The organism is Saccharibacillus deserti, from assembly GCF_013618475.1.
Classification (GTDB): domain Bacteria; phylum Bacillota; class Bacilli; order Paenibacillales; family Paenibacillaceae; genus Saccharibacillus; species Saccharibacillus deserti.
This window is the reverse complement of record NZ_JABJVN010000004.1, coordinates 288,357-331,185: the sequence shown is the minus strand read 5'-3', so window position 1 is coordinate 331,185 and position 42,829 is coordinate 288,357. Positions and strand designations below refer to the sequence as shown.

Annotated in this window: 37 protein-coding genes and 1 pseudogene (1 of these 38 running past the window's edge); 25 read left to right on the top strand and 13 right to left on the bottom strand. The window is 55.1% G+C overall.

The window, feature by feature from the left end; translation table 11 throughout:
* Positions 1–839: 839 nt before the first annotated feature.
* From HOP44_RS13355 to HOP44_RS13345, 3 genes are all read left to right on the top strand, one after another.
* Positions 840–1,454 (top strand): DUF47 domain-containing protein, encoded by a 615-nt coding sequence (locus tag HOP44_RS13355; RefSeq protein WP_172197233.1) that lies wholly within the window; start codon positions 840–842, stop codon positions 1,452–1,454.
* Between the two features lie 174 nt (positions 1,455–1,628).
* On the top strand, positions 1,629–2,618 hold the full coding sequence (locus HOP44_RS13350; protein ID WP_172254103.1) for an inorganic phosphate transporter: 990 nt from the start codon (positions 1,629–1,631) through the stop codon (positions 2,616–2,618).
* A 138-nt stretch (positions 2,619–2,756) separates the two neighbouring features.
* The gene (locus HOP44_RS13345; RefSeq protein WP_172254102.1) at positions 2,757–3,689 is read left to right on the top strand and encodes a hypothetical protein; all 933 of its coding nucleotides are present in this window, start codon (positions 2,757–2,759) and stop codon (positions 3,687–3,689) included.
* Between the two features lie 255 nt (positions 3,690–3,944).
* Here the strand turns inward: HOP44_RS13345 and HOP44_RS13340 are convergent, their stop codons facing one another.
* The 6 genes from HOP44_RS13340 to HOP44_RS13315 all read right to left on the bottom strand — a co-directional run bounded on the left by HOP44_RS13340 (position 3,945) and on the right by HOP44_RS13315 (position 10,377).
* On the bottom strand, positions 3,945–4,904 hold the full coding sequence (locus HOP44_RS13340; protein WP_172254101.1) for an alpha/beta fold hydrolase: 960 nt from the start codon (positions 4,902–4,904) through the stop codon (positions 3,945–3,947).
* A 13-nt stretch (positions 4,905–4,917) separates the two neighbouring features.
* Positions 4,918–5,940: a glycoside hydrolase family 130 protein gene (locus HOP44_RS13335; protein WP_172254099.1), complete on the bottom strand. Its 1,023-nt coding sequence runs from the start codon at positions 5,938–5,940 to the stop codon at positions 4,918–4,920.
* 49 nt (positions 5,941–5,989) lie between these two features.
* Positions 5,990–6,865 (bottom strand): carbohydrate ABC transporter permease, encoded by an 876-nt coding sequence (locus tag HOP44_RS13330; RefSeq protein WP_172254097.1) that lies wholly within the window; start codon positions 6,863–6,865, stop codon positions 5,990–5,992.
* Position 6,866: 1 nt separating this feature from the next.
* Complete coding sequence (locus HOP44_RS13325) at positions 6,867–7,739, bottom strand: ABC transporter permease subunit (protein WP_172197220.1); 873 nt, start codon at positions 7,737–7,739, stop codon at positions 6,867–6,869.
* A gap of 266 nt (positions 7,740–8,005) precedes the next feature.
* Positions 8,006–9,325 (bottom strand): ABC transporter substrate-binding protein, encoded by a 1,320-nt coding sequence (locus HOP44_RS13320; protein ID WP_172254095.1) that lies wholly within the window; start codon positions 9,323–9,325, stop codon positions 8,006–8,008.
* Between the two features lie 272 nt (positions 9,326–9,597).
* A complete protein-coding gene (locus HOP44_RS13315; RefSeq protein ID WP_172254093.1) occupies positions 9,598–10,377 on the bottom strand; it encodes a response regulator in 780 nt (259 codons plus the stop codon).
* Between the two features lie 180 nt (positions 10,378–10,557).
* On the opposite strand from HOP44_RS13315, the gene HOP44_RS13310 reads away from it, so the two are divergent.
* From HOP44_RS13310 to HOP44_RS13300, 3 genes and pseudogenes are all read left to right on the top strand, one after another.
* Positions 10,558–11,511: a glycoside hydrolase family 113 gene (locus tag HOP44_RS13310; protein WP_172254091.1), complete on the top strand. Its 954-nt coding sequence runs from the start codon at positions 10,558–10,560 to the stop codon at positions 11,509–11,511.
* Positions 11,511–12,701 (top strand): annotated as a pseudogene (locus tag HOP44_RS13305) (AGE family epimerase/isomerase); the annotation flags it as partial. The gene HOP44_RS13310 and the pseudogene HOP44_RS13305, both read left to right, overlap by 1 nt.
* Before the next feature lie 33 nt (positions 12,702–12,734).
* Complete coding sequence (locus HOP44_RS13300; RefSeq protein WP_181286074.1) at positions 12,735–13,967, top strand: glycoside hydrolase family 130 protein; 1,233 nt, start codon at positions 12,735–12,737, stop codon at positions 13,965–13,967.
* Between the two features lie 173 nt (positions 13,968–14,140).
* On the opposite strand, the gene HOP44_RS13295 is transcribed toward HOP44_RS13300, so the two are convergent.
* From HOP44_RS13295 to HOP44_RS13285, 3 genes are read right to left on the bottom strand one after another with little or no spacing between them, the layout of a single operon-like run.
* The gene (locus HOP44_RS13295; RefSeq protein WP_172254089.1) at positions 14,141–15,238 is read right to left on the bottom strand and encodes a LacI family DNA-binding transcriptional regulator; all 1,098 of its coding nucleotides are present in this window, start codon (positions 15,236–15,238) and stop codon (positions 14,141–14,143) included.
* Between the two features lie 47 nt (positions 15,239–15,285).
* Entirely contained in the window at positions 15,286–16,584 is a 1,299-nt protein-coding gene (locus tag HOP44_RS13290; protein WP_172254087.1) for an ABC transporter substrate-binding protein, read from the bottom strand.
* The gene (locus HOP44_RS13285; protein ID WP_172254085.1) at positions 16,574–18,496 is read right to left on the bottom strand and encodes a cache domain-containing sensor histidine kinase; all 1,923 of its coding nucleotides are present in this window, start codon (positions 18,494–18,496) and stop codon (positions 16,574–16,576) included. The genes HOP44_RS13290 and HOP44_RS13285 overlap by 11 nt, the downstream gene beginning before the upstream one ends.
* Positions 18,497–18,729: 233 nt before the next feature.
* Between HOP44_RS13285 and corA the strand changes: the two genes are divergently transcribed.
* From corA to rlmD, 5 genes are all read left to right on the top strand, one after another.
* Positions 18,730–19,686 (top strand): magnesium/cobalt transporter CorA, encoded by a 957-nt coding sequence (gene corA / locus HOP44_RS13280; protein ID WP_172254083.1) that lies wholly within the window; start codon positions 18,730–18,732, stop codon positions 19,684–19,686.
* 452 nt (positions 19,687–20,138) lie between these two features.
* On the top strand, positions 20,139–20,429 hold the full coding sequence (locus HOP44_RS13275; RefSeq protein ID WP_141448471.1) for a YerC/YecD family TrpR-related protein: 291 nt from the start codon (positions 20,139–20,141) through the stop codon (positions 20,427–20,429).
* 1 nt (position 20,430) lies between these two features.
* A complete protein-coding gene (locus HOP44_RS13270) occupies positions 20,431–21,213 on the top strand; it encodes a sirohydrochlorin chelatase (RefSeq protein ID WP_172254081.1) in 783 nt (260 codons plus the stop codon).
* A gap of 226 nt (positions 21,214–21,439) precedes the next feature.
* A complete protein-coding gene (locus HOP44_RS13265; RefSeq protein ID WP_172254079.1) occupies positions 21,440–22,321 on the top strand; it encodes a diacylglycerol kinase in 882 nt (293 codons plus the stop codon).
* 357 nt (positions 22,322–22,678) lie between these two features.
* Positions 22,679–24,457 carry a 23S rRNA (uracil(1939)-C(5))-methyltransferase RlmD gene (gene rlmD, locus HOP44_RS13260; protein WP_343059878.1) on the top strand — a complete coding sequence of 593 codons (1,779 nt, stop codon included), beginning with the start codon at positions 22,679–22,681 and terminating at the stop codon, positions 24,455–24,457.
* Positions 24,458–25,004: 547 nt separating this feature from the next.
* Here the strand turns inward: rlmD and HOP44_RS13255 are convergent.
* The gene (locus HOP44_RS13255; protein ID WP_172254077.1) at positions 25,005–25,922 is read right to left on the bottom strand and encodes a LysR family transcriptional regulator; all 918 of its coding nucleotides are present in this window, start codon (positions 25,920–25,922) and stop codon (positions 25,005–25,007) included.
* A 128-nt stretch (positions 25,923–26,050) separates the two neighbouring features.
* Between HOP44_RS13255 and HOP44_RS13250 the strand changes: the two genes are divergently transcribed.
* The 11 genes from HOP44_RS13250 to HOP44_RS13200 all read left to right on the top strand — a co-directional run bounded on the left by HOP44_RS13250 (position 26,051) and on the right by HOP44_RS13200 (position 39,823).
* On the top strand, positions 26,051–26,491 hold the full coding sequence (locus tag HOP44_RS13250; protein ID WP_172254075.1) for a DMT family transporter: 441 nt from the start codon (positions 26,051–26,053) through the stop codon (positions 26,489–26,491).
* Positions 26,492–26,525: 34 nt separating this feature from the next.
* Entirely contained in the window at positions 26,526–27,953 is a 1,428-nt protein-coding gene (locus tag HOP44_RS13245) for a glycoside hydrolase family 1 protein (protein ID WP_172254073.1), read from the top strand.
* A gap of 95 nt (positions 27,954–28,048) precedes the next feature.
* Positions 28,049–29,890, top strand: coding sequence for a beta-glucoside-specific PTS transporter subunit IIABC (locus HOP44_RS13240; RefSeq protein ID WP_172254071.1), 1,842 nt, complete (start codon positions 28,049–28,051; stop codon positions 29,888–29,890).
* A 518-nt stretch (positions 29,891–30,408) separates the two neighbouring features.
* Entirely contained in the window at positions 30,409–31,389 is a 981-nt protein-coding gene (locus tag HOP44_RS13235; RefSeq protein WP_172254069.1) for a LacI family DNA-binding transcriptional regulator, read from the top strand.
* A 262-nt stretch (positions 31,390–31,651) separates the two neighbouring features.
* On the top strand, positions 31,652–33,298 hold the full coding sequence (locus HOP44_RS13230) for a glycoside hydrolase family 13 protein (RefSeq protein ID WP_172254067.1): 1,647 nt from the start codon (positions 31,652–31,654) through the stop codon (positions 33,296–33,298).
* 25 nt (positions 33,299–33,323) lie between these two features.
* On the top strand, positions 33,324–34,832 hold the full coding sequence (locus tag HOP44_RS13225) for an ABC transporter substrate-binding protein (RefSeq protein WP_172254065.1): 1,509 nt from the start codon (positions 33,324–33,326) through the stop codon (positions 34,830–34,832).
* 15 nt (positions 34,833–34,847) lie between these two features.
* Entirely contained in the window at positions 34,848–35,735 is an 888-nt protein-coding gene (locus HOP44_RS13220) for a carbohydrate ABC transporter permease (RefSeq protein WP_172254063.1), read from the top strand.
* Positions 35,732–36,601, top strand: coding sequence for a carbohydrate ABC transporter permease (locus HOP44_RS13215; protein ID WP_172254061.1), 870 nt, complete (start codon positions 35,732–35,734; stop codon positions 36,599–36,601). The genes HOP44_RS13220 and HOP44_RS13215 overlap by 4 nt, the downstream gene beginning before the upstream one ends.
* Positions 36,602–36,626: 25 nt before the next feature.
* Positions 36,627–37,580, top strand: coding sequence for a carbohydrate kinase family protein (locus HOP44_RS13210; RefSeq protein ID WP_172254059.1), 954 nt, complete (start codon positions 36,627–36,629; stop codon positions 37,578–37,580).
* Between the two features lie 38 nt (positions 37,581–37,618).
* Positions 37,619–39,088 (top strand): sucrose phosphorylase, encoded by a 1,470-nt coding sequence (gene gtfA, locus HOP44_RS13205; RefSeq protein WP_172254057.1) that lies wholly within the window; start codon positions 37,619–37,621, stop codon positions 39,086–39,088.
* 165 nt (positions 39,089–39,253) lie between these two features.
* On the top strand, positions 39,254–39,823 hold the full coding sequence (locus HOP44_RS13200; protein ID WP_172254055.1) for an SF0329 family protein: 570 nt from the start codon (positions 39,254–39,256) through the stop codon (positions 39,821–39,823).
* Between the two features lie 171 nt (positions 39,824–39,994).
* On the opposite strand, the gene HOP44_RS13195 is transcribed toward HOP44_RS13200, so the two are convergent.
* The 3 genes from HOP44_RS13195 to HOP44_RS23280 all read right to left on the bottom strand — a co-directional run bounded on the left by HOP44_RS13195 (position 39,995) and on the right by HOP44_RS23280 (position 40,514).
* A complete protein-coding gene (locus HOP44_RS13195; RefSeq protein ID WP_172254053.1) occupies positions 39,995–40,201 on the bottom strand; it encodes a DUF2536 family protein in 207 nt (68 codons plus the stop codon).
* A gap of 83 nt (positions 40,202–40,284) precedes the next feature.
* Positions 40,285–40,434 carry a winged helix-turn-helix transcriptional regulator gene (locus HOP44_RS13190; RefSeq protein WP_425501872.1) on the bottom strand — a complete coding sequence of 50 codons (150 nt, stop codon included), beginning with the start codon at positions 40,432–40,434 and terminating at the stop codon, positions 40,285–40,287.
* On the bottom strand, positions 40,386–40,514 hold the full coding sequence (locus HOP44_RS23280; protein ID WP_425501873.1) for a hypothetical protein: 129 nt from the start codon (positions 40,512–40,514) through the stop codon (positions 40,386–40,388). The genes HOP44_RS13190 and HOP44_RS23280 overlap by 49 nt, the downstream gene beginning before the upstream one ends.
* A 131-nt stretch (positions 40,515–40,645) precedes the next feature.
* Here HOP44_RS23280 and HOP44_RS13185 point away from each other — a divergent pair, with 131 nt between their 5' ends.
* From HOP44_RS13185 to HOP44_RS13175, 3 genes are all read left to right on the top strand, one after another.
* Entirely contained in the window at positions 40,646–40,999 is a 354-nt protein-coding gene (locus HOP44_RS13185; RefSeq protein ID WP_172254051.1) for a Rossmann-fold NAD(P)-binding domain-containing protein, read from the top strand.
* Positions 41,000–41,031: 32 nt separating this feature from the next.
* Complete coding sequence (locus HOP44_RS13180) at positions 41,032–41,175, top strand: hypothetical protein (RefSeq protein ID WP_172254049.1); 144 nt, start codon at positions 41,032–41,034, stop codon at positions 41,173–41,175.
* A 561-nt stretch (positions 41,176–41,736) separates the two neighbouring features.
* Positions 41,737–42,829 carry the 5' portion of a Bcr/CflA family efflux MFS transporter gene (locus HOP44_RS13175; RefSeq protein WP_172195885.1) on the top strand. It continues 113 nt past the right edge of the window, so 1,093 of the gene's 1,206 nt are visible here — the first part of the coding sequence; its start codon is at positions 41,737–41,739; its stop codon lies beyond the right edge, outside the window.

Here is a 42,829-nt window from a genome sequence, read left to right as displayed (position 1 = left end):
TATCTAATGCTGTCCAACATTGCGCAGTGTACTGGCAACATTGGACAATCTAATGCTGTCCAACATTGCGCAGTGTACTGGCAACATTGGACAATCTAATGCTGTCCAACATTGCGCAGTGTACGGGCAGCACTGCATGATTTGGGCGCTTGCAGCGGCGAGCGGCTCGGCCGTTTCGAATCGGAGGCCGCCTGTTCAAATCGGCCCCATCTCGCGGAGCCTTCCGAAATAGATGCGGCAGAGCAGCTATTTGGTAAGACAAGGCGAATTTCAGGTGCGTACAGCCTGAATAAGTGTTCTCAAGCCATTATTTCGCCCCATACAATTAAAAAACGAGAAATAAGCGTTCCCACGCACTTATTTTTCGTTTTTTTTGCTGCCGCCGCACAGATCTATCCGCTTCGGCTTCTTGCGCCAGCGCCCCGTCCGCAGCTGTCTCGCATCACTGCCCGTGCTTTCTCCAGCCCCGAGTTAACCGCCAATCGCCCGACCGGCCTTATCCCGGATCTTCTCCGATTTCCCCCTCCCAATCCCCGACAAATCTCTCCTTGTAACCTGTTGTTTCCGGCTTTTTGACTTTCCGTTTAAGATTCGTTTAATGAAGGGTGTGTAAAGTGAAGACAGATCGCAAAGGGTTCCGGAACCCAGAAAAGGAACAGTTCGGCAGCGGATACGTCCTTTTTATTAAATAAAGTCGGCTTTTATGTAAAAACAGTGTGAAAATCCAAAGAAGTTTTCTTTAATCCCTTACATCGTTGTGATAAAATGATGGAGGTCGCAAAAGCGGCTTCAAAGCCTTGCCCATTTTTGGTTTTGAACATTTGAAAAGGGGTTTTAAAATGCGTGTAAAAAAGAAGGACATTTTCTTTCAAACACTCGAAGACATGGCCGATACGATTGTACAGGCAGCGGACTATTTCTCCAAGCACGTCGCCGACCTGAAGGACGTAAACACCTTCGTCAAAGACATGAAAGATTACGAAACCAAATGTGACGGATTTACGCATACCATCATTACGGAGCTGAACAAGACTTTTATCACTCCGCTTGAACGAGACGACATCCTGAAGCTGGCCACTACGCTTGACGACGTGTTGGACGGACTTGAAGCGACCGCTTCGCGTTTTTACATGTACAACTTGGGCCAGCCTGACGAATATATGATTCAGTTCGGGGAAATCCTGCGCGAATCGGCATACGTGATCCAGAAAGCGATTCACCTGCTGTCCCAGAAAAAACTGCTCGCGATCCGCGAATACACGATCCGTCTGAACGATCTGGAGAACCAGGGCGACCAACTGCTGCGGATCTGCATCACGGAATTGTTTGCGAACGTAAGCGATCCGATCGAACTCATCAAACGCAAAGAAATTTACGAACGTCTTGAGACGACGACCGACAACTGCGAAGACGTTGCCGATATTCTGGAAACCATCATTATGAGCAACTCCTAAACGGAGCCTGCCATTTTAGGGTTAGAGGAGGTCAGGACCGCTTTTTGCGGGATTCGGCATGCGAGCGTGGGCATCGTCCATCGATCGGCGGCTGTTTCGTAAAAAGACAGCGGCACGGCATTTGCAGGTCTGCGAATGCGGCGGAGCCGTCTTTCTTCATGCGGTCAACACACTATGGAAACATCATTATTTGTCCTTGCGATTGTCGTCTTCTTGGCGCTCGCTTTCGATTTTATCAACGGATTCCACGATACGGCCAACGCGATTGCCATGTCCGTATCGACACGGGCGCTGAAGCCGCGCACCGCCATTTTGCTTGCGGCGGGCATGAACTTCCTCGGAGCCATCACGTTTACCGGCGTAGCCAAGACGATCGGGGGCAGTATCGCCGATCCGACCAAGCTCGATAACGGGATCGAGATCGTCATCGCGACGCTCATTGCGGCCATCATCTGGAACCTGGCTACCTGGTGGTTCGGGATTCCGTCTTCCTCGTCGCACGCGATGATCGGTGCGCTTGCGGGTGCCGTGTTCGTGGGTGCCGGTTCGGACAGCGTCAATTGGAAAGGGTTCCTCGAAATTGTTGAAGCCCTCATATTCTCGCCATTAATCGCGTTCGCCGTCGGTTATATCATTATGATGATTCTCAAATATACCGTGGGCCGGCGCAGCCCGCACACGGTCAACAAAGGCTTCCGCTCGATGCAGGTGCTGACCGCAGCGCTGCAGTCGTTCGCGCACGGTACGAACGATGCGCAAAAAGCGATGGGCATCATGACGTTCGCGCTGATCTCGGCGGGACGTTGGGATTCGCTCGAGCCTCCGCTGTGGGTTAAACTGTCCGCCGCTACGGCGATCGCGATCGGTACATCGGTCGGCGGCTGGAAGATCATCAAGACGCTCGGTACGAAAATTTTCAAAATCGAGCCGATCAACGGTTTCGCGGCCGACGTGTCGTCCGCTTCCGTTATCTTTACGGCGACGCTGCTGCATCTGCCGATCAGCACGACGCACGCCGCCACTTCTTCGATTCTCGGCGTAGGAGCGGCCAAGCGCTTCCGCGAGGTCAAATGGGGAATGGCGGGCCGGATCATCGTGGCCTGGTTTATCACGATTCCCGTCGTAGCCATCATGGCCGGTCTGATCTTCAAACTGCTGTTCTAGCCGAAGCTTTACACGTATCGCAGCCAAGCCCGCCGGAGTTCCCGGCGGGCTTTTTTGTAGGGGCTGTCTCTGCGCCTTCCTTATAAAAGTGTAACTTATTCGGATCGGACTCCGTCTAATAGGGTGGAGGTGTTGAATATGAAAAAAAACGCCAGAATGATAAGCCTGGCTTCCGCGCTGCTGTTGACGTTTGCTCTGACAGCCTGCGGCGAAGCGAAAGCCCCGGCGCCCGAGCCGGAAGAAATCCCAACGAATACGACACAGGAACCGCCGGACACTTCGGCGCCGGAAGAAGGCGATCCGCAGGAGCATGAAGCGGTCTCGGCGACCGGCGAGTACGGCGGGCAGGCCGATCCGCACACGATCGAGGTCAACGTGGACGGTAAGCCAACTTCGTTCCAGATTTCCGAGAGCGCCGCGGCGCAGCTCGAAGGTCTGAACGAAGGCGACACGATTTCGTTCGAATACATGGAGCATCCGGTGGAAGGCAGCGAAGTGCCGCAGCTCGAGATTCAATCGCTCAAAAAGGATGAAGAGAAAGCGGACGATTCGGCGGCACAGGGTTCGGAAGGCACAACCGGCGGCGAGAAAGCGGCGTCGGAGCGGCCGGCCACCGAGACCTTCACGGTCGGAGACGGCAATGCGGAGACCGCAGTCGGCACACTGCAGCAGGGAGACGGCTATTCGCTGTACGCGCTGGACGGCTACAAGCTCGAAGCTTCGAGCGGCCGTTTGATGATGACCGCGAACCCGGACTATTACGCGGAGATCGAGGAGCTGCCGCCCGGCTTCGATCTGGACAAACTGCGCAGCGAGGGAACGGCCGAACTCGAGAAAAGCGGCGCCAAGGTCGAAGAATTTTTCAGCGACACCTTGGTCGAGAGTCCGATGGCGAACGCCGCTTTGTTCCTTCAGGGAAGCGGAGAGAAAGAGCTGCGGGATTATATCGTCTGGAAAGCCCGGGACGAAAGTGCCTACCTCTTCCGTCTGGTGATGCCGGAGAGCGAAGAAGGCTCGCCGTTCTATATGGAAGCGACAACGTCGCTGTCCACGATTATGGGCGAGAAATGAGCCGGCAGTCTCTCGATTCGGCCCTGCCCGAATAGGAGCCTTCCGAAGTTCCGGACGCATCTGTTCATCCGCGCCGCATTCTACCCGGATTGCATGCCGCTTCGGACAAACTTAAAACCCCCGATTTCTTCTCCGGAAGGAATCGGGGGTTTCTTGATTGCACGTATTCAATTTACACGTATTCCATTTGCAAGGGTTCGATTGGAACTGTTCGGTTAGATCGATTCGGCCGTTTGATCGGAAACGGATTGTCCGCTAGAGCGAAGTGATCTCGCTCAAGGCCCGGTCGCCTACGCCCGGCAGCCATTCATGGCCGTGTTCATAGAGCAGCAGCATTTCCTTGTCCGCGGCGATCTTGTTGTAGGCGGCGAACTGGGTCGAAGGCGGGCAGACCGTATCGGTCAGTCCCGTGACCCAGATTACGCGCGCCCGGATCCGCGAAGCCAGATGCTGAATATCGATATAGCCGAGCCGCCGGAACGTTTCTTCGGCCCGTTTGTGCTGCGGATCGAACCAGCGGAAATAATACGACAGTTCTTCGTAGGCGGAAGAAACGACTTCCATCTCCCAGGCTCGCCGGTAATCCGACAGGAACGGATACACGGGGATTGCCAGGGCGATCCGGGGTTCGAGCGCCGCGCAGGCGACGGTCAGCGCGCCGCCCTGCGAATAGCCGAGCGCCGCGATTCTTGTCTCGTCCACATTCGGCAGGCTCATCAGAATACGGGCCGTTTGCACCGTATCGAGGAACACGTTCCGGTAATACAGATTGTCGGGATTGGCGTCTTCCAGGCCGCGGATCACATGGCCGCGCAGGGTCGGACCGCTTGTGCGCAGCACATCTTCCGAAGGTCCGCCTTGACCGCGGCAGTCCAGCGCCAATACGCTGACCCCGCTTGCCGCATACAGAATCTTCTCGCTCCAATCCCCGCTGTCGCAGGCGTAGCCGTGGAACATCGCGACGCCCGGTCCCGGCTGCGCAAGGTGGCGGGGCCTTACATATTTGGCATGGACGCGTGCGCCGCCCACGCCGGTGAAATACAAGTGGAAACATTCGGCCGCGGGGCTGTACATCTCGGCCGGAACCAGTTCGTAGTCCAGCGACTGGCGGTCCAATTCCTGCAGGGCGCGCGCCCAATACTCATCGAAATCGTCCGGTTTCGGGCTTTTGCCCCCGTACTCCCGCAGTTCGTGCAGCGGCAGATCTCTATCCATGGGCAGGCCTCCGTTACATCCGGCCGATTTCGCGGTCGTCGCCGATCACTTCGTCCGTGTCGATCACATAACGGACAATCTCGTCGACCGTGGTATAGGCGATGCCCACATACGTATCGGCGGCCCCGTAATACACGGCGATCCGTCCGGTGTCGGCGTCATGCAGCGTCGCGCACGGGAAGATGACATTGGCTACGAATCCGCGTTCCTCGTACCATTCTTCCGGTGTCAGTACGAAGTTTCCGGAACGGTATTTCACTTTGGACGGATCGTCGAGATCGAGAATAACGGCGCTCATGCTGTAGACCAGGCCGTTGCAGGTGCCGGTCACGCCGTGATAGAACATCAGCCAGCCTTCGCTTGTTTCGATCGGGGCCGGTCCGCCGCCGATTTTGACGGACTGCCACCAGCCTTTGCCGCCTTTGGACATGACATGGCGGTGTTTGCCCCAGTAAAGCAGATCCGGGCTTTCGCTGAGGAACACGTCGCCGAACGGCGTATGGCCGCTGTCGCTCGGACGCGACAGCATGACATAGTTTCCGCCGATCCGGCGCGGGAAGAGTACGCCGTTGCGGTTGAACGGCAGGAACGGGTTCTCGAGACGGACGAAGGTCCGGAAGTCTTCCGTCCGCGCAAGTCCGATCGCCGCTCCGTAGAAGTCGGTACACCAGATGATGTAATAGACGCCTTCGGCTTTGACCAGCCGGGGGTCGTAGGCGTAGCCCGGATTGTAAGGTTTGCCTTCCTCGTCGACAAAGTCGATCGGGCGTTCGTCGAACGTCCAGTTGAGCGCGTCGTCGCTTCGTCCCAGGGACAGATGGGGGCGGCCGTTGACCGTTTCGGCGCGGAATACGCCGATAAATCCGCCATCGTAGGCGGCGACGGCGCTGTTGAAGATCCGGGCGATCCCGGGAGCGGGATTGCGGGGGACGACCGGATTGGCCGAGTGGCGCCAGACCGGCGCGTTCAAGCCTTCCGGTTTGTTTTCCCACGGCATGTTGGGCAGCGATTCTCCGATAATGCGTACGTTGGACATGAATGATTTCTCCTCCGCGAATACGTAATGGGCGGCTCGAAGCGGGCGGTCAGCCTTTTTCCGAACCTTGGGCGAATCCGTTATAGATGTATTTCTGCAGCGACAAGAAAGCGATCAGGGTCGGGATAATCGTGATGATGATCGCCGCGCAGATGACTTCCCACTGTGAACCGTACGGCCCTTTGAACTTGAACAGCGCCGTGGATATGACTTGGAGCGAGGTCTTGGGCATGTACAGGAACGGCGTGTAGAAGTCGTTGTAGATACTTACGCCTTTGATAATGACGACCGTGACGACCGCGGGAAGCAGCAGCGGCAGGATGATGCGGAAATAGATCTTGAAGTACGAAGCGCCGTCGAGCATCGCCGATTCGTCAAGCGACACCGCGATCGTATCGAGAAACTGCAGGAAGATGTACACGGCAATAATGTCGGTACCGAGATACAGCACGATCGGCGCCAGGCGGGTGTTGAACAGATTCAGATCGTTGATGATCTGGAACGTCGCAACCTGCGTGGTTACGCTCGGAATAAGCGTCGCGAGCAGGAAAGCGCCGAGCAGGAGCTTTTTGCCGCGGAATTGGAACCGGCTCAGGATATAGGCGATCATCGATCCGGTTAGGGTAGCGCCGATGATCGACACAATCAGGATAATCATCGTGTTCATGAATCCGACCAGCATCTTGCCGTTCACGAACGCTTTGGTGTAGTTATCGAAGTTCAGCCAGTTCCCCGGAGGCGTCAGAGGGCCGGTCGAGCTGTATTCGCCGCCGGTCTTGAGCGAGGCGAACAAGACGACGACGATCGGAATCAGGGCAGCCAGTGCGCCGATGGTCAGGGAGGCGTATTTGAGAATCGCAGCGGCCGTATAACGGAGCGTATGCGAACGGGCGCTTTTGCGAACGGTAGGTTTGGCGGCCTGCATCTTATTTGTCCTCCTTCACGAAAAATTGCTGGATAAGCGTCACGGTTACCACAATGAACAGCAGCACGACGGCCATGGCGGAAGCGAGTCCGACTTTGCCGTATTTGAAAGCCACGTCGACCGTCTGGATGACGAACGTGTTGCTGCCGTTGGAACCGCCGGTCATGATATAGGGAATATCGAATGCGCTGATGGCACCGCTGATCGACAAAATAATGTTGAGCTGCACGATTCGCTTGATGCTGGGCAGAATGATATGGCGGAATTGATGCCAACGGTTGGCTCCGTCAATGTCGGAAGCTTCATAGATGTCTTTCGAAATCGAGGAAATGGCACCCAGGAAGACGATAAAGTTGAAGCCCATGTATCTCCATACGGAAGCTCCGGCGAGCGACACGTTAATGATATGCGGGTTCAGCAGCCATTTCTGAATCAGGAAGTCGAGTCCGAGCGCTTGGAGAACGGTATCGAAAGTGCCGTCCGGCTTAAAGAAGAACAGGAAAATAAAACCGATGGCGACGCCGTTCAGCAGGTAGGGAAAGAACAGGATTCCTTTGAAAAAGTTTTTGCCTTTGACCTTGAAACTCAAAATGGTCGCAAAATAAAGTGCCAGACCCATCTGCGCGAAGGTAGCGAAGAAGTAATACAAGCTGACTTTGAATACGGAAAAATACTTGGGATCGGTAAAAATGCTTTTGTAGTTCTCAAACCCAACATATTCGAAAGTCTTGCTGTAGCCGTTCCAGTCCGTAAAGCTGTAGCGGAACATATTGACGACCGGCAGATAGGCAAAAACAAACAAGAGCGCGATCGGGATGATCGTAAACGAGAGAATAATCAGGATTCGCTGATTGCGGTAACTCAAATTCCACACCTCCGTAAGGGTCTTTCGTCCGGTCCGTCAGGCCGTAAAAAGGAAGAGGGAAACCGCGTACCTTGTCAACCCTAAAGGTAAGGTTACGCTCCCTGAGATTTCGTACCTGAAGCGTGTACGAAGTCTCCGACGAAATTGTTATTTCAGGAGAACGTAAACCTCTGATTAAGAGTTGAAAGGGTGCTAGGTTCCCGCTTTCCTCCGAAGCCCTTTTCTATAATTCTGCCGGCTGGGCCGGCGTGTTGGGCACTGGTCTGATCCGCGGATTACTCGGCGGCTCCGACTTTGGCGCGCGATTTGACCCAGGCGTCGTTCAGGCCTTTCATAATGTCGTCGTACGATTCGGGACGGTTGCCGATCCCTGCTTCAATGATGGTTTTTTTGAAGTCCGGCTGCCAGAGACCGATTTCGGCGTCTTTGTCGATCTTGTCGACCAGGCCTTTCTGCTTCTCTTCGGCCGGCGTTTGCGTTTCGAATTTGATGTCGGTGCCTTCGAACTGTTTGAGGATTTCAGGCAGCTCGGCGCCTTTGACCGGGCTGATGCCGCCGCCTTCGGTGGTCGGATAGCCGGATTCGTTGATAAACCAGTTTACCCAGGCGCGCGCGGCTTCTTTGTTCTCGCTGTTCACATTGATGCCGAGCGTATAGTCGTCGGCCAGAGGCACGATACGTTCTTTGGCGTTGGTCGGGAACGGCATGAAGCCGATATCGTCCGGATTCGGGGCGATTCCTTTGATCTGGCCGATCGCCCACGAACCGAGTACCATCGTTCCGATCTTGCCGTTGGCCAGGTCGGCTTTGGAAGATTCCCAGTCGGTCGTCGTCGGATCTTCTTCGATCAGGCCGTTCTTGGCCGCGTCGTACATGACTTTGTACAGCTCATAGTGCGGAGCTCCGGGCACGAAGTTGTCGTCCGTATTCGGCTGCTTGACGTTGACATACTCTTTGTCGCCGGCTACGGTCGTCAGCACCGCTTCCCATTGGGTGAGCGGCCAGCCTGCGGCGTAGTTGGTGTACAGCGGAACCGCATCCGTCTTGTCTTTGATCGCCTGCAGGACCTGCATGAATTCTTCGATCGTTTTCGGAGGTTCGCTGTAGCCCGCTTTCTCGAAGACCGACTTGTTGTAGATCACGCCCGAGTAGTTGATCGTAATCGGAAGACCGTACGCTTTGCCGTCGACTTCGCGTTCTTCAAGTCCGTCGTACTGCTTGGACATTTCCTCCATCGAACCCAGCGGCTCGAAGAAAGTCGGCGTGTCGGCCAGCGGAATACTGGTCGGCAGCAGGAGAACGTCGCCGTAGTCGTTCGTATTCATCCGGATCTTGATCTGGTCTTCATAGTTGGCCAGCGCCTCGAAATTCACCTGGATATCGGGATATTTTTCGTTGAATTTCTTGGCGTAATCCTGGAATACCGTATCCACGATGTCCGTACGCTGCGTAATGACGGTAATCTCGCCTTTTGGCGTACTGTCTGCCGCGCCGGGAGCGGCAGGCGCGTCGCTTTCTTTGGAAGAGCAGCCTGCGAAGAGGGAGGCGGTCAGCGTAAGCGCTACCAGCCCGAGAATCGATTTGCTTGTTTTCATTTCTGGAAGAACCCCTTTCTCTGTTAGGAATGAAGCGGGAATAGTCAAACAGCAACGGCAGAACCGCATCCGTTTGTGTCCGAACGATTCGTGAATACGCTTTCTGTTATGGATTATAGACCGGATAAAATCGTTTATCGATGTGCTGATTTGGCATTTATAGTCTTCGTTTATTATTTATTTGTTTGCTTTTTAATTATATTTTAGTTCTAACAAATCAAAATTTCATGATGTGCATAAAAAAAGAAGACCGTGCGGGACGGTCTTCCCGTTTAATGGGAGCGTGGATGGTAGGCGGCGTTTTTGTAATCTTTGGGCGTCATGCCGACCGTTTTTTTGAACAGCTTGTTAAAATGGACCGGATCGCCGTAGCCGACTTTTTCCGCGATTTCATAGTTTTTGAGTTCCGGTTGTTCGACCAGCAGTTTCTTGGCATGAGACATGCGCACACCGATCAAATACTCCGTAAGCGTCTGGCCGGTCTCGATCTTGAACAGCCGGCTGATATAGCTCGAATTCATGCCGAGCCGCTCCGCAAGCCGGGCAAACTCCAGCGGCTGATCGTATTCGCTCTCGAGCAGGCTCTTGAGCCTCTCCACAACGTAATGGTCGGGTGCCGGTTGCGGATCGGACGGGAGGGCGGAAGAATCGCCGCCCGAAAGCGACTCTTCGCTGCTTCGGGCGGCTGCGGTCCGTTTCAATAGCGAGAGCAGTTCCGGCTTGTCGATCGGTTTCAGCAGATAATCGGTGACGCCGAACCGGAGCGCGCGCCGCGCATAATCGAAATCGCTGAATCCGCTCAGGACGATAACCGGCAGGTCGGGAAAGCTTCTTCGGCAGCGTTCGATCAATTCGAATCCGTCCATCACCGGCATGCGGATATCGCTGATCAGCAGGTCGACGCCCTGCGGGGGAAGCATGGACAGCTGGCTCCAGGCCTCCGCGCCGTTGCGGTGCGAACCGATGATCTCCACATCGGGCCCTTCGCGCAGACAAATCTTTTCGAGCCCCAACCGGATTAACTCTTCATCGTCCACCAGGATTACTTTCATCGAACAATCGCCTCTTTTGTTAGTTTTTTTGTTTCTAAAGTATATAACGGTTCTTTGATATTTATCCAGGAAAAAGTGAGGTTCCGACTTGAAAAAGACAGCTAAAACGTTTATAAATAAGGGGATAAAAGTTTTATAAATAAAATAACAAAACAATAACAAAATGAACGGGGAGTAAACATGAAGAATCTGGAACGGTTCGTCTGCGGGATGACCTGGGGGTTCATGGGGGTACGCGGAAGCTGGATTGGGGAAGCGCCGCGGGACTCCATGCGGAAAATGGCGGAGAGCTCGGCGGCCGACTGGACGGCAATCGCTTTTGCCGCCATGCAGGATACCGCGCATTCGACAGAGATTCACTACGAACAGTCTCCGACGGTCCAAGACGAGGAAGTATTGGGCGCGATCCGCAGCGCCAGAGAACTTGGACTGAAGGTCTGCCTGAAGCCGATCGTCAACTGCGCGGACGGCACCTGGCGGGCGCATATCAACTTTTTCGACAAAGATGTGCCCTGCGAACCCAAATGGTCCGATTGGTTCGCTTCCTACCAACGGTTTATGCTGCATTATGCCAAGATTGCCGAACAAACGGGCTGCGAGATGCTGTGCATAGGCTGCGAAATGGTGCAGACCGACAGAAGGGAAGCCGAATGGCGCGACCTGATCGCTGCCGTAAGGGAAGTTTACTCGGGCATCGTGACGTACAACTGCGACAAATACCAGGAAGATAACGTGACCTGGTGGGACGCGGTGGATGTAATCTCTTCGAGCGGTTACTATCCGGCGGACGATTGGGAGCGGCAGCTCGACCGGATCGAAGAAGTGGTGCGCCGCGCAGACAAACCGTTCCTGTTTCTGGAAGCGGGCTGCCCGAGCCGTGGGGGTTCCGCCGCGATTCCGAACGACTGGACGCTGCAGGGCGCACCCGACGAAGACGAGCAGGCCGCTTTCTATACCGCCATGCTGGGCAGCTGCGAACGCCGTCCGTGGGTCGGCGGATTTATGCTGTGGGACTGGCCGGCGCATTTGTATGAACGGACGGAAGCGGGCGAAGACGGCGGGTACTGTATTTACGGCAAGAAGGCGGAAGCGATCGTGCGGCGCCATTACGAACAGAGACGGGGGATCATGTGATGAACGGTAACGATTGGACAGGAAAGCTTGAGACCGGGGATTGGCGGCAGGAATTGGAGCTTGAATTGAAGACCAATATTCTGGGCTTCTGGATGGAAAAAGCGCCTTCGGCGCATGACGACGGCTTTGTCGGCGAGATCGGATCGGATCTTGCGGTGCGAGAAGACGCCGACCGCAGTCTGGTCTTGAATGCCCGTATTCTCTGGACGTTCGCGGCGGCCTACCGGCGGTATGCGGATCCTGCTTATATGGATATGGCCGATCGGGCCTATCGCTATCTGCACGAACATTTTCTGGACCGCGAACACGAAGGCTACTACTGGGCGGTCCGCGCCGACGGAACGCCGGCGGAAACGAAGAAGCAGGTCTACGGCCAGGCGTTCGTCATCTATGCCTTGAGCGAATACGCGCAGGCGCTGGACGCAGCCGGCAGCGCTGCGGATCCGCGGCGCAGAGAGGAAGCGTCTGCGCAGGCGCAGCGGCTGTTCGGCCTGATCGAAGCCCACAGCCGGGACGGACGTTTCGGCGGCTATATCGAAGCGCATGCGCGGGATTGGAGCGATACCGAGGATCTGAGTCTGAGCGGCAAAGACCTGAACGAGAAGAAGTCGATGAATACCCATCTGCATGTGCTGGAAGGGTACACGAATCTGTACCGGATCCGGCCTTCGGACGAGCTGCGGCTGCGGCTGTCGGAACTGGTCGAAGTGACGCTGACGCATATCGTCGATCCGTCCACCGGACATTTCCACCTGTTCTTCGACGAGCAGTGGAACGTCAAGTCGGATCACATCTCGTACGGGCACGATATCGAAGGCAGCTGGCTGCTGGTCGAAGCGGCCGAAGTCCTGGGCGACGAAGCGCTGCTGGAGCGGGTACGCCGTACGGCGCTGCAGATGGCGCAGGCCGTGCTGGAACGCGGCCTGGATACGGACGGAGGACTCTGGAACGAAGCGGCCGGCGGCCGTTTGATCGATGACAACAAAGACTGGTGGCCGCAGGCGGAAGCGATGGTCGGCTTCCACAACGCGTACGAGCTGACCGGCAGTTCCGCGTATCTGGAAGCGGCGCAGCGTTCCTGGGCATTCATCCGCGATTACATCGTGGACCGCGAACATGGGGAATGGTACTGGAGCGTCTCCAATGACCGTGTGCCCAATAGGAAGGATGCCAAGGTAAGCGCCTGGAAATGTCCGTACCACAACAGCCGGGCCTGCTTCGAAATGCTGGCGCGTCTGGAACGTCTGGAAGCGGCCGGAGCTTCTTCGGACACGTTGTTCGAACAGCGCAAACGCAAGGTGACGCGGAGCCATGAAGCGCTGCTGGCCAAGCCGAACCGCAAAGCGGAACCCGGGAACGGCGTTTACGACCGCTATATCGATCCTGTGCTGACGGCGGCGCATGCCCCGCTGATCTGGAAATACGATTTCAATCCGGCCACCAATCCGTACTTCTCGGAACGTCTGGGCGTAGGAGGGGCTTTCAATCCGGGCGCGATCTACTTGAACGGCAAATATGTGCTGGTGGCGCGCGTCGAAGGCGCCGACCGCAAATCGTTCTTCGCCGCGGCCGAAAGCGACCGCCCGACCGAAGGATTCCGGTTCCGCGATCGTCCGATCCGGATGCCGGAGACGGCCGAACCGGATATTAACGTATACGACATGCGGCTCATTCAGCATGAAGACGGTTGGATTTACGGCCTCTTCTGCACGGAGCGCCGCGATCCGTCGGCCGCTCCGTCGGATCTGTCGAGCGCCGTTGCCCAGTGCGGCATCGCGCGTACGCGCGACCTCGAAGTCTGGGAACGGCTGGCCGATCTCAAGACGCCTTCGGCGCAGCAGCGCAACGTCGTGCTGCATCCGGAATTCGTCGACGGCAAGTATGCGTTCTATACGCGGCCGCAGGACGGATTCATCGATGCGGGCTCGGGCGGCGGCATCGGCTGGGGGTTGTCCGACACGATCGAGAACGCGGTGATCGACCGCGAGATCATTATGGACGAGCGAGCCTACCATACCATAAAGGAAGTGAAGAACGGCCAGGGTCCGGCTCCGATCAAGACCGACAAAGGCTGGCTGCATATCGCGCACGGCGTGCGCGGTACGGCGGCGGGACTGCGTTATGTCCTATACGCATTCCTGTCCGACCTGTCCGAACCGTGGAAAGTGACGCATCGGCCGGGCGGGCATCTGCTGGCGCCCGAAGGGATCGAGCGGGTCGGCGACGTCTCGAACGTGCTGTTCTGCAACGGCGTCACCGTCAACGAAGCCGGAGAAGTGCATATTTACTATGCTTCTTCCGACACGCGGATCCATGTCGCCGAGACAAGCGTCGACCGGCTGCTCGACTATGTGACGAATACTCCGGAAGATCCGCTGCGCTCTTATGCCTGCGTCGAACAGCGGCTGGAATTGATCGAACGCAATCTGGCTTACCTGAAGCGGCAGAACCGCTAGAACCGAAGGAGAACGGCAGGGCCCGTCAGGCTTCCCGTTTCCTGCACAAACAGATCCCGATACAAACAGATCTGACTATCCACAGAAACAGCCCGGATCTTCCGCTTCATGCGGAAGATCCGGGCTGTTTGCGTGCGTCTGGGCGGCGGTTCGACCCGGGATGTGCCGGAAGATCAGGCTTCGCCCGGCAGGGCGGCTTCTTTGGCGGCCGGGATTTCGGCGACCGAACCCCGGAGAACCAGATCCGAAGCGACGAGGATTTTCTCCAGCGGAGCTTTGGGTTCGCGTACCCGTTCCAGCAGCCGAAGCGCGGCGCGGCGTCCCAACGCTTCTTTGGGAACATGCACGGTCGTAAGGGCCGGCTGCGCCCGTCCGGCATCTTCAATATTGTCGAACCCGGTCAGCGAGATGTCTTCGGGAACGCGGATGCCCAGCGAATCGAGCGTTCGCTCCGCCGTCAGCGCCACGGAATCGTTGGCGCAGACAAGTGCGGTCGGCAGTGTCCGCTGTTTGCGGCGTTTGAGCAGCCACTGCCGAAGTTCCGGTTCGAAACTGGCGTCGTCGATACCGGCCAGGGCGTTCATCGGATCGTCGCCTTCCTGAGGCTTCAGACCGTAGGCTTCGAGAGCGGAACGGTAACCGCTCCAGCGGTCGCGGAAGCTGCGGGAGAATCCGGAATTGCCGATAAAATGCAGGCGGCGGTGGCCGGAGCCGAGCAGATGGTTGGTCAGGCGCAGACTCGCATCCGTATTGTTCGCAAACACGCTGTCCGCGGGAATCAGCGGATCTTCGTGGTCGATCAGTACCATGGCCAGACCGATCCGGTGCACTTCAAGCAGCAGCGGCGTCGAAATCTGGCCGATTCCGATCAAACCGAGAAATCCGCTGGGGTTAAGCACGCTCGTGACGGCATCGACGCGCTGCTCCGATACGATCACGACGCCGAATCCTTTTTCTTCGAGCGTCTCGGTGACCCCGTCCAGAATCCGGCCCCAATACAGCGATTCCCGCGTCTGAAAGCGGACGTTCGGCATCAGAACCAGCACGGACTGGCGTTCGGGATCGCGCTGGGGAGTATGTTCTTTCTCCCGGCGGGCGGCCTGGCCGTAACCGCGTTTTTGCGTGAAGTAACCGAGCTGGGAAGCGGCCTGGATAACGCGTTCCCGGGTGCTCTCGCTAACGCCGCCTTTGCCGGAGAGCGCTTTGGAGACCACGAATTTGGATACGCCGAGCTGATCCGCGATTTGCTGCATCGTTATTTTTTTGGTCATCGGTTTACTCCTTTGTGCCGGCCGCGCGGCTGAGCGGGGCGGCCGGTCTATGGATGGAAATACTCGGACCGGGCTTCCGCCCAGCTCGCATTCAATCGGTCGAAAGCTTGGGCGAGATCCGGTGCCGCAATCAGTTCCTGCATATAACCGCCGGTCCAGAACGAGAAGTCGGCGCGGTCGGCCAATTCGATAAAAGCATCGTTCGTTTGAACGCCTTCCACGAGGGTCGGCTTGAACGAGAGGAATTCGCGAAACTGTTCCATTTTCGGTTCCTGGTTGGAGTCGACCGGAAGGAATCCCCAATCGTCTACAAAACCCGAGTCTTTGACGAAAAATTCGACCCATTCCTGCGCGATATCCGGTGCGGAGCTGAACTTGCTGACCCCGATGAAATAATCGGGATTGAGCGGAGCGTAATAGGAACCGCTGTTATCGTAAGGGAACGGGAAGAAGCCGATCTCTTCGGATACCGCTCCCGCATCGATCAGCTGCCGAATGGCCCAGCTTCCTTGAAAATACATCGCCGCGCTGCCCGAAGCAAGCTCCGCTTTGGAGGTTTCCCAGGAATTGGCGAACAGCTGGTCTTCGACATACCCTTCCCGAACGAGTCTGCGGACGATCCCAAGGCTCTCGCCCCATCGGCCGTCGATCTTCCAGGGTTCGTCGGTCAAGGTCATCTTGTTCAGGTAGCCCGCATCGCCCGAAGAATAGTTGACCAGGATATCTCCCCATTCTTTGAGCGGCCACTGGGCTCCGTAATTCAGATAGACGGGTACGATGCCTTGAGCTTTCAATTTGGCGCATGCTTCAAAAAACTCGTCCAGCGTCTGCGGAATGTTCTCGATGCCCGCTTGTCGAAAAGCTTTTTTATTATAAATGATTCCGTCCGTCGCGGTACCGGTGGCGAGTCCGTAATGTTTGCCTTCGTATTTGCGCAGATCCGCAAATCGCATATCATCGAACAGACTTTCTTTGAGCGGAGCGAAAAAATGGGGCAGTTGGCTGCTCGGCATATTGACCGGGAGCAGCAGCACGTCGCCGGCTTCGCGGGTAGACAGCCGGTTGAGTACGTCGCCGGCGTAATCGGACAGCCCTTCGAAGCGGACATCCACGCCGGGACGATCCGCTTCGAAGCGTTCGGCATACCCGTCGAATACGCCGTTCTCGATCAGATCGATCCGGTTGGTCAGAACCGTCAGAATGCGCGTCTGTTCCGGCGCAGGGCCGGAAGGCGCTTCTTCGGCTTTTGGCCGGGAGCAGCCGGATACCAGCAGGGCGGCACACAGGGAAACGCGCAGAACGGTCCGTACTATTTTGGTCCATGCACCGGATGTATCAGTTTTCATGGTCACCCTCCATTTCCGTGAGACTGCCTGCAGGGCCGGAAGACCAGGGGGGCAGCGTCAGGTCGACGAACGTGCCGCGGCCTTCCTCGCTGGACACGCGCAGACCGCACCCCCGGCCGTAGCGCAGCGCCAGGCGATGGTGAACGTTCTTGAGGCCGACGCCTCCGCGCACGCTTTTGCGGGCCGGAAGGCCGCCTGCGATTCCCCGGTTCAGTTTGTCCAGCGTCGCTTCGTCCATCCCGCATCCGTTGTCCGAGACCCGGAAGTGCAGCAGACCCGCTTCCCGGAATCCGTCGATCGACAGCCGCATCAGCGGCTTGTCGTCGAGTCCGTGATAAGCGGCATTTTCGATAATCGGCTGCAGCGTCAGTCTCGGCAGGCGTTCGTCCAGCAGTTCGTCCGGCACGTTCACGCTCAGCCGGAAACGTCCGCGATAGCGGTAATTCAGCAGATCGACGTATCTGGCGGCATGTTCCAATTCTTCCCGGACGGTCGCATCGCCGCCGGGATCGCCGGTGCTGTAGCGAAGCATGCGTCCGAGAATGGAGATCATATCGGCGGAATCGGAATCGTCGTTCAACTCGGCGGTCATCCGGATCGCTTCAAGCGTATTATAAACGAAATGCGGGTTGATCTGGCTCTGCAGGGCGCCGAGCTCGGCTTCTTTCTTCTGGGCCTCGATCCGGTAGATGTCGGCGATCAGTTCTTCGATACGGACCAGCATAAAGTTGAACTGGCTGCCGAGCTTGCCGATCTCGTCTTTGCGGCGCACCACGAAACGCACGCTCAAGTCGCCCCGCTGGACGCGTTTCATCAAGCGCATCATGCCGTCGAGCGGGCGGGTGAGAGCCGAAGAGAGGAAGATCGAACTGAGCAGGGCGACCAGCGTGACGACGGCAATGGCCGCAAGCGTCGCGTTCCGCGTGTGCGCCGCGTCCCGCGTCAAAGCGCCGAGCGGGATGGACAGCACGATTTTCCAGTCCGTCTGCTCGGAAGTGTCGTAGACGACCAACTGGCTTCCCGCTTGGAGCGCCGATCCGGCGGAAGGCGTATAGACGAAACTCCCGCGCGCCCTGTGCAGCCGGGAGAACAAATCGCCGCCGCTTATATTCGTGCCGAGTCCCTGCATCCCGCTGTCGTAAATGACGACGCCGTCCGGATCGACCACAAGCGAGCGGCCCTGGGTCACCTGATCGAGTTCGGCGAACGTTTTTTGCAGCGTACTGACCTGGGTATCGACCGCGATCAATCCTACGGTATTCTGAAAACCGTCCATCACTTTACGAACAACCGTAAACGCATAACGGGTACTCTGCAGGTTGCTGCGGAACTCCTGCGTAGGCAGCAGCAGGGCTTCGCCGCCGGAGTCACGGGTCTTCTCCATCCAGCTGCGATAGCTCCCTTGGATATCGAGCCGAAGGCCGCCGCCGGCCGCCGAAGAATATCCGTTTCCGTAACTGTCGAACACATAGATGGAACTGTCGCCGCCTTTGAGCGCGTTGACGAAGTTCATGTTGTCTTCCAGCCCCCGCTGGATCGACAGCCGCAGGGCATAATCTTCCGTGCCCGAATTCTCTTCGCCGGGAGCGGCCGCATACTGCTGGTAATACCGGTTCGAGCGGATCAGGTTGTTCTTGAAATCCTCCATATAGGAAGGCATGGCGGACAGGGCGGTCATATCGCGGATATAATCGTCCAGCCGATCGATGGCCTGCCCGATCAGTTTCTGGGAATAGGCCGCCGTGTTATTCTGGATCGAGCGCGAGTAGCTGCTGTACGAGATGCCTCCGATCACCGACAGCGGAAGCAGGATCAGCAGCACGAAGACCAGCAGAAGCTTTTTCTCCATCCGCATATCGGCGAACCGGAGTTTGCCGAACACCAGGCGGAGCGAACGTTTGAACGAAGGCATAGCCTTAACTCCACCCATCGCTTTGTAATATTGTTTGCTTTTTTTGATAAAATTAGTATAACAAAATTAAGCTTGCAGCGTCCATGGATTTTGTGGAGAAACTAGAGGCGGCGCACCGTTGCGTCCCGATGGCCCAGGGCTTACGATAGACAGGGCATAAGACGCTTTCGCCGGCCGGGAATCCGGAGGCCCGAAGCGCTGCGTCAAGCAGAAAAAGAAGGAGGGCGGCCGCTTTGATCCGGACGCTTGCGGTAACGCACGACCACCAAGTTCATCTCGATATTCCCCTGACCGAGCTCGACCCTTTGAAATTCCAATGGTTTTGGGCGGATTTCCAGGCTCCCACATCCCGGGAAACGGAACTGCTCGGCACTTATTTCCATTTTCATCCGCTCGAGATCGAAGACTGTCTCAACGATGTGCAGCGTCCCAAGATGGACCCGCACGAGAAGTACGTTTTTCTGATTACCCATGCGCTTGGCAAGGGAGGCAAGGAAGCGGGCGAAGTGGATATGTTTCTCGGGCGCACCTTTCTGGTGACGTTCCATTTCGAACGCATGCGGGAAATCGACGAAGCGTGGGAACGGATCCGCACCCGCGCCGTCGACCCGTCCAAGAAAACCAATCCCGTCGCCGCCGCTTATCTGGTACTCGATGCGCTGGTGGACGAATATTTCCCCTGCGTGTTCGGCGTCGAAGACGAGCTTGCGGATCTGGAGGAAAAAGGCCGCCGGGAATCGGTCGACCGCCTGCTGGCCCAGGTATTCGATCTGCGCTCGCGGCTGCTCAAGCTGCATCATACGATCGTGCCGATGCGGGATCTGCTGTACCGGATCATCAATTCGCAGCACGTCGACGATTCGCAGGAATACCGGGTCTATTTTACCGATATTTACGACCATCTGCTGAAGCTGTCCGAGATGATCGACTCCAACCGCGAGATGACGGCCGATCTGCGCGACAGCTACATCTCGCTCAATTCCAACCGGATGAACGGGATCATGAAGACGCTGACGGTCATCACGACCATTTTCATGCCGCTGACGCTGATTGCCGGCATATACGGAATGAATTTCGAGCATATGCCGGAGCTGCGTTGGAAATACGGGTATTTCGGCGTGCTCGGCGGTATGCTGTTCCTGGCGGGGGCGATGATCGGCTGGTTCTGGCGCAGAGGCTGGTTCAAATAGACGGAAAAAGCGCGGGAAAGCGCCGCGACGACATTCGGATCCGGATCCCGCGGCTGGAAAATGCAGGAACGAATGGATCCGAAAAGTTCGCCTGTGGCGGACACTTTCCGGAGAAACGTGAAAAAAGTACGGAGCGGCGCCCGCTTCTGTCCGTTCGGTCTGTGGCGCGTGAAACCGTTAACGCTTGAAAAAAGTAACTTGTCCCGCTACAATATAAAGGAAACCAAAATCATGGGGCCTTCGGACACGGGCTGACGGCAGAGAAAGCGTTTCGAAGCCGCAAGGTTCGCCGCTCCAGGGCTGTAAAAAATAAACTAACTAGTACCTTGGCCGAATCAAATCCGAGGTTTTCGTTCATCGGAAACATGCGCGGTTCAAGCGGGTTTTTGATGGGCGTAACCTAACATCGTTATCGGTCAAGGTACCAGTAAACGGTAGGGGATGATCTTTCAGTGCAGCTGAAAAAGTTAAACGATAAAACGGTCGATCAATTGTTCGAGGCCATTCTGACGCTCAAGGATCTGGAAGAATGCTATGTCTTTTTTGACGATCTGTGCACGGTGAACGAGATCCAGTCGCTGTCGCAGCGCCTTGAAGTGGCGCGCATGCTCGGCAAAGGCAGCACGTACAACCAGATCGAAGCCGAGACCGGCGCAAGCACCGCGACGATCTCGCGCGTGAAGCGCTGCCTGAACTACGGCAACGACGGATACAAACTGACGCTCGAGCGTCTGGGACGTTAAGATGACGAACAAAACGGGCGCACTGATTATCAGTCACGGTTCGCCTCAGCCCGAATGGGTGGAGGCGGTTAACGATGCGGCCGGCAAAGTCAGAATCAAGGAACGTATGCCGGTCGCGGTATCGTTTCTGGGCAATGTGGAAGGGTCGTCGATTCAAGACGGCATCGACGAGTTGGAAGCGGAAGGCGTCACGGACATTCTGGCCGTGATGCTGTTCGTGTCGGAAGGCAGCACGCATATCGACGAGATCGAATATGCGCTCGGCACCAAGGATGCCCCGGACCGGGAGACGGATCTCGAACCGTTTGCCATCAAAGCCCGCATGCACGTCGGACGCCCGATGGGCGACGACTCGGATGTAGCCCGCATGGTCTGGGACAAGGTCTCGCCGGCTTCGGTCAACCCGGAGCGGGAAGTGATCCTGCTCGTCGGACACGGCAGTATTCACGACGGATTCCGTCAGCGCTGGGAAGCCGGCGCTTCGGCTCTGACCAAGCGCGTCGGCGAGACGAGCGGACTGCTGTGCGATTATGCGCTGCTCAATCCCGACAGCGTGCGGGCCAAAGCCGAAGAATGGATCTCCAAAGGCCGGCGCGTGCTGATCGCTCCGCTGTTCCTGAGCACGGGTTACTTCCTGCAGACGGTCATTCCGCGCAAGCTGGAAGGATTGGATTACGGTTACACGGGCGAGGCTTTGCTGCCCCATCCGCTGCTGCCGGCCTGGATCGAGCGGCAGGCCGAAACGCTGCTGGCCGGCCTTGATACCGCAGATACCGCAGAGTAATAGCTTGCGGGAAAGCGCCGGGCGGGTAGATTCGGCGCGGCGGCATGACAAATGGATCTAATTCTCTATGAAGCGAAGGTTCCGCACAGCGGCGGCCTTCGCTTCGAGTTGTAATCGAAAGCCGGATACGGCGTCCCGGACCGATGCAGCCCGTTTGACCGGGCCTGCGGAAGAGAAGGAAGCGCCTGGCGGCAAGAACTTATAAGGAACAGGTGGAATTTGAAAGATGAGAAGAGCGAGGCTGATCTATAATCCGACGTCCGGACGGGAAGAGATGCGGCGCCGGCTGCCGGATATTTTGCAGCGTCTTGACGAAGGCGGGATCGAGACGACCGTGCATGCGACGACGGGAGAAGGCGACGCGACGCTTGCGGCGATCGATGCGGCGCGGCGCGGTTACGATATCGTCATCGCCGCGGGCGGAGACGGTACGATCTATGAGGTGGTCAACGGTCTGGCGAATCAGGAACATCGGCCGGATCTCGGCGTATTTCCGCTCGGCACGACGAACGACCTGTCGCGTGCGCTCGGCATTTCGCGTCAATGGGAAGATTACTGCGATCTCGTGCTGCGCGGCGAATCGCGTCCGATCGACGTGGGACGGGCGAACGATCGTTATTTCATCAATATCGCGGGCGGAGGCTCGCTGACGGAACTGACGTACGAGGTGCCGAGCCGTCTGAAGACGATGATCGGCCAGCTCGCTTATTATTTCAAAGGCGTCGAGAAGATGGTCAACCTGAGTCCGATGCAGCTGAAGATCGAAGCGGAAGGCCAAGGCGAGATCGAAGGCGAATTCATGGTCTTCCTGATCGGCAACACCAATTCGGTCGGCGGATTCGAACGTCTCATGCCGGATGCGCGGATCGACGACGGGCTGCTGGATGTCATTTTGCTCAAAAAATGCAATCTCGCCGAATTCATCCGTGTCGTCTCGATGGCGCAGCGCGGCGATCATTTCAACGATCCGAACGTGATCTATTTCCGCACGAAGCGGCTGGAAGTGACTTCGCCGAACGACGTGCTGCTGAACCTGGACGGCGAACTGGGCGGACGCCTGCCGGGCGTGTTCGAAGTGCTGCCGCAGCATCTGCGGGTGTTTGCTTAAGAACGGGCGGCAGGCTCCGGCGCGAAGACACGCAGAGGCTGCGGTCTTCGGCTTGGATGCCGCCTTGGCGCGGACGAAAATCGTGTCCCGCCGCACATAACGTGTTACAATACGGGAGGAAGAACCGCGTCCGGCGGCAGAGCATCAGGCCGGGCGGAGGGCATCCTCCTTTTTGGCGTGTCCGAAAAAATGTAAAAGGCCAATAAAAACAGGCTTAAGAGGCTAGGTTGTTTTTCGGGATACGCAGGACGCGGGATTGTGTCCGAACTAACGATAACAGGCGGGCCAGGTTTCTTTTTCGGCAATTTAACGTTGAGCTCATCTCCTTCATGAATATAAGCGAAAGAAGTGAATAGAATGAACAAAAACAACAACGGGCGCAGTACGGGCAAAAGCGGCGGGCAGGGACGCGGAGGCAAAAGCAAGCCGCCTATGGGAGCGTCTGCGGGACGCAGCCGCGGCGGCGCGGGCCGGACGAACACCGGTCGCGGAAGAGGCGGGGCACGTCCGGAAGAAGAAATCGAAGGTCTGCCGGTCGCCAAGAACGACGAAGTTACCCTCGACATTATCGGCATGAACCATAACGGCGAAGGCGTCGGCCGGGCGGAAGGCTATACGCTGTTCGTAGCCGGGGCACTGCCGGGCGAGAAGATCTCGGCCAAAGTCATCAATACCAAAAAACAGTACGGGTACGCCAAAATGGGAATGCTGCTCGAGAAAAGCCCAAGCCGCGTCGAAGCGCCGTGCGAAATCTTCGACCGCTGCGGCGGCTGCCAGATCCAGCATCTGGATTACGCGGCGCAGCTGGAATGGAAGCGGCAGCAGGTTGCGGACAGCCTCCAGCGGATCGGGAAACTGAATGTGCGGACGTTCGGCGCCGAGCAAACTGCCGAATACGCGGAAGAGGCTTCCACCGGGCAGCCGCTTCCGGCGCTCGAAGCGACCGGCTTCGGCGGCGGCGAAGGCCGCGGGAATGCGGAAGAACAAGCGGGCAGTCCGGCCGCCGAAGCCGGAACGCTGGCCGCACCGGCCGAAGCGGATTCCGCGGCAGGGGAAGGCGAGGCATCGGGCGGATCGGCCGCAGCCGACGGCGGTTCGCTTGGCGTCCTCGTGCCGCCGACGCTTGGCATGGGCGATCCGTGGCGCTACCGCAACAAAGCCCAGGTGCCGATCGGCGAAGAGAACGACCGCCTGATCGGCGGGTTCTACGCGCGCGGCACCCACCGCATCGTCGACATGGAGACGTGTATCATTCAGCACGAAGCCAACGACGAGATGGTCGAGACCGTCAAAGCGATCGGCCGCGAGCTGGGCATCCCCGCTTACGATGAAGAGACCGGCCGCGGTCTGCTGCGCCACGTGGTCGTCAAGGTGGCTTTTGCGACGGGCGAGAAGATGGTGGTATTGGTCACGAACAGCGAACGTCTGCCGAAGGCGGAGCAGTGGATCGCCGCGATCCAAGAACGCGTACCCGGCGTAAAAAGTATCTGCCACAACGTGAACATGCGCCAGACGAACGTCATCTTTGGCGATGTGACCACTGTGCTGTGGGGCGAAGAAGTCATTCACGACTACATCGGGGAGATCAAGTTCGCGATCTCGGCCCGTTCCTTCTATCAGGTCAACCCGGCGCAGACGGAAGTGCTGTACGGCAAAACGCTGGAATATGCAGGCCTGACCGGGCAGGAAACCGTGATCGACGCCTACTGCGGCATCGGCACCATCTCGCTGTTCCTGGCGCAAAAAGCGAAGCGGGTCTACGGCGTCGAGATCGTCAAGGAAGCGATCGAAGACGCACGGAAAAACGCGGAGATCAACGGCATCACGAATGCAGAGTTTGAAGTCGGCGCATCCGAAGACGTTATTCCGCGCTGGCGGGAGCAGGGCATCACGCCCGACGTAATCGTCGTCGATCCGCCGCGCAAAGGCTGCGATATCCGGCTGTTGGAGACGATCATCGAGATGAAGCCGGAACGGGTGGTGTACGTCTCGTGCAACCCGGCGACGCTCGCTCGCGACCTGCGCGTGCTGGAAGACGGCGGGTTCAAGACGGTGAAGGTCCAGCCGGTGGATATGTTCCCGCAGACGGTGCATGTGGAGGCCGTGGCGCTGCTTACGCGGCGGGGCTTGGAGTAAGCTGATTTTTAAGTCGGGACGGATTGGGTACGCAGAGAATTTATTCTTTAAAATCGTATTTAAAAAAGCTACTTTCACCTTATGGGAGCGTAGCTTTTTTTGTTCTTCTTAATAAGTTGAGAAGATAGGATGAAATAAAGTTAATCATTAATCCGTCGTATTCGGCTTACGTTGAAGTTAACACCTGGACAAGTTCACAATTCTATAAGAAGTTATGAAGGATTGTACAATGGATTGTCTGGGCAGCGCTAGATTTCGTGTAAGCAATTCTATAGCGAATCCCTAAAATTTGCTCTTTGATGCTATTTGCCGGACTTCAACCTTCCCTGCGAACTTGCGGAGTAATGCGTTAGAGAACAGAGGATGAAGCCGGAAGGAAAAGGGGGTGCGAAAAACATTAGAATTATCGTTAAAAGTGTCTAAGTCGAGACCGGATAAGCGAATAGCGGGGTGGCCAGGAGCTCCGGCAGTCCTTGCTTCTAGTGGGTTGGGCATCAGAGCTTTTCTTACGTCGGCATAATCGGAAGACCACCGTTTTAGCGCTTGGTTATCTCTTTCTTGACCCAATCGAAACATCCGAATCTTGATTAAAAAGTTCGATGAATTTCTGTGCCGCCGATGATAAAGGGAAGTTGTTTTTAATTACGATACTTAAAAATCTTTTAGGTATTTTCTCTTGGATTGGTACGACAAACAGCTGCCGCTGCTCCAAATCTTCACGAACGAAGTCCTCGATCACACAAGATACCCCAAATCCTTTTTTTGCGAATTCGATCAAAAGTTCCATTGTACTCAATTCGGCTTTGGGCATGACGGGTACTCCGCATGAAGCAAAAAAATTATCGATATGAGTTCTGGTGTTGAGTCCTTTCTGCAGCAAATTCATGGGATAATTCTCCGTTAATTCACGCAAGGCAATTGGTCTTCCTCGCAGGCCCTTGAATCTTTCCCCTACTACGAAACAATCTTGTATTTCGATTTCGCCGATTACTTTCAAATGATCGGGTTTTCCGGCAGCGTTAATAATGCCTATATCGATTTCGCCGGACTCCAATTGTTTGATGGTTGTGCGGGTAGACTGATCCTTAATATAGATTTCGACACCGGGATAAGCGATGGAATAGGTTTCGAGATGCTGCATCAGAAAGCTGCTGCATGCCGTCGTGCTTGCGGATATTCGCAGTTGGCCCGCCGTCAGGTTTTTCAGCTCGCCGAACTTCCGTTCCGCCGCCTGCAGCAATTCATAACTTTGTTCCACGTATTGAAAAAGAATTTTCCCTTCTTGGGTCAGGGCGACTCCCTGGGCTTTTCTGTGAAACAGCTGCTCTCCCAATTTGCTTTCCAATAATTTGACGGACTGGCTCACAGCCGGTTGGGAGGTGAAAAGTTCTTTTGCTGCTTTGGACATACTGCCGGCTTTAGCGGTTATGTAAAAAATTTTGTAAAGTTCATGATTAATATTCATATAAATATTTGATATACCTCCTATATGTATTATTAATTTTACTTATTTCTTTACGTAAATTATACTCGGATTGTCAGCAGCTAATCAATGCCGGATAATCAAGTCTTCGAAGAAGGAGAAAACAAGCTATGGGCGTTTTTTTCGTATTGTTTGCGCTTTTGGCCGGTATGGCTTTACCCACTCAATTCAGCGTCAATTCGCAGTTGAGAACGGTAGTAGGTTCGCCGATCACGGCATCGACGATTTCATTTGCGATAGGAGCGCTTTCTTTGGCGCTTTTGTCTCTTTTCTCAAAAGGTTCGATGGTGAGAAAAGAATGGTTGGAAGCTCCGGCGTGGATGTGGACGGGAGGACTGCTCGGCGCTTTTTACGTATTGGCGACAACCATTCTAATGCCTCGAATCGGCGTAGCCGCGACAGTCGGCTACGTGTTGGCCGGCCAAGTGATCATATCGGTCATTATCGATCATTTCGGACTAATCGGAGCCAGCGTACATAGTTTAAGCGGACCGCGCTTATTGGGTGCTTTCTTGGTAATTGCGGGAGTTGTTATTATCCAAAAATTCTAATCGGTTTTGCAAGTGCCGGACAGGAGGAGAAGAAATGAAAAAAGACTTCTTGTGGGGAGGAGCCATTGCGGCGAATCAGGCCGAAGGCGCATTTGGTCGAGATGGAAAAGGGATGAGCACGGCGGATATTCAGCCTTTTTTGCCGGATGCTAGTCCCACGGAACTGAATTTCAACAATCTGGATTCGGCGGGTTACCGCAAATTTAAAGACGGAGTTTATATCTATCCCAAGCGTCAAGGGGTTCATTTTTACGACCGTTATAAGGAATATATCGACGTGCTAGCCGAAATGCATACGCAAACGCTTCGTTTGTCGCTCGCCTGGAGCCGGATTTTCCCCAACGGAGACGACGCCGAACCGAATGAAGAGGCGCTTCTTTTTTACGATCGACTATTTGCTTACATGAAAGAAAAACGGATCGAACCCATCGTAACCATTTTCCACTACGAAATGCCTCTGAACTTGATTGACTCTTACGGAGGCTGGGCTAACCGCAAAGTGATCGACTTGTTTGTTAAATACGGTCAAACGGTTCTGCGGCGTTACCAGCATGCGGTGAAGTACTGGATCGCAATCAATCAAATTAATCTGATTCATAAGGAAGCGTTCGCTTCGCTCGGTCTTTTGTCCGATCAAGCGCAACATTACGAACAATTGAAATTCCAGGCGGTGCACCATCAATTCGTCGCTTCGGCGAAACTGACGGAATTTGCGCACGAGCTTAATCCGGATATTCAAATGGGAATGATGCTCGCGGATAGTCTAACGGTACCTTATTCCTGCGATCCCGCGGACGTAAAATTGAACTTTCGAAGAAACCGCATGCAATTTTTCTACAGTGACGTTCTGCTTAGAGGAGAGTACCCGGAATATGCGCGGACTTATTTTGAAGATCACGGCATTAAACTGGATATTACAGAATCGGATCAAGCCGTGATCCGCAGTCATAAGGCCGACTTTTTGGCAGTGTCGTATTATTGGTCTAACACAGTTAAAGCCGGCGAAAACACGATGGATCCTAATACAACCGTGAAAAACCCTCATTTGAAAGCTAACCGTTGGGGCTGGTCGATTAATGCGAGCGGACTGTACTTCTGTATTTCCGAATACTGGGATCGTTACCGCGTGCCGATGATGATTGCCGAAAACGGAATCGGTTACAAAGATCGTTTGACCCCGGACGGCCAAGTGCACGACGACTACCGGATTCAGTATCACCGGGAGCATATCTCGGAACTGCAGGAAGCCGTTCGCGAAGGGGCGGACGTGTTCGCCTACTGCAGCTGGGCACCGTTTGATATCGTCAGTGCGGGAACGGCGGAAATGAGCAAACGATACGGATTTATTTATGTCGATTACGACGATGAAGGAAAGGGAAGCGGGGAATTTTATTATAAAGACAGCTTTTTCTGGTATCAGCGGGTGATCGATTCCAACGGAACCGATCTTTCGAATCTTTAAATGACAACACATTCAGCATAAAACAAAATCCCGGAACCCATTGCGTTCGAGAAAATTCATCAGGTGTTCCGGGTTTATTTTCGGGAGGGATTAAAATGGATACGCGAAGATTGGCACAGGAAATTTTGGCAGGCGTCGGCGGCGAGCAAAACGTCAATGCGGTCTGGCATTGCGCTACGAGACTCCGATTTAAGCTGAACGATAAAAAGTTGTCCGATACCGGCAGAATCGAAAGTACGGATGGCGTTATTACGGTAGTGGACAGCGCGGGGCAATACCAGGTCGTCGTAGGAAATTCAGTGGCCCAGGTATACGAGGCGCTGGTTTCGCTGCCGGGAATGGGCAAACACGCTACAGGGAGCGAAGAAGAAAAGGAAAAGGAAAAAGGCAAATTCAATCCAATCAGCCAACTGATGGACTTCGTTTCGGCCGTCTTTACGCCGTTTCTCGGCGCTCTGGCCGGTGCGGGAATTCTGAAAGGTCTGCTGTCGCTGCTAACGAGCATGAATTGGCTTTCCACAAATGCAGGCGCTTACAAAGTCTGGAACGCGGCCAGTGATGCAATCTTTTACTTCCTGCCGGTCTTCCTTGCTTTTACTGCCGCAAAAAAACTAAAAGTAAATTCGTTTGTCGCGGTGTCTTTGGCCGGCGCGCTTATTCATCCTTCGCTGGTTCAAATGGTGGCGGATTCGCAAGCGCTCGACTTCTTCGGGATTCCGATCGTCCCGATCACGTACACCTCTTCGGTATTTCCAATTTTGCTGGCGATCTGGGGCCTGTCTTACTTGGAACCGATTTTGAACAAAATATTCCCTGAATCTGTTCGCAATATGTTGACTCCCCTATTTTCCTTGGTCGTTATGCTTCCCCTGACCCTGATTGTAATCGGCCCGATAGGAACGCAGATCAGCAACGTATTCGCATGGGTTCTGCTTGCCGTGTACGGATTTTCGCCGCTGCTGGCGGGGTTGATCCTGGGAGCGTTCCATCAGTCCATTGTGATTTTCGGTGTCCATTGGGCTCTGATTACGCTGATGATTAACAATGTCGCCAACCAGGGTTACGACCAATGGCTGCCTATCGTTTGCGGCGCGGTACTTTCCCAGGCGGGTGCCGCTTTGGGCGTATTCCTGAGAACGAAAGATCCCAAGCTCAAAGCGCTGTCCGGTTCTGCGGCGATTACCGCAATCTTCGGCATAACCGAGCCCGCTATCTACGGCGTCACGTTAAAATTGAAGCGTCCGTTCTACTGCGCAATGATTGCGGCCGGGATCGGAGGTGCGGTAATCGGGGGGTTCGAAGTTCACGCTTCAACGTTCACGTTCCCGAGTCTGCTCGCTATTCCGACCTATTTGGGCCAGGGGTTCATCGGAGAAGTGATTGGATTGTTGATCGCGTTCTTCGGATCCGCGATCTTGACGTACTTCTTCGGCCTTCCCCGCAAAGCGTTGGAACCGCCTGTTACCGTTTATAATCCTAACGTTATTGAAGTTCCGGTGGCAGGGGAAGTCGTCCCTTTAAGCCGTGTGAACGATGAAGTCTTCGCATCCGAAGCCATGGGCAAAGGCGCAGCCGTTATCCCGTCAAAAGGACTCGTGATTTCACCTGTCAGCGGAACGATTACAAGCGTATACCGGACGGGCCATGCGATTGGGCTTGTATCCGATTCCGGGACGGAACTGCTGATTCATATCGGAATCAATACCGTCAAGCTCAAAGGTCAATACTTCCGTCCTCTGGTTACGGATAATCAAAAAGTCCATGCGGGCGATAAACTGGTCGAGTTCGATTTGGAACAGATCAAAGCGGCCGGCTACGATCCTACGGTCATGATCGTCATTACCAATTCCGGCGAGTACGAGCAGATTGAGCCGGATCCGGATTTTTCGACTTCCGGTCATCTGCTGAAATTGGTTCCTTCTCGTTCAAGTATGTGATTTTATTAGAAAACCTATAAGTTTCGCATTAAAATAAAACGTTTTAAAGAAGCTCTGCTTATTTCCGATCCTTTGGAGTGGGGAGTTCGATAAGCTTATCCGGCCGAGTGAAAATGAACAACTTTATGAGTCTGATCGTTTAAAGCAAGTTGTGTAATCTTAAACATGTTTTTGGAAATAAATCTCCTAGAACGGAATACCCTATATCGCCTCCTGCGTCCAATCCTTCCCCCATCTTTCCCAGACCGAAGGGAGAGTATGAGATGAACGCGTTTGAATGAAAGCGAAGTCGATAATTATCCGCCGAGGGGGGAAGTTTCGCTCGGCGAACGGGTTGGCTATGCTGTGGGCGACGCTCTGTCCGTAGGCGGAAAATCGAAGTCCAAACTTGCGAGAGAGGTTCTCTCGCAAGTTTTTTCGCATAAACAGGCTAACTTTCCGTGTCTTGTGAAACAGTTCCTCACCTGCTATACTGGTTCCCGATTGAATGAACGGAAAAGAAAGCGGGAGGTTAGGGCATGGCGAGCATACGGGAAGTGGCCAAGCTGGCGCAGGTCGCGCCGAGCACGGTATCGAGAGCATTGAACAGCAGCGGCTATGTGGCGGAAGAAACGCGGGAGAAGATCAAGGCGGCCGTAGCCGAGCTGGATTACGTGCCGAATCAGTGGATTCGCAATTTATACCGGCAGAGTACCGGAATCATAGGGGTAGTGGCCCCCGGATTGATCCATCCCTTTTTCTCGTCGTTGTGGAATCATCTGGAGCTGGAACTGCGCAAATTCGGCTATAACATGATGCTATGCAGCACCGGCGGAGACGAGCAAAGAGAAAGAGAATACCTGGATACGCTGGAACGGAATCTGTTTGACGGCGTGATCGACGGTGCGGCTGTACTACCCGATGAGAATTATGCGAAGCTGGAGAAGCCGATCGTTTTCCTGGATCGAATCGTGGCCGGTATTCCTGTCGTCAGTTCCGATCATCGACAAGGCGGAGAGCTGGCCGCGCAGAAGTTTCTCGAATGCGGCTGCCGTAAAGTCCTGCATACGGTCGGCGACCGACAGCATCGGCTGCAGTCGCATGAAGGCGACGACGCGCTCGATCGCTATCTGCAGGAGCACGGGGTCGAGACGATCCGTGAGGAAGTCTCCTGGGACGATACGACAGATTATGAAAGCTGCTACAAATTGACCAGACAGATGTTGGCCGCGTATCCGGACGTGGATGGCGTACTGGCATCCGACCTTCAAGCGGCGGCATTTCTCAAAGCAGCCGTATCGCTTGGCATCGACGTGCCGGGGCAGCTGAGCATTATCGCTTACGACGGAACTTTCGTCACTTCTTTTAACTCAACGGCCCCTACCGCGATCGTGCAGGATGTACGGACCATTGCTCGGCAGACAGTGGCCGTACTGCTAAAACGGATTAACGGGCAGCAGTTGGCGAAGGAACAAATCGTCGTTCCGGTGACGCTGGTCAAAGGAGAAACGACGAACTGAGCACATATTAAACCGGTCGAATTATTTTAAGGAACTGTTCCACAAAAAAAGATTGACCTTTTAAATGGACAGGAGTATTCTTAACTCCACTGGAACAGTTCCATATAGTTCGCCGAAATCGGATGAGCGCACAAAGTTATGGAACAGTTCCATTTCAAAGCCGGGACGTTTTAAGTAAGCAGTTGTGAAACCGAATTCAAAGCCATACTTAAATTTTTTTGCATATATGTGGAACAGTTCCACTAAGATGATGGAGGGACTTATGGACAATCAATGGTGGAAGAAGTCGGTCGTATATCAGATTTACCCGCAAAGTTTTAAAGACTCCAACGGAGACGGAATCGGCGATCTGCCGGGCATTATCGAGAAGCTGGACTACTTGGCGGAACTTGGAATCGACGTGCTGTGGGTTTGTCCGATTTTTCGGTCGCCCATGGTAGATAACGGTTATGACGTAGCGGATTACCGGAGTGTGGACCCGATGTTCGGAACAGACCAAGAACTCGATGGACTGATTGCCGCTGCCGGGCAAAAAGGAATCAAAATCGTATTGGATCTGGTCCTTAACCACTGCTCGGATGAGCACGAGTGGTTCCGGCGTGCGCTGAAGGATCCGAATTCGGAAGAAGCGGGATACTTTTACTTCCGGCACACGGAAGACGGACAGCCTCCAAACAACTGGCGGTCCAACTTTGGCGGCTCGGCTTGGGCTCAGACTGAGGACGGAAGATGGTATCTGCATACGTTCGCAAAAGAACAGCCGGACCTCAATTGGGAAAATCCGAAGCTGCGCCAAGCCCTGTACGACATGATTAACTGGTGGCTGGACAAAGGTGTCGGAGGATTCCGGATCGATGCGATCACCTTTATCAAAAAGGATCTGTCGTTTGCTTCCGGAGATGCGAAAGACGGCGCTTTGTACCCAATCGAGAACTTCCAGAGCTATCCGGGGATCAGCGAATTCCTGACGGAATTGAAGCGCGAAACGTTTGCCAAATACGATGCCGTTACCATAGCGGAAGCGCCGGGCGTTTCGCCGGAGCTGTTTGCCGAGTACGCAGGACCGGACGGACATTTCTCGATGATTTTCGATTTTAACTGGGATCACATGAAAGGCGTCTCGGTCAAATGCGATCCGGATTCCGTGTCCGCTTGGCGCAGCCGGATGTTTGAAAGCGTACTGCACACGCAGGAGCACGGCTGGAGCGCCATTTTCTTAGAGAACCACGATCAGGCGCGCTGCCCGGACAAATTCCTCGATAAAGACAAGCACGGCCGGGACAGTATGGCCTGCCTGGCGACGACCTATATGCTGCTTCGGGGTACGCCTTTCATTTATCAAGGGCAGGAGCTCGGCATGACAAACAGCATAAGAAGCGGAATCGGCGAGTTCCAGGATGTGTCTGCTTTGAATCAATGGAAGGAAGGGCTGGCGCAGGGACGTTCCGAGGACGAGATGCTTCAGGAGCTGAACGATTACGGACGCGATAACGCCCGCTCGCCGTTTCAATGGAATGCGGAGCAGCACGGCGGTTTTACGACAGGAACCCCTTGGATGCCGGTTCATTCGAACTATCGTGAAGTCAATGCGGAGAAAGCACAGGCCGATGCCTCCTCGATCCGGACGTATTACAAGGGACTGATCGCGTTCAGAAAAAGTGAGGAATGGAGCGACGTGCTGGCTTTCGGCAGCTTCGAACCGGCTCTGACCGAATATCCGTCGCTTATCGCTTACCGCCGAAGCTTCGAAGGACGGACGCTGCTCGTGCTGAACAATTACGGCGGCTCGCTGGAGCTTCCGCTGGCGGAAGGAGAAGTCGTATTCGGCAGTGTGGAAACGCCGGAGATCAAGGACGGCAAACTGAACCTGCTGCCGTATCAATCCGTTGTGCTGACAGAGACGGAATAAACGAATACCTGGGAGGTCAATAGGCATGGGGATGAAAGGGACATGGAGAAGATGGACGGCCGGCGCGGCCGGCCTTGCGCTCGGAACCTTGCTGCTTTCCGGCTGCGGAAGTCAGGAAGCAAAAGCGCCGACAAGCTACGACTTTTATATTTTCAACGGCAAATCGGAAAACGCGGAAGCGATGGAAGAGGTTGTCGATCGATATGAAGCGGAAACGGGTCTTACGATCAGACTGTTTTCGCTCGGCACGACTGACGTTGCGGAAACGCTTCGGTCCGAGATGAACTCAAGCGCCAAGCCGGCCCTGTTCTCCACGAATATTGGAGGCGTGATGGAGTGGTCCGAAAGCGGAGCGATTCTCGATTTGAATGAAGCCTCTGACCCTGAACTGAAGGCGCTTGCAGCTGAGGTGCCCGAACCGCTCCGTCTCAGTGCGGACGGTTCGCAGAACTACGGAATTCCATACAACATCGAAGGCTACGGCTTGATCGTCGATACGCGGATGGTTGAGGAACTGTTCAATCTGGACAATCCCGATTCTTTCCTCGAAGACTTCAAAGCGGCGACCTACGATGAGTTCGAAAATCTCGTGAACGGGGTAGACGCGTATATCACAAACAATCAAGCGGGCGACGTGACATTGAACGGTGAGACTTATACGTTCGCCCCTTCGAAAACGGAGCTTACTTCGCAGTTGACCGGCGTATTCGCCGAAGCCGGCGCGGAGAAATGGACCTACGGCGACCATATGGGCAACATGGCAATGAACGCGGTGTTCAGCAGCGCCGTCGATGCAAGAAACGCATCGGAGGAACAAGTGGATGAGCTGCAGGCACCGCTGGAAAAGCTCGCGCAGACGCTTGATCTGTATTCGTTACATGCGGCCGGCATGAACGGCCCGCTGGAGCGCGGCCCGTCTTACATTAATTCCTCTACAGCGAGCTACGACGTGTCGGTACAGCTTTTTTCCGGCGGCAAAGCGCTATTTTTGAAGCAGGGGAACTGGGTCTATCCGAACATCGAGAAGCTGAATCCGGACATCCTGCCGACGCTGACCTTCCTGCCGATCAAGCTGCCGCTTGAGCAGAGCGATATTAAGATTGAAGGGCTCACCGTAGAGCAGTTCAATCAATCCGTACCGCAGTTCGTTCCTTCTTATTATGCGATTAACACCAGAGTGACGCAGCGCGAGCAGGAGTTGGCGCAGCAGTTTCTCGTCTGGCTCAACACGACGGAAGAAGGCCGACGTACGATCGTGGAAGATTTCCAATTCATTCCGTATAACGCGGATGAAAATGTGAAGTTCGAAAATACGCTCAATAATTCGCTGATCGAATACCAGTTGGCCGGCAATACCCTCTCTAACCCGTTCAACGGTTCGCCGGCGGGCGGCGCTTATTGGGGACAAGAAGTATTCGGTTCGATTTTGCAGGAACGCTATTACAACCGCGCAGGCGAATGGACGCCAGAAGATTACCGCACGATCGCCGAACAAGCTGTCCAAGGCTGGAAAGACGTCATGTATGAAACATAGAGGGAGGCTGCATCGATGAGTGGTTACTATAAAAAATGGTTTTGGCCTTTGGCGCTGCCTGGTCTGATCTTGTTCGCAGCTGTCGTGCTGGTGCCGTTCCTGATCGGGCTGTTCTATTCGTTCACGGCATGGCGCGGTACGTACTTCGTCGGCGGAAGCGCCTGGTCTTCTTTTGTGGGGCTGGAAAATTACGCGCGTATTTTCCAAAGCCGACAGTTCCTGCACTCGCTGGTGTACACGCTGCAGTTCACGGCGATGGCTGTGATCTCGATTAGCGTCGCGGGACTGCTGCTGGCACTGATGCTTGATTACGCAGGGAAGCGAGTTGCGCTGTTTCGCACGATCTTTTTCCTGCCGAACCTGTTGGGCGGACTTGCTCTCGGCTTTATCTGGCAGTTCATTTACCAGAACGTCTTCAACCGGATATTCGGCGAAGGCGGACTGAATATCGAGTTTCTGACCAACATGACTCAGGATTCGACGAAAAATCTGTTTGCCCTCGTGATCATGGTCACCTGGCAGATGGCCGGCTACATGATGATTATTTTTATTGCCGGACTGAATAACATTCCCCGCGACCTGTACGAAGCCGGCTCGCTCGACGGAGTGAATATGTGGACCAAGTTCCGCTATATTACGCTGCCGATGCTGATGCCGTCGATTACGATCGTCCTGTTCCTGACTCTGGCCAGCAGCCTGAAGCTGCTCGATCAGAACGTCGCGCTGACGAATGGATCGTTCAATACGTCGATGCTGTCGCTGCAGATTCTGCGGACTGTCCGCTATACGCAGCCGCCGGATTACGGACAAGCACAGGCTCAGGCTGTCGTCTTCTTTATTCTGGTCGCCATTATCGGTCTGATTCAAGTCTATATCACGAAGAAAAAGGAGGTGGACGCATGATTCGCGCGGCTTCTTCGCCCGATGTTCACAAGCGTTCCGTCCGTATGCCGGGCGGCAGGATTGCGGTGTACGCGGTTCTGACCCTGATTGCATTGGGTACCCTGTTTCCGCTCCTGTTCCTGTCCATCAATTCGTTCAAAGACCAGGGAGCGATCGTCGCCGAGCCGATGGCACTGCCGAAGGACTGGTCGTTCGTCTATATTTCGGAGGCCCTTTCCCAAATTAACTTTGGCCAGGCTGCGTTTATCACGGCAGGCATTACGATTTTGTCAGTCGGCCTGATCGTGTTCTGCTCTTCGCTGCTGTCCTGGATGCTCGTACGCAACAACTCGACCAGCAGCCGGGGTTTGCTGCTGGTGCTCACGGCGGCTATGCTGGTACCGTTCCAATCGCTGATGTACCCGCTTATTCATCAATTCGAGTCGTTCGGCCTCAAAAATCTTCCGGGATTGATCCTGATGTACGGAGGCTTCGGCCTGGGTATGTCGGTCTTCCTGTATCACGGCTTTATGCGCAGCGTTCCGCTGGCGCTCGAAGAAGCGGCATTGATCGACGGTGCGAGCATCGGCAGCCTGTTTTTCCGGATTGTGTTCCCGCTGGTGCAGCCGATTACCGTAACGGTCATCATCCTGAATTCGCTCTGGATCTGGAACGACTATCTGCTGCCGTTTCTCGTGCTGGGCAACGCGGAACATAAAACGCTGACGCTGGAGCTGTATTATGCCAAAATGCTCGCCGGACAGTTCAGCAATCCGTGGGAATTGATCTTCCCGGCCGTGCTCGGGTCGATCATTCCGATCGTCGTGCTGTATGTGTTCCTGCAAAAGTACTTCATCAAAGGCGTAACTGAAGGAGCCGTTAAATAATCGTATGGGCAGGGAGAGTGATCGGATGCTGAGCCTGAATGACAGTTTTCGTTTTCCGGAGAAACCGAATGATATTTTGACGGTCGGCGAGCTGCTCGTCGATCTGATCTCCGGCGGATACGGCGAGGAAGGCGGTTCCGATTACCGGCGATTCTTCGGCGGGTCTCCGTCTAACATTGCGATGAACGTGAAGAAATTGGGTGTTCGTCCGGTCGTCGCTTCGGCGGTGGGCGAAGACAAGTTCGGACGGTTTCTCGTCCGGCGGCTGGAAGAAGAAGGCGTCGATACGTCCTGCGTGCAGAAGACTGCCGGATCGACCAGTTTGGTCGTCGTCGGCCGAAGCCGGGGCACGCCGGTGCCAATCTTCTACAGAGATGCGGATTATCGGCTGGCCTATACCGAAGGGCTGCAAACCGCGCTTGGAAATTCGAAGATCCTGCATTTTTCCTGTTGGCCGGTCTCTCGGACGCCGGCACGCGGGACCATCGAACGGCTGATCCGGCAGGCCCAAGCGGACGGAACATTGATCGGCTTCGACCCCAATTACCATCCGGCGATCTGGCAGGAAGGCGAAGACGGAATCGAATACATGAAGTCGCTGATCGGCCGGGCCGATATCGTAAAACCGTCCGAAGACGATGCGGAGCGATTGTTCGGACGCGATACGCCCGATCGGCAGCTGGAAAAGTTTCTGGCACTCGGTGCCAAGCTTGTCATTTTGACGCTGGGCAGTGCCGGCGCGCTGGTCTCGGACGGAACAGAGACGCTGAAGCTGCCAACGCTGGCTTCGGAAGTGATCGACACGACAGGAGCGGGCGATGCGTTTTGGTCGGGATTTTATACGGCTCTGATCAAGGAGTATACGCTGAAAAGGGCTTTGATGCTGGGGTTTGCGGTCAGCGCCTACAAGCTGCGCCATATGGGCGCGGTGGTGGATCTACCGAAGCTTGAAGAGATTGAAAAGCAGTTTGCGCTCTAAAAAAAGGCAGTCCATCTTTCAACAAAGGGAGGATTTCTATGGCTATCAACAATCAGGTTCAGCTGATCACCTATCCCGACTCGCTTGGCGGCGATCTCAAAACGCTGCATCACGTACTGGATCGTCATTTTCCGGATGTTTTTAAGGGCGGTTTGCATATTCTTCCGCCTTTTCCTTCTTCAGGCGACCGGGGGTTTGCGCCGCTGACCTATCTGGAGATCGAACCGGCATTCGGTACATGGGAAGACATGCGGAAGTTGGGAGAAGACTACGATATCCTGGTCGACCTGATGGTCAACCATATCTCGCAGAAGTCCGAATACTTCCAAGATTTTCTTCGTCACGGGCGGGCTTCGAAATACGCAGACCTGTTCATTACGCTGGACAAGCTGTGGGCGGACGGAGATCCGGTACAGTCCGATATCGACAAAATGTTTTTGCGCCGGCCGCTGCCGTATTCGGCGTTCACAATCGAAGATACAGGGCAAGAAGAACGGGTATGGACGACATTCGGCAAGACGGATCCGTCTGAACAGATCGATTTCGACGTAAAGTCGGAAGCGGTAAAGTCGCTGCTGAGAGAGTTTTTCGAAAACTTCAAACGTCAGAACGTCAAGATCGTTCGGCTTGATGCAGTCGGTTATATAGCCAAGAAGCTGGGAACGGGCTGCTTCTTCGTTGAGCCGGAGATTTACGAATTTTTGGACTGGATTATGGAACTGGCAGAGTCGCTGGACATCGAGCTTCTTCCGGAAGTCCATTCCCACTACTCGATCCAGTACAAACTGGCCGAGAGAGGGTATTGGATCTACGATTTTATTCTGCCTTACCGCGTACTCGACACGCTGGTGAACCGTTCGAGCGGCGCGCTGCTGGAGTATTTGAAAAATCGTCCGGCCAAGCAGTTCACCATGCTGGACTGCCACGACGGCATTCCGGTCAAGCCGGATCTCGACGGCTTGATCGATACCGGAGATGCGCGCCGCCTGGTCGATACCTGCCTGGAGCGCGGATCCAACTTAAGTCTGATCGTATCAGACGATCATAAAGACGCGGACGGCTTCGACGTTCATCAAATTCGCTGCAGCTATTATTCGGTGCTGAACAGCGACGACGACGCCTATCTGGCGGCGAGAGCGATTCAATTCTTCACGCCGGGTATTCCGCAGGTCTATTATGTCGGTCTGCTGGCCGGAGAAAATGATACGGAAAACGTGGAGAAAACCGGCGAAGGCCGGGAGATTAACCGTCATAACTTTACGTTGGAAGAAATCGAACAATCGGTAGAAAAAGAGGTCGTACAGCGTCTGCTCGACTTGATTCGCTTCCGTAACGAGTACGGTGCGTTCAACGGTGACTTTGAAGCATTGAGTTCGGCCGACGATGAAGTCCGGCTGCGCTGGACGAAGGACAAGCTTTTCTGCGAATTGTTCGTCGATCTAAAAACGGGCGAATCGGTCATCGATTATTTCAATGAAGAAAGCGGAATTGCCCGTTACCGGATCTAGGAACAAAATCATGCTAAGGTTAAATGAAAACGTGCTAAAATAGAGGATCGGATCAACGAAGACCGGGACAGTCCGGCTCCGTCAATCCGATCCTCTTTTTCGAGTGCCATCTTTTCCTTCATTATTCAATCCGATCCCATTCTATTTCAAATTAGGAGGACCCTTATGTCCTGGAGCAAATTGCAGCAGCAGCTGGAGAGCTTTCTCGCGCCCGCGTTAAAAGGCACGGTCGAATACCGGTCGACCAGCTATCGTTACGTCCCCGACAAAGCCGGTACCTGCCACATCACGGTGGACAAGAAGAATATTCTCAACATGGGCGACAAGTCCAACTTTATCCGCTGGTACCAAAGCGAGATCGAGATCAAGAATGATCCGAGCCTCGACATTCCGGTGACCGAAGCGGAGATCGAAGCCGTGCGCAGCGGTGCCAAAGGCCCGATCCCGGAAGATCGCTTGAAAGTGATGGCTGCAAGCCGCAAAGCGACGGAACATGCCAAAGAGCTGTTGGCCGCGCAGGCGACGCTGACCAAGTCGAACTTCGTCGCGACGGCGAACAAGTTTCTGGCTTCTTCTATTGAAGAAAGTCTGGAGAGCCGCGATATTCTGCTTAACATCCTGGCTTTGGTCGATAAACGGGTCGGCAAAAAGCGTATCCTGAACATGTCCGAAGCGGTCAAGCTGAAGCATCCGATCGTGCAGTATTTTTACGAGCTGCGGCGCCGGACGGTGTAAGCCGGGCGGTCGGATTACTTCGGACCGGCGGCGTTATGAAGAACACAGACAGCGGCCCAAAAAAGCCCGGACGGCGCGAGATTCGCGCGGCTCGGGCTTTTTTTCGATACTCGATGTTCATGCGCATGTTCGATGCCGGGTGCGGCAAAATCAGGAACGGATTCGCTCCGTTTAATTCGCCGCAAAATGCACGACCGCGCTGTACAGCATTTTGTTGCGGATCGGGTCGAACGTAACCTGGTGCTGAACCTGCTTCACCCGAAGCAGCATTCCCTTGTTGATCTCGACGCGTTCGTCGATCGCGCGTTCCAGCTCGCGGAAGTCGTAGGTTTGCAGGCATTCGACTTTGTCTTTGATCATGTCCAGAATGATTCCCATGCGGTTGCAGATCTCCTTTTCGATACGGCCCTTATTAAGGGGTTCGCCTATTCGGCCGCGGATTCGTCCATGTGCTCGAGGCCCTAATCCTGCAGGTGCAGCAGGATCGAGGTCAAACTTTTTCCTTGTGGCGTCAACGAGTATTCGACTTTGGGCGGGACCTCCGGATAGACGGTGTGGTCGATCAGTCCGTCTCGCGCGTCAGCAGCTGATACAAGACCAGGAGCTTCCATTTGCCGCCGATCAGGTTGACCGTGAATTCGACCGGGCAGCTGCTGCACGAATCGAGCGTTCCGAAATTCCATCCCATCACCTCCGGGGTATCCCGCGGGATACGTAATATCTACAAAGTCCGTACTTACATAAAGTTTACTTGTTTCTTATGATAAGTACAACGGCAGATTCGAAATCGGCCTAAACGATACTTGGAAAAGGGATTATGAAATGACGGAAACCATTTTGGTCTATGGGGCTTCGGTTGTACAGGGCGGAGCCGTAGCGCGTTTGCTCGTGAAGCCGAACCTGTATCTGGAAAACCTGCTTATCCCGGGCTTGGTCTCGAACGGCGTGTTCGCTTACCCGGTTCCGGCCGACAAGCCGACCGCGTGGATCCGCTCGGAAGACGCGGCGCGGTATCATGCCCATGCGCTGAACCATCCGGAACTTGCGGGCCGGACGCTGATCGCGGCCGGAGCCGAAGGTCTGACGGGCAGTCAGATGGCCGAACGGTTCGGCGAACCGGCAGGCGAGACGGTCGACTTCCATTCGCTGGCGTTCGACGACTTCCAGGGGCGCTGACGCCGGTACTGGGCGAGGCGCAGGCCGCGGGCATGACCGATTTCTATCGCTGGATCATCGGCACCCATATCGACACGCTGAACCAAGCCGAAAGGTCCGAAGTATCCGGCCTGCACGTGATGCCGGTGTCGGAATGGCTGAAGCAGCCGAGCATTGCGTCGGCGTTCCGTGGGTAACGGGAAGCCTCGAAGAACCGGTTAAGGAACCGAAACTGTGAAAAAGGCATCCGCGAACTGCGGATGTCCTTTTTGTGCGGGAGCAGAGAAATAGACCGATACGGAGTAGAAGGGCCGCTCAAATGAAGTTAGCGATTGACCACTTCCTTATTTATCTTTATACTTCATCTGGAAAAGGATGAATATATAAATCGTGGGAAGTGGTGGGGAAGATGAAGGTAATCGGAATTATCTTAATTATTTTTGGGGTTCTTGCTATGTTGTTAGGGAGCATGATGTATGGAGATATTGGGGTTTCCGCGATGATTGGAGCTATTACAGCCGTGTTATCCGGAATAGGATTTTTGATCAGTTCCAAAAAACCTAAAATCCAGTAGCCTTTTTATCCAACAAAGCCAAACACCTCCGGCATACGTCGGGGGTATTTGGGCAGTTTGGATCATATACGCCCCTGCCAGATCCGACCCATAAGGACATGCGTCGTTGACACCCTTTCTCCGTGCTTATACAATTCCTTCTATGATTATTCATAGTCTGCACGGAAAAGGAGAACTTACATTCATGCTGCAAAACCCCACGGGCCGCGAACGTCTCGGTCTTGCCCTGCTGCTGTCCACGCTTGGCATTCTCGGTCCGCTCAACATCGATATGTACCTGCCGAGCTTTCCCGGCATCGCCCTGGATCTCGGCGCCCAGGCGTCGCTCGTCCAGCTCAGCCTGACCGCCTGCCTGATCGGGCTTGCGATCGGCCAGATCATCGTCGGCCCGATCAGCGACGCGCGGGGGCGGCGCGGGCCGCTGCTGATCTCGCTGCTGCTGTTCGCGGCTTCGTCCGTCATGTGCGCGCTGTCGACCAGCATCGAGATGCTGATCGCGGCCCGCTTCCTGCAGGGACTGACCGCTTCGGGCGGGATCGTCCTGTCCCGGGCCATCGTGCGCGACGTGTTCAGCGGCCGCGAACTGACGCAGTTCTTCTCGCTGCTGATGGTCATCAACGCCGTCGCGCCGCTGCTTGCGCCGATCGCCGGCGGGGTCGTGCTGCTGCTGCCGGGCTCAAGCTGGCACACCATTTTCTATGTGCTGGGCCTGCTCGGTTTTCTGATCCTGCTCACCGTCGGCTTCAAGCTCAAGGAGACGCTGCCGCCGGAGAAAAGGGTGCCGAGTACGATCGGCCATTCGCTTCGCACGATGGGCAGCCTGATGAAAGACCGTTCGTTCATGGGCTATGCCTTGACGCTCGGCTTTATTCACGGAGGCAGCTTCGCCTACGTGTCGGGCACGCCGTTCGTGTATCAGGAGATTTACGGCGTCTCGCCGCAGACATTCAGTATCCTGTTCGGCATCAACGGGATCGCGATTATCGCGGGCAGCTTCATTATCGGACGTTTCAGCCGGGTCGTCTCCGAACGCAGCCTGCTGCGGATCGGCGTCATCACGGCATCGAGCGCCACGCTGCTGCTGCTGATTGCGACGATCGTTCAGGGGCCGCTGTTCACGATCGTCGTGCCGCTCTTCATCTATATGATTACGATCGGGATCACGGCGACCAGCACATTTACGCTTGCGATCGCGCGCCAGGGCCACCGGGCGGGCAGCGCAAGCGCCGTGCTCGGCCTGTTCCCGCTGCTGATCGGCTCGCTCGTCTCGCCGCTTG

Excerpts from the sequence above, each read along its gene's own strand:
- HOP44_RS13355 (WP_172197233.1), top strand. The coding sequence starts at position 840 with ATGCGTGTAAAAAAGAAGGACATTTTCTTTCAAACACTCGAAGACATG.
- HOP44_RS13350 (WP_172254103.1), top strand. The coding sequence starts at position 1,629 with ATGGAAACATCATTATTTGTCCTTGCGATTGTCGTCTTCTTGGCGCTC.
- HOP44_RS13345 (WP_172254102.1), top strand. The coding sequence starts at position 2,757 with ATGAAAAAAAACGCCAGAATGATAAGCCTGGCTTCCGCGCTGCTGTTG.
- HOP44_RS13340 (WP_172254101.1), bottom strand. The coding sequence starts at position 4,904 with ATGGATAGAGATCTGCCGCTGCACGAACTGCGGGAGTACGGGGGCAAA.
- HOP44_RS13335 (WP_172254099.1), bottom strand. The coding sequence starts at position 5,940 with ATGTCCAACGTACGCATTATCGGAGAATCGCTGCCCAACATGCCGTGG.
- HOP44_RS13330 (WP_172254097.1), bottom strand. The coding sequence starts at position 6,865 with ATGCAGGCCGCCAAACCTACCGTTCGCAAAAGCGCCCGTTCGCATACG.
- HOP44_RS13320 (WP_172254095.1), bottom strand. The coding sequence starts at position 9,325 with ATGAAAACAAGCAAATCGATTCTCGGGCTGGTAGCGCTTACGCTGACC.
- HOP44_RS13315 (WP_172254093.1), bottom strand. The coding sequence starts at position 10,377 with ATGAAAGTAATCCTGGTGGACGATGAAGAGTTAATCCGGTTGGGGCTC.
- HOP44_RS13310 (WP_172254091.1), top strand. The coding sequence starts at position 10,558 with ATGAAGAATCTGGAACGGTTCGTCTGCGGGATGACCTGGGGGTTCATG.
- HOP44_RS13300 (WP_181286074.1), top strand. The coding sequence starts at position 12,735 with ATGCTGGCGCGTCTGGAACGTCTGGAAGCGGCCGGAGCTTCTTCGGAC.
- HOP44_RS13295 (WP_172254089.1), bottom strand. The coding sequence starts at position 15,238 with ATGACCAAAAAAATAACGATGCAGCAAATCGCGGATCAGCTCGGCGTA.
- HOP44_RS13290 (WP_172254087.1), bottom strand. The coding sequence starts at position 16,584 with ATGAAAACTGATACATCCGGTGCATGGACCAAAATAGTACGGACCGTT.
- HOP44_RS13285 (WP_172254085.1), bottom strand. The coding sequence starts at position 18,496 with ATGCCTTCGTTCAAACGTTCGCTCCGCCTGGTGTTCGGCAAACTCCGG.
- HOP44_RS13270 (WP_172254081.1), top strand. The coding sequence starts at position 20,431 with ATGACGAACAAAACGGGCGCACTGATTATCAGTCACGGTTCGCCTCAG.
- HOP44_RS13265 (WP_172254079.1), top strand. The coding sequence starts at position 21,440 with ATGAGAAGAGCGAGGCTGATCTATAATCCGACGTCCGGACGGGAAGAG.
- rlmD (WP_343059878.1), top strand. The coding sequence starts at position 22,679 with ATGAACAAAAACAACAACGGGCGCAGTACGGGCAAAAGCGGCGGGCAG.
- HOP44_RS13255 (WP_172254077.1), bottom strand. The coding sequence starts at position 25,922 with ATGAATATTAATCATGAACTTTACAAAATTTTTTACATAACCGCTAAA.
- HOP44_RS13250 (WP_172254075.1), top strand. The coding sequence starts at position 26,051 with ATGGGCGTTTTTTTCGTATTGTTTGCGCTTTTGGCCGGTATGGCTTTA.
- HOP44_RS13245 (WP_172254073.1), top strand. The coding sequence starts at position 26,526 with ATGAAAAAAGACTTCTTGTGGGGAGGAGCCATTGCGGCGAATCAGGCC.
- HOP44_RS13240 (WP_172254071.1), top strand. The coding sequence starts at position 28,049 with ATGGATACGCGAAGATTGGCACAGGAAATTTTGGCAGGCGTCGGCGGC.
- HOP44_RS13235 (WP_172254069.1), top strand. The coding sequence starts at position 30,409 with ATGGCGAGCATACGGGAAGTGGCCAAGCTGGCGCAGGTCGCGCCGAGC.
- HOP44_RS13230 (WP_172254067.1), top strand. The coding sequence starts at position 31,652 with ATGGACAATCAATGGTGGAAGAAGTCGGTCGTATATCAGATTTACCCG.
- HOP44_RS13225 (WP_172254065.1), top strand. The coding sequence starts at position 33,324 with ATGGGGATGAAAGGGACATGGAGAAGATGGACGGCCGGCGCGGCCGGC.
- HOP44_RS13220 (WP_172254063.1), top strand. The coding sequence starts at position 34,848 with ATGAGTGGTTACTATAAAAAATGGTTTTGGCCTTTGGCGCTGCCTGGT.
- HOP44_RS13215 (WP_172254061.1), top strand. The coding sequence starts at position 35,732 with ATGATTCGCGCGGCTTCTTCGCCCGATGTTCACAAGCGTTCCGTCCGT.
- HOP44_RS13210 (WP_172254059.1), top strand. The coding sequence starts at position 36,627 with ATGCTGAGCCTGAATGACAGTTTTCGTTTTCCGGAGAAACCGAATGAT.
- gtfA (WP_172254057.1), top strand. The coding sequence starts at position 37,619 with ATGGCTATCAACAATCAGGTTCAGCTGATCACCTATCCCGACTCGCTT.
- HOP44_RS13200 (WP_172254055.1), top strand. The coding sequence starts at position 39,254 with ATGTCCTGGAGCAAATTGCAGCAGCAGCTGGAGAGCTTTCTCGCGCCC.
- HOP44_RS13195 (WP_172254053.1), bottom strand. The coding sequence starts at position 40,201 with ATGGGAATCATTCTGGACATGATCAAAGACAAAGTCGAATGCCTGCAA.
- HOP44_RS13190 (WP_425501872.1), bottom strand. The coding sequence starts at position 40,434 with ATGGAAGCTCCTGGTCTTGTATCAGCTGCTGACGCGCGAGACGGACTG.
- HOP44_RS13185 (WP_172254051.1), top strand. The coding sequence starts at position 40,646 with ATGACGGAAACCATTTTGGTCTATGGGGCTTCGGTTGTACAGGGCGGA.
- HOP44_RS13180 (WP_172254049.1), top strand. The coding sequence starts at position 41,032 with ATGACCGATTTCTATCGCTGGATCATCGGCACCCATATCGACACGCTG.